The sequence below is a fragment of the Streptomyces sp. NPDC058246 genome (assembly GCF_042881985.1).
GTDB lineage: Bacteria > Actinomycetota > Actinomycetes > Streptomycetales > Streptomycetaceae > Streptomyces.
On sequence record NZ_JBHVWZ010000010.1, the window covers coordinates 224005 to 281675 of the forward strand.

Sequence of the window (57671 nt, forward strand, 5' to 3'; positions counted from 1 at the left end):
CTGGCGGGGTTGTACGACTCCACCGTGCCGATGGCATTGCCGGAGCTGAGGCCACCCGCGGCGTAGACGCATGTGCCAGTCTGCCCTTGTGGGCAGGGCGCGGCCGAAGCCCCAAAGGCGAACCGGGCGGTGTTCAATGAGGCCACCCGGCTCCAAGCGTTGGTGGCGGGGTTGTACGACTCCACCACGCCCACGCCCACGGCACCGCTACCGCTGTTTCCCCCCACGGCGTAGATACAGGTTCCCTTCTGCCCCCGCGGGCAGGGCGCGGTCGACACCCCAAGGCTGTACCGGGCGGTGTTCAATGAGGCCACCCGGCTCCAAGCGTTGGTAGCGGGGTTGTACGACTCCACCACGCCCACGGCACCGCTACCGCTGTTTCCCCCCACGGCGTAGATACAGGTTCCCTTCTGCCCCCGCGGGCAGGGCGCGGTCGCCGCCCCCAGTCCCCAGCGCGGTGTGGGCAGCGAACGCAGGGTCGACCAGGCATTGGTGAGCCGGTTGTACGACTCCACGGTGCCCCGGGTGTCAGCGACAGTGCTGCCGCCGGCGCTGCCGCCTACGGCGTAGACGCAGGTGCCGGTCTGCCCCGGCGGGCAGGGCGCGGCCGCTGCCGCCAGGTCGGCCCGGGGCGTCGGCATTGAAGGCAGGGTCGTCCAGACAGTCCCGTTGGTGGCCGCTGCCGGTAGCGCCCCCACCAAGGTCCCGACGGCGGCGAGGACCGCCACACGTGTGAGGAAAAGACGCCACCACCTGCGGCTGGGGTCGGGCGACTTACTCGTTCGTAGCAAAGCTGGTCTCCTCGTCCGCTGGGTACGGCCCGGGCTGGGGTCCCAACGGTGGCCTGTCCGGGTGAGCCCGTGGCCCGAAGGGTTCCTGGCGGAGCCGACAGGGCCCCGTCTGCCGGACGAAAATCCACCAGATGGCCCCAGCTGGCGTTGCCGGCTCCCGGCCCTGGGCCTGTTCGTGGAGTCCTCTGATACCGCCTGACAGCTGTCGACGGCCGCTGTCAGCGTGCTGGCCGCGGGCTGTCAGTGGGGCCCGGGATCGTCATGGTCATCGAGAACGACGAGGACCTGACGAGGAGTTGTTGAACATGGCGTACGCGATCCGGGCCGAGGGACTGGTCAAGAAGTACGGGGACTTCACCGCCCTGGACGGGGTCGACCTGGAGGTCCCGGCCGGCAAGGTCGTCGGCGTCCTGGGCCCCAACGGCGCCGGCAAGACCACCACCGTGCGCATCCTGGCCACGCTGATGCGCCCCGACGGCGGACACGCCACCATCGGCGGCCACGACATCGTCAAGGACCCGGTCAAGGTCCGGCAGCTGATCGGGCTGACCGGTCAGTACGCCTCCGTGGACGAGACCCTGTCCGGCGCCGAGAACCTGGTGCTCATCGGGCGGCTGCTCGGCCTGTCCCGGCGCGATGCGAAGGCGCGGGCCGCCGAGCTCCTGGAGAACTTCTCCCTCACCGAGGCGGCCCGCAAGCCGATCGCCACCTTCTCCGGCGGTATGCGACGGCGTCTGGACCTGGCCGCCTCCCTGGTCGGCCGGCCCCAGGTGCTCTTCCTGGACGAGCCCACCACCGGCCTGGATCCGCACGCCCGGCAGGAAGTCTGGGAGGTCGTACGGGAGTTGGTCGCCGATGGCTCCACGGTGCTGCTCACCACCCAGTACCTGGAGGAGGCCGACCAGCTCGCCGACTCCATCACCGTCTTCGACAAGGGCCGCAAGGTCGCCGAAGGCCGACCTGGTGAGCTCAAGCGCCGCGTCGGCGGCCAGATCCTCCAGGTCCGGCCCACCGTGGCCGCCGATGTGCCGCAGGTCGCCGGGATGCTCGCCGAGCTGACCGGTCACGCCCCCGCCCAGGACTCCGGCGTACTCACCGTGCCGGCCGACGACCCGCTGATCGTCGCCGCGGTCGCCCGCCGCCTGGACGGCGCCGGCATCACCGCCGACGAACTCGGCCTGCGGCTGCCCAGCCTGGACGAGGTCTTCCTCGCCCTGACCGGACACGCACCCGCCGTCACCGACGACCAGCCCGTCGCCGTGTGAGCCCCCAGCTCTCCCGTTCCGCGCAGACTTTCCCGAGAGGACCCCGTCATGAGCACCCAGCCCCTCGGCACCCACGCCGAGCTCCCCAGCCGTATCGGCCTCGCACAGACCGCCCAGCACAGCCTCGCCCTCGCCGGCCGCGGCGTCACCAAGTTCATGAAGTCGCCGATGCAGCTGGTCGATGTGATCCTCACCCCGATCATCAGCCTGCTGATGTTCATCTACCTCTTCGGGGACGCCATGTCCGGCGGCGACACCGACGGCTACCTGCGGCTCGTCGTCCCCGGCGTCATGGTCATGGCCGTCTTCCAGGCCAGCGTCGGCATCGGCGCCTCGCTCTGCGCGGACGCCAGTACCGGAATCTTCGACCGGTTCCGCAGCATGCCGATCGCCCGCTCCAGCCCCCTGATCGGCGCCGTCCTCGCCGATGTCGTCCGCTATGTCGCCTGTCTGGCCACCCTGGTCGTTTTCGCCCTGGTCATGGGCTACCGCGTCGAGACCGGCCCGGTCGCCACGCTCGCCGCGCTCGCCCTGCTCATCGGCTTCGCTCTCAGCTTCTCCTGGATCTCGGTGTACCTCGGGATGCTGATCAAGAACCCCACCTCCGTACAGGGCCTGATGACCATCCTGATCCTGCCGCTCACCTTCGCCAGCAACGTCTTCATCCCCAGGGACGGCATGGCCGGCTGGCTCCAGGCCTGGTCCGACGTCAATCCCGTCTCCCTGGTGGCCGACACGGTCCGCGGCCTGCTGGGCGGCGGCCCGGTCGCCGGTTCCCTGGCCGGCACCTTCGCCTGGATGGCCGGCGTGGTCGTGGTCTTCTTCCCGCTGGCCATGCGCGCCTACCGCAAGAACGCCGGATGATCCTCCGGCGACAAGCCGGCCGGGCGGGGTCCGCACCCACGGGGGTGGAGCGGACCCCGCCCGGCTGTCCGCGTGACCGCGCGCGCCTCTTCAGATCCGCGGTACCGCCCGCTTGGTCTCGGCCTCCAGCCACCGCAGCGCGTCCTCACGGGAGTACGCGGCCCCCTCCTCGTACGCCCTCTTGAAGCCCTCCTCACCCAGCGTCGCCACGATGCGGTCGACCAGCTCGCACCACTCCGGCTCGCCCCAGTCGAAGGCGCCGCGCATCACCTGGCTCATGCCGAGCGACCTGGCGCCGTCTTCGGGAGCGCCCTCCAGTGTCCGCAGTCCGCCGAGCAGTTCGGCCACCCAGGCGAGCGCGGCGCCCGCTCCCTGGCCGAACAGGGCGCCGGCCGCCTCGGGCAGCAGGGCCCTGGCCCGCACGGCGTCCCCCTCGGCGAGACGGTTCTCGATGCGGGTGCTGACGATCAGGTCGCGGGCCAGTTCCCTGAGGGAGGGGCGCCGGGCGCTCAGCGCCTCAAGACGGTCGAGGGTCGCGTCGGACTGCGCCAGGTCACCGGCCCTGCGGTGGACATTGGCCAGGCCCACGAGGATGTTGGCCTCCAGGCGCAGCTGTCCGCGCTCGCGGGCCTGCCGGTGTGCGGCGTGCAGATCGCGGAAGGCGCCTGCCAGGTCGCCGCTGCGCCGGCGTTCGCGGGCAAGTCTGGCCTTGCTGAGGTAGAGGTAGTCCTCGGTGCCGAGTTCGGAGCTGAGTGCCACGGTTCGTTCGAAGGTGGCGATGGCCTGGCGGTACTCGCCGCGCAGGGAGTGGTCGCGGCCGATCGGGAGCAGGCTCATCACGAGCCCCCAGCGGTCGCCCACCTCCTCGAAGCCGCGCAGGGCCTCGATGCGGGACTCGGCGCCGGTGACCAGGTCGCCCTGTTCGGTGAGGGCGAAGTCCCGTGCCAGGTGGGCGGTGGCCCGCACCCAGGGGTCGGGCGAGTCGAGGGGGTCCTGGTCCGCGGTTCCGCCCGGTCCTGATGCGCCTGCGGGGAAGGAGACTTGGGACATCCGCAGGAGCAGTACGGCCGGGTGGAACTCACGTGCCGTCGCCGACTCGCCCTCGGCGGCCGGACGTTCGCCGACCCCTGCCCGTACGGAATCCCGTGCCTGTACGGAATCCCCTGTCCGTACGGAATCCCCTGCCTGTACGGAATCCCGTGCCCGTACGGAATCCGGCCCGGCGACCTCCGCCAGGTATGTGTCGAGCTGGGTGCTCATCCCCCTGATCCCCCAGTACCAGAACATCGCCCCGACGAAGCGTGCGGCCAGGCTTCCAGTAGGCGCCGCCCCGTCCCGGGCGTCGACGACCGAGCGCAGCGCGAGGACGAGGTTGTCGTGTTCGGCGTCGAAGACCTCGATCGCACGCAGCTGTTCGCTGGTACGGAGGCGGGGTTCGTATTCCTCCGCGAGGGCCAGGAAGTACGCGGCATAGCGCTTGGTGACGGCGTCCCCGGACTCGGCGTCGGCGAGCTGCCTCGCCGCGTACGCGCGTACCGTCTCCAGCATCCGGTAGCGCGGCTCGCCCGTCCCTTCGTCGACGGTGTCGACCAGCGATTTCTCGACCAGGGCGTCCAGGACGTACGGGATGTCGGCGGCCGGAAGCGACGGGTCCGCGCAGACCGCTTCGAGCGCGGGGACGGTCGCGCCGCCCGGGAACACCGACAGTCTGCGGGCGAGGATCCGCTCGGGTTCGTCGAGCAGGTCCCAGCTCCACTCGACGAGCGCGAGCAGGGTGCGCTGGCGGGGCAGGGCGGTGCGGCTGCCCGAGGCGAGGAGGCGGAAGCGGTCGTCGAGGCGACGCGCGATCTGCTCGACGCTCATCGAGCGGAGCTTCGCCGCGGCCAGTTCGAGGGCGAGCGGCATCCCGTCGAGCCGTCGGCAGACCTCGACCACGGCGTCGAGGGTCAGGTCGTCGAGCGTGAAGTCCGGCCGGACTCCGGCGGCCCGGTCGACGAAGAGGCGGACGGCGGGCGACTGCGCGGCCTCGGCGGGCTCCGGTGATCCCGTCGGTACGTCGAGGGGGCCGAGGTGGCACAGGGACTCGCCGGTGATGGCGAGGGCCTCACGGCTGGTGGCAAGGATCCGCAACTCCGGGAGGTGGTCGAGGAGTTCGGCGGTGAGTTCCGCGGCCGCCTCGACGAGGTGCTCGCAGTTGTCGAGCAGGAGCAGGGCGTCGCCGCTGCCGAGGAGCCCGGCCATGCGCTCGACCGGGGTGGCCCGGTGCCCCTGGCCGGCGTCGTAGAGGCGGCCGTCGGTGGAGCTGAGGGCGCCGAGTACCGCGTCGGCCAGCTGATCCGGTGCGCTCACACCGGCGAGCGGCACGAACCAGACCCGGCCGCGCGCGTGGGCGCGGTCCCGGGTGGCCGCTTCGAAGGAGAGTCGGGTCTTGCCCGCGCCGCCGGGGCCGACGATGGTGACGAGCCGGCTGTGGACCAACTGCCCGCCGAGCCGACTCAGTTCACCGTCACGGCCGACGAAGCTGGTCAGCCTGGCCGGGAGGCGGCTCGCGGCGGCCTCGGCCCGCTCGACAGGCGTCTCCAACTCACCTCGCAGCAGGGCCAGATGGATCTCCCGCAGCTCGGCCGAGGGAAGGACACCGAGTTCGTCGTCGAGCCGCTCCCGTATCGCCTCGTACACCGCGAGGGCGTCGGACTGCCGTCCGGCCGCGAACAGCGCCCGCATCCGCAGCCCGGCGACCCGCTCGCTCAACGGCCGCTCGGCACCGGCCGCTTCGAGGTCGGCCAGCACCTCTCCGTACCGTCCGAGTCGCAGCTCGGCATCGCAGCGGTCCTCGGCCGCCGCGGTCCGCAGATCGTCGAGCCGGGTCGCGACGGGCCCGGCGAACGGGGCGTCGAGGACATCGGCGAGCGCCGCGCCCTGCCACAGCCCGAGCGCCGTCCCGAGCAGCGAGGCCGCCTCGCCAGGCCGCCCGGCTGCGAGTTCCCGCCTGCCCCGAGCGGTCAGATCCTCGAAGCGGTGAACGTCCACGTCCTCGGCCCGCACCGAGAGCCGGTAGCCGCCGGACGCGGACTCCACCGCCGCGGACCCGCGCAGCACCCTGCGCAGCCGGGACACCAGCGCCTGCAGCGCGTTGGCCGCGTCGGCGGGCGGCTCCTCTCCCCACAGGCCGCTGACGAGCGAGTCGGCGGACACCGTCCGGCCCTCTTCGAGCGCGAGCCTGGCGAGGAGCATCCGCAGCCGGGCGCCACCCACCTCGACCGGCGTCGCATCGTCGGCGTACACCTGAATCGGTCCAAGCAGCTCTACGCGCACCACGGCGCCTCCCCGTCCGGACCGACCGGCCCCTACCGTGTCGATCATCCCTCCAACGCCGGGTCAGCATCACCCACCTGACGTCCCCGGTAAAGGGCCTCCGACACCGGACGGCGGATCGGCGTCCGGTTCGGATGGCGTGCGGTGATCAGGTGACACCGAGCCGGCGCGGCATTCCTCCAAGAAGCGCTCGAAGAGCAGCAAGCTGTCGCCGTCGCCCTGTTAATCCCTCGACAGCGCACAGGCGGTCCGGGATGCTTCACCCCCATGACTCGAACCGACACGCCCCCCGCATGGGACGAACGCACCCAGCTGAACACCTTCCTCGACTACGCCAGGGCCACCGCCCGCGCCAAGTGCGAGGGCGTCTCGCCGGAGGGCGCCCGCCAGGCACTGCTGCCCGGGTCCCCGTTGATGACCCTGTCCGGGCTGATCAGCCATCTCCGCTGGGTCGAGTACTCCTGGTTCCAGGTGGTCTTCCTCGGCGAGGAGGACGCGGGGCCCTGGACGGACGAGGACCCCGACCGCGAGATGCGCATCGGCGTCGACATCCCGCTGCCCCAGCTCCTGGACGAGTACGAGGAGCAGAGCGCCCGCTACCGCAAGCTGGTGGCCGACCACGACCTGGACGCCAAGGCGCAGCGGCCCATCCGCGACGGCCGCCATGTCGACCTCCGCTGGATCCTCCTCCACCTCATCGAGGAGACGGCCCGGCACAACGGCCACCTGGACATCCTCCGCGAGCTCGTCGACGGTGTGACGGGTGACTGAACTCATGGGAGAGGCAAGCGCCTCGAACCCGGTCATCCGTAGCCTCACGTTCGACTGCACCGGTGACCCGTACGACCTCGGCCTCTTCTGGAGCGAGTTGCTCGGCCGTCCGCTCGCCGACGACGACAAGCCCGGTGACCCGGAAGCGCTGATCGTGGACCCGTCCGGCGGGCCGGCCCTCCTCTTCGTGCACGTCCCGGAGGACAAGGCGGCCAAGAACCGCATCCACCTCGACCTGAAACCGCAGGGCCGTACCCGGTCGGCGGAGGTCGAGCGGGCGCTCGCCCTCGGCGCCCGCCGCATCGCGGACCACACGCGGCCCGACGGGGGCGGCTGGGTGGTCCTGGCGGATCCGGAAGGCAACGAGTTCTGCGTGGAGCGTGGGGAGTCGGAGTGACGTCGGTGGCGAATCCGCGCCTGGAGAAGGTGACCGCGGAGAACATCGACGCAGCCATCGCGCTGAAGGTGCGGCCGGACCAGGAACGCTTCGTGGCCCCCGTGGTGAAGTCGCTGGCCGAGGCGTATGTGCACCCCGAGACGGCCTGGCCCCGCCTGATCTTCGACGGCGAGGAGCTGGTCGGCTTCGTGATGGCCTTCTTCGAGATCCGCTTCAACCCGGAAGACCCGGACGACCGGCCCCGCTCGGGCCTGTGGCGCCTCAATATCGCGGCCGGCCGGCAGGGGCGCGGCTACGGCCGTTTCGCCGTCGAGGCCGTCACGGAGGAGATCCGCAGGCGCGGCGGCCAGAAGCGCGTGACGGTCACCTGGGCCGAGGGCGAGGGCGGCCCCGAGGAGTTCTATCTCCGCCTCGGTTTCCGCCGCACCGGGGAGCTGAGCGGCGACCAGGTGGTGGGAGAGCTGGACCTGAAGGACGCCTGAGCCCACCGGGCTCCGGATCGGGTCCGGCGTGAGCACGTGGGTGAGCGGCGCGCGATCGTCGCCCCGGGTGGGGCGGCGCGGGCCGAATCGCGGGTTCCACGCCGCGCCGCTCGGCACGGCGGGTTCCACGCCGCGCCGCTCGGCACCGGTCCCTCCCCTCGTGCGGACCGGTACCGAACGGCGCGGGCGGCGTCGATCCACGCCGTGCCGGCGTGGATCGAGGAACGGCGGGACCCGTGGTCGGCGCGACAGCGGTCCGGAAGGGACCGTCTCCACGGATCTCTCGTGCTCAGGCGACGAGACCGTCGCCGCCGTCTCGTGGCTCCGGTGGAGGATGACCGAGAACGTGCGGCGTCATGAGGTGTCTCTCCGAGCGCTGAGCTGGTGGGCCGCCTGGGCGACGCCCGGTTGGTGCGTTACTGCGTCGTGATCCTGCCAGTTGTGGCTTCCGCCGAGGAGGTTCCGTCGTCCGGACAACGGCCTAACCGCAGGTCAGCCATATAAGGTGAGTTTTCCGGTCCGGATGTCAGGTGCGCGGGAAGTAAGGGGTGGAGGCCTTGAGTTCCGACTCAGGGGCACGTACAGCCTTCGCGGAACGGCTCGCGCTGCTGTACAAGGAGGCCGGCAACCCTCCCCTCAAGCGCGTGGCCGAAGCGGTCGTCCAGCTTCAGCGGGTCGACGAACGAGGGCGGCCCGTACGGGTGTCCGTCCAGCGGATCAGCGACTGGCGGCGGGCCAAGAACGTGCCCGCCCAGTTCGCCGCCCTCGCGGCGGTGCTGCACATCCTGATCCCCGCGGCACGACGCTCGCGGCCCGCCCCGGTTTCCACCGGCCTGTACGACCTGGCCCAGTGGCAGCGCCTGTGGGAGCGCGCGGTGGCCGACCCGGTCGGCGACCGCCCCGCGGCCTCCGCGGAAGGGAAGGAACAGCCCCCGGCCGAAGCTCCGGCCGTCCCCGGTGGTGTGTGCCCGTACCGGGGACTGGCTTCGTACCGTCAGCAGGACGCCCGGTGGTTCTTCGGCCGGGAGCGCAGTACGGATGCCCTCTTCGCTCAGCTCCGCGCGGCGGAGCGGACGGGGGGCCTGGTGATGCTCGTAGGCGCCTCAGGGGCGGGAAAGTCCTCGCTGCTGAACGCCGGCCTGGTGCCCGCGTTGCGAAGCGGCGCGCTGGGTGACGAGAACAGCCCGGCGGGAGAGGTACTCCAGCTCGTGCCAGGAGGCGATCCTCTGGCGGAGCTGACCCGCCGGATCCCCGAGCTCGGACCCGTCGTCTCCGCGACGGGTGAACCGGCGACGGAGGAACCGGCGGCGAAGGAGAGCCGCGGTCCGCACTTCGCGCACGCGGTGAGAGAGGCCGTCACGGCGTGGGCGCGACGCGAGACATCCTCCGCCACTCGTCCGGTCGTCATCGTGGACCAGTTCGAAGAGGCGTTCACCCTCTGCTCCGACGAGGCGCGCAGGCGCACCTTCGTCCAGCTCCTCCACGCCGCCTGCACACCCGCGGACCCGCATGACCCGGCCCCCGTGCTCATAGTCCTCGGCATACGAGCCGACTTCTACGAGCAGTGCCTCGGGTATCCCGAACTGGCCGACGCGCTCCAGCACCGGCACATGGTGCTCGGGCCGCTGACCACCACGGAACTGCGCGAAGCGGTGACCGGTCCGGCGAAGGCCGTGGGACTGGAACTCGAACCGGGGCTGGCCGAGCTGATCGTCCGGGAAGTGAGCGACGACGGCCCCCGCGGAGCGCACGACGCGGGCGTACTGCCGCTCCTCTCCCACGCCCTGCTCGCCACCTGGCAGCGGCGGAAGGCGGGCCGGCTGACGCTGGCCGGATACCGCGCGGCGGGCGGAATCCAGGGGGCGGTGGCGGCGACCGCCGAGCGGGCCTGGACCGGCCTCGACCCGGCGGCACGGACAGCCGCCCGGCTGCTGCTCCTCAGGCTGGTCCGGCTGGGCGAGGACACGCAGGCCACCCGGCGGCGCGGGACGCGACGGCAGCTCGCGGAGGAGTCCACGGACCCCGACAAGACGGAGGAGTCGCTCGAAGCGCTGGTGCGCGCCCGGCTGGTGACGCTCGACGCGGAGACCGTGGAGATCACTCATGAGGCGCTGCTGCACGCCTGGCCGCGCCTGCGCGACTGGATCGACGAGGACCGGAACGACCATCTGCTGCGCCAGCGGCTGGAGGAGGACGGCCGCTCCTGGGAGGGCTCGGACCGCGACACCTCGCTGCTCTACCGGGGTTCCCGGCTTGAGCAGGCCCACAGCTGGGCGAAGTCCGCCGGTGACACCTTTCTGACCCGGAGCGCGGTGGAGTTCCTGGCCGCCTCGGTCAGGCTGCGCAGGCGGACGGTCTGGATCAGCCGCGGCGCGGTGTCGGCCCTGGTCGTGCTGGCGATGCTGGCCGTCGGCGCCGCGGTGGTCGCCTGGGAGCAGCGCAACGACGCGGTGTTCGAGCAGGTGGTCGCCGAAGCCGATCGCGTCCAGTACACGGATCCGTCGTTGTCCGCCCAGCTCGACCTGGTGGCACACCGCCTGCGCCCGGGCGACGAGGGCGCGAACAACCGGCTGATCTCGATCGTGAACGCGCCGCTGGCCACCCCGCTGCTCGGTCACACCGGCGCCGTCTACCTCACCTCGTTCAGCCCGAACGGGCGGATCCTGGCCACCGCCAGCTACGACCGGACCGTACGCCTGTGGAACGTGGCGGACCCGACGCGCCCCAAGCCACTGGGCAAGCCCCTCACCGGCCACACGAGCTGGGTGAGCAGCGCGGTCTTCAGCCCGGACGGACACACCCTCGCCAGCGCCTCGGACGACGGCACGATCCGGCTGTGGAACCTGTCGGATCCCCGCCACCCGAAGCCCATCGGCGCGCCCCTGACCGGCCATGACGGCACGATCTATCTGCTCGCCTTCAGCCCGGACGGGCGCACGCTGGCCTCCGCCGGCGAGGATCACACCGTGCGCCTGTGGGACATGGACGACCTCGGCCGGCCGAAGACCGTCGGCACGCTGACCGGTCACAGGGCGGCCGTACGCTCGGTGGCGTTCAGCCCCGACGGACGGACGCTGGCGGCCGGCGGCGACGACAACACGGTCCGGCTGTGGCACGTGGCCGACCCACGTCGTCCGACGCCGCTCAAGGCGGTGCTGACCGGTCACACGGGCACGGTGCACTCGGTGGCCTTCAGCCCGGACGGCCGTACGCTCGCCAGCGGCAGCGCGGACGACACCGTCCGGCTGTGGAACGTGGCCGACCCGGGGCACGCGGCAGCGCTCGGCGCGCCGCTCACCGGACACACCGGTCCCATCTGGTCCGTGGCCTTCAGCCCCGACGGCGCCATGCTCGCGGCCGGCAGCGCCGACAGCACGGCGAGCCTGTGGAACGTCAGCGATCCGGCGTACCCGTCGCAGGTCGGCGAGCCCCTCGCGGGCAGCAGCGGGGAGATGTACGCCGTGGGCTTCAGCCCCGACGGCAGGACCCTCGCCACCGGGAGCGGCGACAGCAAGGTCCGGATGTGGTCGATTCCGACGTCCGACATGATCGGCCGCATCGGGGCGTTCCGCCCGGACGGTCAGGTGCTCGCCACGGCCGCGATCGACGAGAAGGTCCGGCTGTGGAACGTACGGAATCCCGGCCGTCCCGTGGCGCTGGGCAAGCCGTTCATGCCCGGCGAGGGTGACGTGCGGGCGCTGGAGTTCTCCCCGGACGGCCACACCCTCGCGGTGCTGACGGGCAGCCGCGCCGTGCAGTTGTGGAATGTCACCGACCCGGCCCGGCCTGTCCCCCACGGGCCGCCCGTCGCGCTGCGGACCCGGTTCGCGGGCCCCGACGCACTGGCCTTCAGCCCGGACGGGCGCACCCTGGCGACCGCCTACGACGACCGCACCATCCAGCTGTGGAACGCCGGCGACCCGTCCCACCTCGTCCGGCTCGGCGCGCCGCTCACCGGCCACAAGGGGTACGTCAACTCCCTGGTCTTCAGCCCGGACGGCCGCACCCTCGCCAGCGGCAGCGCGGACGACACCATCCGGCTGTGGAACGTGGCCGACCCGGGGCACGCGGCAGCGCTCGGCGCGCCGCTCACGGGTCATCTCGGCCCCATCAACACGCTGGCCTACAGTCCGGACGGCCATACGTTGGCCAGTGGCGGCGACGACAACACGGTCCGGCTCTGGAACATCACCGATCCGGCCAGGGCGACCCGGCTGGGCTCCCCCCTCACCGGCCACACCGAAGCGGTCGTGTCGCTGACGTTCAGCCAGGACGGTGCCACCCTCGCGAGCGGCGGCAACGACAACACGGTCCGGCTCTGGAACGTGGCCCTTCCGGCCGACGCCACTCCCATCGGCCAATCACTGAGCCCGAACGCCAAGACCGGCAATTTCCTGTCGTTCAGCCCCGGAAGCCACATGCTCGGGGTGTCGAGCGGCGCCGATACCGTGCGGCTGTGGAACCTGGACGCGGACGAGGCCATTCGCCGTATTTGCGCGACCACTCGGGGTGTTCTGACCGCGGAGAAATGGCACGAGTACCTGCCCCGCCTGTCGTATGAGCCGCCGTGCGGACGGTAACGGGACCGTGATCCCGCTCACAACTCCTTGTCACAGCCGAGCAGTCGGCTCCCGCCGCACAAGCAGCCTTGTTACTGTTGGCCTCAGCCCGATCGCTGGTGCATCCCCCGTCGCCAGCGGTCGGGCGTTTCCATGTCCTGCGGCGAACAGGAACATCGTTGCCCCCGGCAGGCATCTAATTGCGTGGTGTTTTGCGACGCGGCAGGGCAGGTGGCCCGCATTACGGCAATTGCCCTCAGGCGTATTACGGCAGCGCGCCGAATCCCGAGCGCATCGGTCACCGCGCTCACCGCTCTCACCGCTCTTGGCCGGTGCCCGGATGCGATACTCGACTTCCGCCGGCTCCACTCGTCAAGACCTCTTTAGGAGTCGTAGGCTGAGGATGGAGTCGTCGGCACGCAGGCCTCGGGGAGTCGTCGCCACGTCGGCCTCGGGGAGTCGTCGGCACGCAGGCCTCGGGGAGTCGCCGGCTCGCCGGCCCGCCCGCGACTCGGACCCCACGACGGATCGGTGAGCAGCAGTGCCAAAGGCGTACGAGCAGATCGCGGACGACCTCCGCCGCTCCATCCGGGAGGGCGAGCGGAAACCCGGCGAGCGACTGCCGTCGGAGACGAGGCTCGCGGAGCACTACCGGCGCAGCGTGCCGACCGTCCGGGACGCTCTGCGGCTGCTGCGCGAGGAAGGGCTCATCGAGAAGGTGCACGGCCGCGGCAACTTCGTCCGGCGTGCCCGGACCATGGCGCGGCGCACGAACCTCCGGCATCAGTGGGAGAAGGACCGGGCACGCGAGCCGGTGGAGAAGCGGGCACAGACCGGGGCCACCGAGCACGACACCGGCCTTGAGCTCGATGACCTCGTCTTCCACGCGTCCTACCGCGAGATCGCGGCCGGCCAGGACCTCGCGGCGTCCCTGGGCGTCCCGGCGGGGGCTGCCCTGGTCGAGCGCACCTACCGGACGAGATGTGCGACGGAGACCGCGCCGTTCAGCCTGGTGACCTCCTACCTCGTCCGCGACATGGTCGCGGAGAACCCGGACCTCCTCGACGAGACCAAGGAGCCATGGCCGGGGGGCTCCCAGAACCAGCTTCACACCGTCGGCATCGAGGTGGACCGCATCGAGGAACGCGTCACGGCCCGGCCACCGACACCGGAGGAGGCGGAGGAGCTGGAGCTGCCGCGCGGGACCTCGGTTCTCGTCCTGCGGAAGACCTCGTACGACATCCGTGGCCGCGTGGTGGGCCTTTCCGACATCGTCCTGCCCGGTGACCGCACCGAACTGCTCTTCACCACTCCTCTGGAAAGGTGGTGAGTGCTGCCGTGAGCCGGCGCATCATCATCGTCACCGCCGTCCACGGGCCCTCGGCCCGCTTCCTGCCGGAGGCCTACAAGTCCCTGGGCGAACAGGAGCTTCCGGACGGCTGGGAGTGGCATTGGGTGATCCAGGAGGACGGGAAGACCGACGACGTCGCCCCGTACGTCCCTGCCGACGAGCGCGTGACCTTCCGGCAAGGCCGGCCGGGCGGTCCCGGCGTCGCCCGGACCATCGCTCTCGCACAGGCCGACGGCGAGTACGTGAAGGTGCTGGACGCCGACGACCGACTCGCTCCGGGCACGCTCGCGCGCGACCTGGCGGTCCTCGAAGGTGACAACACCCTCGGGTGGGCGGCCTCGCGAGTCCTGGACGTCCTGCCCGACGGCTCCACCGTCGGGTTTCCGGGCGACCCCGACAACGGCCCGATCGAGCGCGGTGCCGTGCTCGACTACTGGAAGGCGCACGGTTTCCGGTCCCAGATTCACCCCGCGTCGCTCTTCGTCCGCCGTGACCTGTTGCTCGCCCTCGGCGGCTGGATGGCACTCCCGGCCTCGGAGGACACCGGTCTGCTGCTGGCGCTGAACTCGGTGAGCCGCGGGTGGTTCTCCGAGCACGTGGGGCTCCTCTACCGCAAGTGGGAGGGCCAGGCCACGGGCCAGGCCTCGCATGTCGACCCCGCCGAGCGGGACGCGCGCATGGCGGTCGTCGAGGCCAGGGCGCGAGCGCTCGCGCACTTCCAGTGGCACTACCCGGCCGAGGAGGGGTGAACGCCTTCTCGGGCACTGGGCCGTCGGACGCGGTGAAGACGGCGAATCAGGCGCAGGTGAGGTGAGGTCAGGTCAAGACAGGTCAGGCCCAGGGGGGGCAGGTCAGGTCAAGACACGTCAGGCCCAGGTCGGGTGAGGCCGGGTCAGGTCAGGTCAGGGTCTCGGCGTCGACCCGGGAAAAGATCAGGTCGCTCTCCTCGACGACCGGCCCGCGCCAGCGCACGGGGGCGGCGAGGGCAGCATTCTGCGCGGCGGCCGGGTAGCTTCCAGGCGCGTAGTCATTGGCGAGCCGGTAGACGTGGTAGCCGTGCTCCCGCATCGTCCGGAGCAACTCGTCTGCGGAGTCGCCCAGTTGCGCCATGCGCTCGGGAGTGACCTCCACGGTGATCTCGGCGTCCGGCCGCAGCCTGTCGAGCAGGGGGGCCAGTCCTCGGACGACACCGCCCTCCGCCCCTTCGACATCGATCTTGATGACCCGGGCGTTGGCGATCTCTTCCGGTTCCAGTAGGTCGGACAGCGGGCGCGCCTCCATCTCGAAGGTGGACTCGGCCGGCCCGGCGTACGGAACGATGCTGTTCGCGCCCCTGTTGGCGGAGCTGGCGAGGACGAACGTGAGCGTCTTGCGGATGTCGGAGACGGCGGCGTTCACCGCGCGGATGTTGTCGCAGCCGTTGAGCCGCCGGTGCCACAGCACCCTGCGGTGGAACTCGGGAGACGCCTCGATGGACACCACGCGTCCGGTGCTCCCGACGAGCCGAGAGCCGAGCACACTGACGTAGCCGATGTTGGAACCGACATCGACGAGGACATCGCCGGGCTCGAGCCGGCTCTGCAGCCATCGCGTCATGTGCGGCTCCCACACCCCGAACAGGTAGAGATACCGCTGGATGAGGTCCTGGGTGTCGACCGCGAAGCGGGCACCGAACCGGGCGCGTACCACGCGTCTGCGCGGATGGTCCCGCAGATGGGCGTTGAGGTACTTCTCCGCAAGGAGCGCCTTGCCGAGCGTGCCGGGAGCGTCGCGGACGTACCCGCGGCCCAGGGTGACCAGGGCCTCCGACATGGGGTTGGTCATCCGCTCGCCTCTCCGCCGCGTCCACGCTCCACGGCGATGGTACGAGCCATCCCCACCACATCCGTACCGGCTCAGGAGGCCGTCACGCACACACGAAGAGGCCAAGCCGCCGCTCGCGCTACTCGGTGAAGGTGATGGCTTGCGACGGGCACCAGTCGGCCGCCTCCTGGACCTGCGGATCGTCGCCCATGTCCTCACGGCCGGGCAGCACGGCTCCGTATCCGTCCTGCCGGGTGAAGACGGACGGAACCCTGTGAACGCAGTCGAAGGAGCCGTAACAGACGTTGCGGTCCACGGAGACCTTCACATGCACTCCAGTCGCAGGACGGTGCCACCCAGGAGCGGGCAGCGGATGGATCGGAACCCAGACCTTCACGACGTGCTTGCCCGCCATGCGATTCACTGAACCGGCGGGTTCAGGACGGATCGCCCAGCTCTGGCCTCTTCGCGCTCGGCATGCGACCCTGCCGGGCATCGATTGCTCGCCCCTGCGCGCCACGCGTACCGGTCGGTGCGGGGTCGATCACGCAGCACCGTCGTCCCGGCAGACGAGGAGACGAGGAGACGCAATGAGCGAACGCGACCGCCAAGAGCACATGGGCACCTCACACCCCGGCGTCCCGCGGCCCGTGGAGACACCACACCCCGGCGTCACTCAGGCCGTGGAGACACCACACCCCGGCGGCACCCAGCCCGTCGAGACGCCCCAGGCCACTCCCGAGGGGCCCCCGCCGACGGGTCACGCCGCCCGCACCCGAAGTGCCGCATCCCGCGCCGCGGCCGTCTGGCACTACCTGGAGCAGCGCAGCTCCGACGGCAAGCACGAAGGTGAGGCGGCGGGAGACGACAAGCACGAATGTGAGGCGGTGAAAAAGGAGATCGTCTGGAAAGCCGCCCACGCCGCTCGCGTCTCCGCCCAGGCCGTCGCCGTGCTCTCCACGGATGCCTCAGCCCCGGCGGCGGACTCGCGCTGTGCGAGGAACGCCTCCGCCTCCGCGGCTCAAGCCGCTCAGATGGGCCGGCTCCACGACGGCGCCGACGAACTCTCCACCGCCGCCTGCCAAGCCGCGGTCGAGGCGTCCCGCGCCGCCGCGGACGCCGCGGGCACGGGAGCGCTCGGCGAGGACGAGACGTTGAACGCCAGGTCTGATGAGGCCGAGGCGGCCGCCGTCGCAGCCGCCGAGAGGGCGGGGTGGATGCGGCCGGGCCGGCACGTTCCTCCGGTGCCGACGGGGATGCGAAGCCCTGAGTTGCTGTCGATGATGCATCTGTGACGCGGTCCGGCCCCGCACGGGCGCCGTCGCCGTCGAGAGCGGCCCTCTCGTACTCCACCGCCTCGCCCCGTCACGTCACGCGCCCGCACGCCCGGCTCGGCCTCGCGCGGACGTGATCGCCGACTCGACGGCGGCGACCCGGTCGGCCAGCAGCCCGAGGGCGGCCACCATGGGGGTGAGGGGGTCGCCGTCCGGGCCCCGGAGCGCCCTGGCGCGGAGGTACGACGCCTTCAACTCACCCCAGCGTTCCGCCTCTTCGGCGGTGAGCGTGCCGCGCAGCTCGGCCAGTTTGAGGAGATTGGCCTCGGCGCCGGTGGTGAGGGTCTGGGCCTCGGCCGTGTAGTGGTCGTCGAGTACGGCGGCGAGTTCCGCGTCGTTCATCACCGGCTGGACGCGCTGGGCGATCTTGTTCATGGTGCGGTAGGAGCCCTGGAGCCGGAAGGGCGGTTCGGTGCGGGCGGCGTCGGACCGGGCGGCGGACGCGATGTACGCGGCGTTCACCGCGAGGACCGTGTCCCGGGCGGTGAGCAGGTGGCGCAGGACCGCGAGGATACGGTCCAGTTCGGCGGGGGCGTACGGGTGGGTGAGCCGGTCGGGCCGGACCGTGGCGTCACCCTCGGCCAGCCGGATCAGCGGGTCGAGGTCGGCGCTGTCGCGGCCTGCGAGGGGTGCGAGAACCGGGTTGGACGTCAGCGCGTTCTCGATGAAGCTCAGCGCGAAGACGTCCTCCTTGCCGGTCAGGACGTCGCCCAGGTTCCAGACGTCCGCACGGTTGGCCAGCATGTCGGGGACGCGGAAGCGGCCGCCCGACTCGGTGTAGGGGTTGCCCGCCATGCAGACCGCGAAGCGCTTGCCGCGCAGGTCGTAGGTGCGCGGTTCGCCGTTCCACACGCCCTCGACACGGCGGGTGGCGTCGCACAGCGGGATGAACTTCTCCAGCAGCTCGGGCGAGGTGTGCTGGATGTCGTCGAGGTACAGGAGGGTGTTGTTGCCCGCGGCCAGCGCGAAGTTGACCTTCTCGATCTCCTGGCGGGCCGTGGCGTTCGGAGCCTCGGCCGGGTCGAGGGACGTGACCGTGTGCCCGAGGGCCGGGCCGCTGACCTTGACCAGGACGAGACCGAGGCGGTCGGCGACGTACTCCATGAGGGTCGTCTTGCCGTAGCCGGGCGGGGAGATGAGCAGCAGCAGGCCGCCGGTGTCGGTGCGTCTGGCCTCCCCCGTGGTGCCGAGCTGCTTGGCGAGGTTGTCGCCGACGAGCGGGAGGTAGACCTCGTCGATGAGCCGGCCGCGGACGAAGGCGGACATCACCCGCGGCCGGTACTCGTCCAGGCGCAGCCGGGAGCGCTCGGCGGCGACCAGGGCCGTGCGCTGCCGCTGGTAGGCGCGGTGGCCGGGGACGTCGTGCAACCGGAAGTCGCGCGTGCGGGCGAGCAGTTCGTCGAGGCGGATCACACATCTGCGGTCGATGACGCGCGGGTGGGTGCCCAGCAGTCCGTCGACCGTCTCGGTCAGCGGCGCGTCGGACTCGTAGCGCGTCAGCTCCGGACAGAGCTCGGCGACGACCGCTTCGGCGAGGTCCCCGAGGGCCGCGCCCGCTCCAGTGCCGCCGAAGCCGCCGAGCCCCGCACCCGCACCCGCACCACCGAAGCCGCCAAGCCCCGCACCCGCACCCGCACCCGTGCCGCCGAAGCCGCCAAGCCCGGTGTCCGCCCCGGTCGCCGCGACGTACGCGGACAGCCATGTCTCCACCAGCTGGCGGCGTGCGGCGAGGTCGCCGAGGACGGCGAGGTCGTCGTCGTACGCCGAAGTGCCCACCGTGCGACGGAACTTGTCGAGCAGCGTGCGCGTGCTCGTGCTGATGACGAACCCCTCGGGGCCGGTCGTCAGCTCCTCGAAGAGGTACGCGGCCGCAGCCGCGGTCACGCGAGAGGCGGGCTCCGTGCCGGGCGTCGGCTCCCCGGAGGGGTGCGCGGGGGCCGTACCCCCGTGAGCCGCGAGCTCCGCACCGGTCGCCGGCCCCCCGAAGGGATACATCGCCGCCGCACGCAGATGAGACGCCAGCTCCGCTTCGAAGTCCGCGATCGCCGGCGCGAGTCCGAACGTCTCCCGGGCGCGTGCCAGCGACACCGCCCGCCGCGTCCAGCTCTCCCGCGCCTCGGCGGTCGTGCCGTGCGCCCAGAAGAGCTGGGCCGCGGCGCGGGCAGCGGGCTCGTGCCGCAGCGGGCCCGCACTCTCGTGCAGCCGCAGCAGCGCGGCGAGAATCGCGGTCGCGTCGTGGTCGTGCACGCCGCGTTCATAGCCTTCGTCGTACGACGCCTGCGCCGCCTTCCGGACGAGTGCGGCGAGGTCCGTGCCGGCCAGCGACGCCGGGCCGTGCTCGTCCAGGAGTCGAGCCGCGAGGTGCTCGGCCCGGTAGACCTCGGGCGACTCGGAGGGCAGCGGCCGGTCCCAGTAGCGGCGGGTGGCCGCGAACGCCGGGTCTGTCAACGGCGAGCGGTAGTCCGTGCCGGTGAGGGCGAAGGCGAGACCGTCGGCGGTGGGGACCAGGGTGAGGTCCAGGGGCTCGGTGTTCACGGCGAAGCGGTGGCGGCCCAGGCGCAGGGTGCGGCCGCCGTCGGCGTACAGGTCGGTGCGGTCGCGCAGGGCGCGGGACGCCTCCTGGCGGGCGGCCTTCAGCAGGCCGTCCAGTTCCTCCGCCCGCACCGGGTCACCCAGGTCGCGCAGTTCGTCCGCCGTACGGCGGACCTTCGCGACCATCGGGTCGGAGGCGAAGTAGGTGCTGACCGCGTCGGCGTCGGCGAGCGTGGCGGCCCGGCGTGTGACGGTCTCCAGGACCCGGGAGCCCGCGGTGGCGAGCTGTTCGGCGCGCCGGGCGCGGGCGTCGGCGAGGTTCTGTCTGCGGGCGGAGAAGGTCTCGTAGATCTCGGCGCGTTTGTCCGCCAGTTCGGCGAGGAAGTCGTCGAACTCGGTGAAGCGGGCTTCCAGGTTCTCCACCTGGACCAGCAGCCGGGCGAGTTGTGCGTCGCAGGACTCCAGGCCGTCCGCGGCGGCGAGCGCGCTCGTGACCGACTGGCCGAGGAGCGCGGTCTCGGCGGCGAACTCGGCACGGCCCTCGCGGTCGAGGAGTGCGCGACGGCGGGCGTCGAGCGTGGCTCGGGCGCGGTTGACGCCGCCCAGGACCTCGGCGACGCGTTCCAGGATGGACGTACGGACCGTGGCGTCGCCGATGTCGAGTCCGGTGACGACCTCGGTGACGGTCCCCAGGCCCTCGGTCAGTTCGTCGAGGCGGCCGGTGACGGGTACGGCGTCGGCGACGGTGGCGAGGGACCCGGCGTCCGCGACGAGGGTGTCGACGAGCTGGTGGTGGCCGGCGAAGGCGTCCTCGCGGGCCAGGAAGGAGACGGCCCGCTGCCCGAACGAGGCGAGGTCCGCCTCGACATCCGCGGCCAGCTCGTCGATACGGGCGGTGTCCGCGTACCGCATCTCCTTCAGCGTCAGCACATGCCCTTGCGCGCGGCGCAGTTCGGTCAGGCCGGTGACCCAGGCGGCGGCGTCGCGGGGCGCCTCGCCGCGCAGCCGCCGGACCACCCCCGCGATCCGCGCCGCCGCCTCACCGAGCGCGTCGGCGGCCTGCCGGGTGAGCGCCTGGACCGTCTCGAACTCGGCCAGCACCCGCTCGGCCGTGCCGCGGAGGCCGTCCAACGGGGTGCGTGGGTCGCCCAGTTCGGCGTCGCCGAGCCAGTGGTACGTGTCGGCCGCCCGGGCGCAGGCGGCGACCAGGGCCTCGTACACCTCGGCGGTCGGTGTCGTCCCGGCGGTCGGTGCCATCCCGGCGACCGCGGCCGCCAGCGACAGACAGTCGGAGATGCCCCGGACGAGGTCGGCGTTGCCGACGCGGGACAGCGGCCCGGACCCGGTGGGCCGTGCGGCGGCGTACGTGTCGGAGACGTACGGGGAGCGCCACAGCTGGAGCGGGTGGACGCGGGCAGGTTCCCCGCTGTCCGTGCGCAGCACGATCAGCGTGCCGTCGTCGAACAGCGCCCAGCCGTGGCAGGACAGCGGGGTCACGACCTCCTTGCGGATCACGTTGTACGGCAGCAGGAGGCTGCGGCTCCTCACGCGCGCGTGGTACGCGAACAGCACGTCCTCGCCGTTGGGCGAGCGCACCACCCGCTCGAATTCCAGCCCGCCCGGCTCACCGGCGTCCATGTCGAAGGTCTTGTACGCGCCCGTGGCCAGGCAGTAGCCGCCGGGGAAGACGATCCCCTGGTCCTCCGGCAGCCGGTGGCACGACCGACCGATACCGTCGAGTCGTACGACCGTCCTGGTGAGGGTGTTGAAGACCAGGTGCCGGTCGGTGTCCTCCTTGTAGGGGCGGATCCGCAGCAGGATCAGCGCGCCCACGCGCGCGTACGCGATGTCCGCGTCGGCGAGGGACTGCAACGGCTCGTCGACCGGCTCGCCGTACACCCCCTCGCCCGTCTCGGTGTCGTCCTCGACCTTGACGGTGAGGGTGCCGCCGAGCGTGTCGACGTACACGTCGCCCTCGATGGAGACGTGCGGGTGGCGTCCGGGGACATGGTCCTCGCGGCTCGTCCGCGTCCAGACGAAGTCGTACGGCGGCGGGAAGACGTGGTCGCGTTCGCCGCGCGCGTCGAGGAAGGCCGCCCGGAGGCCGGGAGCCGTGCCGTCCTCGGTGAGGGCCCAGCGCAGCACCCGGATGTCGTCGGCCTTCTCACCGGTCCGGAAGACGGCGAGCAGCTTGCCGTCGACTCGCCGTAGTCGCAGGAGGCGGGCCTCGCGGTAGTAGCGGTGGAGGGCGGCGAACTCGCGGAGGAAGTCGGGGTCGTCGAGGAGGCCGGGCACGGCGTCCTCGGGCAGCGGGCGCAGGTCGCGGTCGTGCAGTGCGAAGACGTCGGCCACCGTGGTGTCCCGGCCGACGCCGAAGGAGGTGTGGTGGCCGAAGAGCAGGACGTCGCCGACGGCGACGATGTCGCGCGGCACGGACGGGTGGTCCGTGGTCAGGCGGTCGGTGCCGGTGAGTTCCAGCCGGGTCGAGCCGAACTCCTCGGTGCGACGGACGTTCAGCGCCTCGGCGCGCCGGGCGAGTTCGGCGGCCTGTGCGGCGAGGCGGTCGCGCAGGACCTGGTACGTGCCGGTGTCGAGGCCGTCGTACGTGCCGGCGGGGGGTGCCCCGTACGCGCCGGTGTCCAGGCCGGTGGTCATGGATCCCTCTCAGGAGGTCGGGGTGTGCGGTCCGGAACTGCCGTCCCCTGTGCGGCAGTTCCGGACCTTGGTGGGTGGCGTGGATCGCGGCCACGGCGTGGATCGCGGCAGCCACCCGCGTCGGCGGGCGGCTCAGGCCCGGACGGCCCTGCCGTTCAAGGCGGCCAGCGGGGTGTCCGCGAGCCCCAGCTCACCTGCTCTGTCGAGGAGTTGCTGCAAGGACCCGGGGTTCACGCCGTCCGACGTCATCAGCTTCATCAGCAGCGCGGAGACGGTCAGGTTCTGCACATCGGACGTGGACACCGAGCCGAGCACCCGGGTCAGATCGTCGGTGAAGCTCGACGTGCCGTCCAGCCATGGCTTGCCCAGCGCCCGCGCGGTCTCCGAGTGCTGTACGAAGCCGTCGACGCCCTTGCCGAGGGCGATCGAGGAGACCAGGCGGTCGAGGAAGACCGACTCGCCGCCGACGATGTTGATGTCGGCGTTCTCCAGACCGGTGGCGAGGACCGTGGCCTGCGCTTCCGCGACCTGGCGCTGCACGTCGAGGCCGGCCAGCCGGATCTCCTTCTCGGCCTGGAGCCGCAGCCGGTACTCCTCGTGGCCGCGCGAGGCGTCATCCAGGGCGGCCATCGCGGCGGCCTTCTCGGTCAGGCCCGCCGCCTCGGCCTTGAGCTTCTCGCCGATGGCCGTGGCGTCGGCGAGCGCCTTGGCCCGTGCGCCCTCGGCCTCGGCACGCAGCCGCGCGCCCGTCCCCTCGGCCTCGGCACGCAACCGGGCCTCGGTGCCCTCCGCCTCCGCGCGCATCCGCGCCTCGGTGGCCACCGCCTCCGCACGGCCCGCCTTCTCGGTGACCTCGGCCGCCTTGTCCCGGACCTGCACCTCGGCGAGGCCCGCCGCCGCCGTCTCCGCCTGGATGCCCTCGGCGAGCCGCAGCTTGGCCCGCGCGTCGAGATCGGCGGACTTCAACCGGGCGTCGGCAAGGGTGAGTTGCTCGGCCGCGTGGTGCTTGGCGGCGACCTCCGCCGCCTCGGCCGCCTTGATGTCCTTGACCAGCTTCTCCTGGGCCTCCGCCTCGGCGCCGATGATGACGGCCTGGCGGGTGCGCTCGGCCTCCTCGACCATGCGCAGCTTCTTGATGGACTCCTCCTGCTCGGCGACCGTACGGTCCACCGCCACCCGCTCCCGGATGACCTCGGCGATCTCCCGCTTCTCCGCCTCGACCTCCTTGTCGGCGGCGATGCGCGTCAGCTGGGTCTCCCGCTCCCGGCCGATGACCTCGAGCAGCCGGTCCTTCTCGATCCGCTCGTTCTCGACCGCGATGACCCGCTCGCGGTTCTTCTGGGCGACGGCTATCTCGCGGGCCTGGTTCTCCCGCTGGACGCCGAGTTGCTCCTCGGTGCGGATGAACGCGCCCTGCGAGCCGAGACGTTCCTCCTCCTGCACCTTGGCGGTGGCGGCCTCCTCGCGGGCCCGCAGCGTCTCCACCTCGCGCCGCTGCTTGATCTCCGCCTCGGCCTGCCGCCGCTCCAGCTCCAGGATGGTCTCCCGGGCGTCCACGTTCTGCCGGGTGATCTCCTTCTCCTCGGTGCGCTGGAACTCGTTCGTGCGGACGTGCTCGACCGTCGTCAGTTCGGTGATCTTGCGGATGCCCTGGGCGTCGAGGATGTTCTGGTTGTCGAGCTGGGTCATCGGGGTCTGTTCGAGGAAGTCGATGGCCGCGTCGTCGAGGTGGTAGCCGTTCAGATCGGTGCCGATGACCTGGATGATCCGGTCCCGGAACTCCTCGCGCTTGGTGTAGAGGTCGACGAAGTCGAGCTGCTTGCCGACCGTCTTGAGGGCCTCGGAGAACTTCGCGGCGAAGAAGTCCTGGATCGCCGCCGGGTCGCTCGCCGTGTGCGTGCCGATCGCCTGGGCGACCTTGATGACGTCCTCGATGGTCTTGTTGACCCGGACGAAGAAGCTGATGTGGATGTCGGCGCGGATGTTGTCCCGGCAGATCAGACCCTCGCGGCCGGTACGGCGGATCTCGATGGTCTTCACCGAGATGTCCATGTACTCGGCCTTGTGCAGCACCGGCAGCACGACGGCCCCGGTGAAGGTGACGTCGACCTTCTTCGTCTTGGAGATGATCAGCGCCCGCCCCTGCTCCACCTTGCGGAACAGCCGGCTGACCACCAGGAGCAGGGTGAGCGCGATGAGCAGGACGACGGCGACGAACACACCGATGCCCACGGTGATGGCGTTCATGACATGGGTCCTCGAAAGATGAGAAGGGTGGTGAGCGAGCTGGTGAGGGAGCTGGTCGCTGGAGGGCGGCGCGCGGGGGCGGTCTACCCCGGGTTGCTCCGCGGGTCGAGCGCCGCGTCATAGGGCGCGACCCAGAAGAACTCGCCTGTCTCGTCGTAGGCGTAGAGCAGGCCGGTGCTGCCGCTGGTGAGGGCCTCGGTGCCGGTCTGCCGGACCTGGACCACCGCGGCGGATCCGTCGGCCGACCTGACCTCGGCCTGCCCGAAACCGCCGTCCACACGTCCGGTGCGGATGGTGCAGGTCAGACCGACGAAGTCGAGCCGGGACGGCCCGGGTTCGTCGGGGAACAGGCCGTGCAGCGGCCGCACCAGCAGCCGGGTCGCCCGCGAGGCGAGAAACAGCGCGCCGGTCAGTACGGCCACGCTCACCCCCGCGCGGACGAGGCCCGAGTGGCCGAGCGGAGCGAGCAGGACGGTCGCGCTGAGGCTGAGGATCCAGCCGATCGCGGTGAACAGCGAGAAGGCGAGCGTCACCGGGACCCCGCCCAGACCCCAGCCGTCGGCGTGCGGGTGGGCGTGCGCGTGGATGCCGAAGCCGTGCGCGTCGGCCGCGCCGAGCGCGACCAGCAGCCAGAAGAGGACGACCACGACGAGGGCCGAGGTGAAGAGGATGGTCGGAAAACCGGTGGCGGCCGCGACGAACGCCCCCATGACCCCCGCCCCCGTTCCCGTCCCGCCGTACGGCCCCTGTGCGGCTGTCGTGCGACGGCCGCGGGAAGGCGGACGGATCGCGGTCCCGGTGCGGGACACCTGCCGGTGCCCGGCACCGGAACCATCCGCCGTGCTCCCCTCGCGCCATCGTGCACGCGGGGTGCACGCCCGCGCATTGCCGGAACCCGGCAGTGTTCTCTAGGGTCTGCATGCCGGTGACCGCTAAGAAGCCGTCACCGGCGCGTCAAGAAAACGGGGGACGGCGTTGCCGGAGCGCGGAATACCTGAGCAGTATCTGACGGGGTACGCCCAGCTTCTGGCGGACGTCTCCGCCACCGGCCGCCGCCTCACCCGAGCCGAGCTGGAGGCCCGGCGTGTCCTGGGCGAACAGGCCGCCGACGCCGGGCACGGCCTGCGCGCCCTGGTCAGCGCCCACCTCGCCGCCACCCGCGCCGCCTGGCCTGACACGCCCGGCTCCGCCGACAGCGCGCTCGGCGCGATGCAGCAGGTCGTGGACGCCTTCGCCGAGGGCTACGAACGCGCGCAGCGCCTGGCCGTACGTCAGGAGGAGGCGGCCCGGCGCGAGTTCATCGACGACCTGCTCTACGGCCGCAGCGACCTGGGGCGCCTCGCCGAGCGCGCCGAACGCTTCGGCCTGCGCCTGTCCCACGCGCACGCCGTCGCCGTCGCGCAGGGGCCGGCCGCGTACGACGAGGGCTCGCCGGTGCCACGCCAGGTGGAGCGCGCGATGATCAGCCGCTTCGGCGACCGCAGCATCCTGCTCACCACCAAGGCGGGCCGCATGCTGTGCGTCGCCCCCGGCGACCAGGACGAGGTCCTCACCTACTTCGCCAAGCAGGCGTACGCGGCCACGGACGGCGGCCATGTCGCGATCGGCCGCGCGCAGCCGGGCGCGGGCGGAGTGGTCCAGTCGTACGAAGAGGCCCTGAACACCCTCGAACTGGCCGAGCGCCTCGACCTGGAAGACCCCCTCCTGCGCGCCGCCAACCTGCTCGTCTACCCGGTCCTCACCCGCGACCGCCAGGCGATGGCCGACCTCGTCGTCGACGCCCTCGGCCCGCTCACCACCGCCCGCGGCGGAGCCCAGCCCCTCCTCGACACCCTCACCGCGTACTTCGACTGCGGCTGCGTGGCCACCGAGGCCGCCCGCCGCCTCTCACTGAGCGTGCGCGCCCTGACGTACCGCCTGGAACGCATCCACCAGCTCACCGGGGCCAACCCCGGTGACCCCGCGCACCGTTACATGCTGCAGACCGCCGTCATCGGCGCCCGGCTGCTGGACTGGCCCGCCAGGAAACTGTGACCGGGCGACCCGGGCACCTGTCAGGTCGCCTGCTCGCTCAGCGGCCCGCCCCGCCCCGCTGGAACCACCCGCGTCCGTACGGCAGTCTTCTCTCCCGTGGGAACCTTTCCGTCTCAGAGCGCCCCGACCGACACCGCCGCGCACATGGTGGTGGCCGGGGACGACGCCCTGGCGCACCGGCTGGCCGCCGAGTTGCGCGGGGTGTACGGCGAGCAGGTGACCCTGGTCGTGCCGCCCGCCCAGCGGAGCGTACGGCCGCCGGTGGTGGGGCGGACGCGGGCCACGGCGCTGTTCGACCGGGTGTCCGCGGCGGTGAACCGGGCCTCCGGGAACGGGGATGCGGGAGGCGGCGCCCGGACCCCCGAACCGCCGGGCTCCGAGCGCGTGGTGGAGGCCACCGAGCTCACCGAGGCCGTACTGGCCGACGCCGGGGTGGAGCGGGCCGCCGCGCTGGCGCTCGTGTACGACGACGACGAGACCAACATCCGCGCCGCGCTCACCGCCCGGCGTCTCAACCCGCGCATCCGGCTGGTCCTGCGGCTCTACAACCGGCGCCTCGGGCAGCACATCGAGGCGCTCCTCGACCAGGCCTCGGCATTGGCCGCGGCGGGAGCTGCCGCCGGTCACCCGGGAGTTGACAGTGGTGTCGAGGCGTTCGACGCCTCCACCACCGTACTGTCCGACGCCGACACCGCCGCTCCCGCGCTGGCCGCGACCGCCGTCGCCGGCACCAGCAAGGTCGTCCAGACCGACGGGTTGATGCTGCGCGCGGTGGAACGGCCGCCGCCGGGGCCCGGAGAGGTCGCCGATCCCGGGCTGTGCACCCTGGCGCTGCTGTCCGCCACGACCAACGACCCCGCCGGCGCCGACGGTTCGGAGAGCAGCGGGGCGCAGGGGCCCCAACTCCTGCCTGACGAGCGGGCGGTGGCCGCCGCCACCGGGCGCGGGACCGTCGTCCTGGAGAACGTGTCGTACTCCGGTCCCGAACTGTCCGCCGGGCGCAGCCTCGTGCCCTTCGGATCGTTGCTGTCGCGGCGGCTGCGCTGGTCGTTCGCGGGGCTGGTGGCGTGTGTGGTCGGGCTCGCCGTCGCGTCGATGCTGGTCACCGGCGAACCGCCGCTGCGGGCGACCTATCTGACGCTGCTCGATCTCTTCGCCATCAACGATCCGGCCATCGGGCAGCCCGCCGGACGCCAGGTGCTTCAGCTCTTCTCCGGGCTCGTCGGGTTGCTGCTGCTGCCGGTGCTGCTGGCCGCCGTGCTGGAGGCGCTCGGTACGTTCCGCAGCGGGTCCGCGCTGCGGAAGCCGCCGCGCGGACTGTCCGGGCACGTCGTACTGCTCGGCGTCGGCAAGATCGGCACGCGCGTGCTGGCGCGGCTGCGGGAGCTGCGCATTCCCGTGGTGTGCGTCGAGGCCGACCCCGAGGCGCGGGGGCTGGCACTGGCGCGGCGGCTACGGGTGCCCGTGGTGCTGGGTGACGTCACGCAGGAGGGCGTGCTGGAGGCCGCCAAGATTCATCGGGCGCACGCGCTGCTCGCGTTGACCAGCGCGGACACGATGAACCTGGAGGCGGCGTTGTACGCGCGGACCGTGCGGCCCGATCTACGGGTGGTGCTGCGGCTGTACGACGACGACTTCGCGACCGCCGTGTACCGCACCCTGCGGGCCGCCTATCCCGATGCGCTCACCAGGAGCCGGAGTGTGTCGCATCTGGCCGCGCCCGCGTTCGCCGGGGCCATGATGGGGCGGCAGATCCTCGGGGCGATTCCCGTCGAGCGGCGGGTGCTGCTCTTCGCGGCCGTGGACGTGGGCGGGCATGCGCAGTTGGAGGGGCGGACGATGGGGGAGGCGTTTCGGGCGGGGGCGTGGCGGGTGCTGGCGCTGGATACGGGGGCGCCGGGTGAGCGCGAGGTCGAGTCCGCTTCGGGCGCCCGCAGTTCCGGGCTGGTGTGGGACCTTCCCTCCACGTATGTGCTCGGGGCCGAGGACCGGGTGGTGCTGGCCGCGACGCGGCGGGGGCTGGCGGAGCTGCTGGGGAGGCGCTCCCGGGAGCGGGCCGGGACGTAGGAGCTTTTTTCGCCCCCTCCGCCCCTGCCCATTCCCGTCCCTGGGGGCCGCGCCCCCAGACCCCCTGGATAGGGGCGCGGGGAACTGCGCGAACGGGGTCGGGGGCGGAGCCCCAGGTACGGGACGGGCAGGGGCGGAGGGGCGAAGAAACTCGGCGTTACCGGCTGAGGTGTCGCTTCGCGAAGTCGAGTTCCAGGCGGACCTGCTTGATGCGTTCGTCGACGACGAGGGAACCGTGACCGGCGTCGTAGCGGTACACCTCGTGGACGGCGTCGCGAGCGCTGAGGCGGGCCACGTAGTTGTCGATCTGGCGAATGGGGCACCGGGGGTCGTTGACACCGGCCGAGATGTAGACGGGGGCCTTGACCGCGTCGACGTAGGTGAGGGGGGAGGACGCCTCGAAGCGCTCGGGGACCTCCTCCGGGGTGCCACCGAGGAGCGTACGGTCCATCGCCTTCAGGGCCTCCATCTCGTCGTGGTACGCCGTGACGTAGTCGGCGACCGGCACGGCGGCGATGCCGAGGGTCCACGCGTCCGGCTGCGTGCCGAGGCCGAGCAGGGTGAGGTAGCCGCCCCAGGAACCGCCGGTGAGGATCAGCCGCTCGGGGTCGGCGAGACCGGACGTCACCGCCCATTCACGCACCGCCGCGATGTCCTCCAGCTCGATCAGACCTACGCGGTGCTTGAGCGCGTCGGTCCATTCACGGCCGTAGCCCGTGGAGCCTCGGTAGTTGACCCGCACCACCGCGTACCCGTGGTCCACCCAGGCCGCCGGGCCCGCCGCGAACGAGTCGCTGTCGTGCCAGGTCGGACCACCGTGGATGTCGAAGACGGTGGGGAGGGGCCCGGTGCTGCCCGCAGGCTTCTGGATCAGGGCGTGGATGCGGCCGCCGGGGCCCTGAACCCAGACGTCCTCCACGGGGACCGAGGCCGGGGACTTCAGGCCGGGGGGATCGAGGACGACCTCGCCGGTGGTCGAGCGGACCGCCGACGGCTCGGCCGCCGAGGACCACAGGTATTCCACCGTTCCGTCCGGGCGGGCCGTCGCCCCGGACACCGTGCCCGGCGGCGTCGGCACCGGGACGAGCTCGCGGGTCGCGAGGTCGTAGCGCCACAGGTCGCTGCGGGCCTCGAAGCTGTGGGCGATGAGGAGGGCCGAACCGTCGGGATACCACTCGGCCGCCACGTCGCCGGGCAGGTCGAGGCCGAGGTCCGTCTCCTCGCCGGTCGCGATGTCCCACACGAGCGGCTCCCAGCGGCCGCGCCGCTGGTGTCCGATGAGCAGCCGGCTGTCCCCGTCGACCGGGGCGAAGCCCAGCACCTCCAGGCCCAGCTCGACCGTGCCGCCCTTGGTGTCGTCGAGCTCCGCGACCGGCGAACCGTCCGGGCGCAGCACGCGCAGCGCCGAGTGCATCGCGTCGCCGTGCTCGGTGTGCTCGACGGCGATCAGCGAGCCGTCGTGCGAGAGGTCACCGACCCCGGCCGACTCGCGGTGCCGGTAGATCTCCACGGGGGCCTCGCCGGTGCGGGCCACATGGATCGTCGAGCCGTCGTCGTCCGTCGAGCGGCCCACCACCGCCGTACGCCCGTCGCGTCCGATGGCGAGTCCGGCGGGGTAGGAGGGTTCCAGGCCGGGGACCGCCGGGGCGTCCGCGCCCCCGCCCGAGGCGTCGGCGACGAAACGCTGTCGGCGCCAGATGCCGAACTCGTCGCCGTCCTTGTCGTCGAACCACCAGATCCACTCGCCGTCGGGCGAGAGCACCCCGTCCGTCGTGCCGTTCGCCCGGTGCGTGACCTGGCGCTGCTCGCCCGTCGTGCGGTCCCACGCGTACAGCTCGTACGTCCCGGTCGCGTTCGAGACGAACAGGGAGCGGTGCGGCGCGTCCTCCGCCCAGTCCGGCAGCGACACCCGCGGCGCCCGGAAGCGCTTCTCCCAGTCGGGCATGGCCGCCTGCTGCTCCTGTCGCTGCTCGACGGCCGCCTGCTGCTCGCTGGACCCGTTGCTCTCAGTCATGGCCCCATAGTGCGTCATGGCCCCATAGTGCCCGGGCCGCCCGACCCCGCGCCGAGCGGTCCCGGAGCGGACCGATCCCGCGGCCGGGCCGTCCCGGAGCGGGCCGATCCCGCGGCCGGGCCGTCCCGGAGCGGACCCACCCCGCGGCCGGGCCGCCCCCATGGGCCCCGTACCGTGGAAGGCGTGTACCGGTTCCTGCTGACGCCCCGCTGGTGGGGGATCAACGTCTTCGTGCTGTTGGCCATCCCCTTCTGCGTCTTCATGGGGTCCTGGCAGTTGGGACGGTTCGAGGACCGGATGCAGAACCAACGGACGGCGAGCGAGCAGGCCGCGTCCGCCAGGACGGAGGCGGCCCGTCCGCTGTCCGAACTGCTGCCCGTGGACACGAAGACGTCCGGCAAGCAGGCCATCGCGACCGGCCGGTACGGCACGCAACTCCTCGTGCCCGACCGCGACCTGGACGGCAAGCGCGGGTTCTACGTGCTGACGATGCTGCGCACCGACACCGGCAAGGCGCTGCCCGTCGTCCGGGGCTGGCTGCCCGGCGACGCGGACCCGGCGAAGGCACCGGCCCCGCCCACCGGCGAGGTCACGGTGACGGGTGCGCTCCAGGCGTCCGAGAGCCCCGGGTCGAACGGTGCGAGCGCGGCCGGCGGTCTCCCCGAGGGGCAGACCGGCGCGATCAGCTCGGCCTCGCTGGTGAACCTGGTGCCGTACACGCCGTACGACGCGTGGATCACTCTCGCCGAGGCCGACAGCGGGATGAAGGCGGTGCCCGCGACCGTGCCGCAGAACACCGGCCTGGACCTGAAGGCGTTCCAGAACCTCGGCTACACCGGCGAGTGGTTCGTCTTCGCGGGTTTCGTCGTCTTCATGTGGTTCCGGCTGCTGCGCCGCGAGGCGGAGTTCGCCCGGGACGCGGCACTCGGCCTGACCCCGGCCGCGCCCGAGGCACGGACCGCGGAGCGGACCGAAGAACCGGCTGGACAGGAGACCGCGGGCGAGCGGAATGCCCCTGCGTCACCGTCACCCGCCCCCTAGGGCAGGGCCAGGGAGCGGTCCCTAGGGCCAGGGCCCCCTAGGCCAGCGCCGCCCCTAGGGCCAGGGCGGGCCCGGAGACCGACCCGAGTGGCCCTCCGTCCGCTCAGGACGTCGCCAGGATCCCCGTGTGAATCACCGTGCCCGCGCACGCGTTGGGCACGGTCACCGATGCCGTGGCCGAGCCCGTCTCCGCCGTGTTGGAGACCAGGACGCTGCCGCCTGCCACCCCGTCCTCGGTCACGAGCTGGGCCGAGGTGCCGCCGCCCGTCTCGGTGGAGGTGCCGCCGGTGTCGGTGGTCCCCTCCGTGGGGGACGGGTCCGGTGAGGGCTCCGAGGTGGTCGGACAGGTCTCCGAGGGAATCCAGGCGAACTTCACCACGTACGAGGCGCCCGGCTGGACGACCAGGGAGGTGACCTCGGTGGCCGGGTCGGGCAGCCCGCTGGCCGCGTCGCCCGACACATGGGTCGCCACGCCGAGCTTGGCCTGGTCCGCCGCCTCCTGCGCGGTCGCGTTCACGGTGCCCGCGCCGGTGACCGTGCAGGCGGTGGTGGAGATGTTCGAGACGGTGAAGGAGCCGTAGACCGCGCCGGTGGACTCCGGGGTGCCGAGGGTGCTGCCGGCCGAGCCGAGCTGCGCCGCCGTACACGCGGTCGCGACCGCCGTCGAGGCGGTCGGCTCGGCGCCGCCCGTGGTGGCCCCGCCGCCGGCGCCCTTGCCCTTGTCCGGGGTGCCCTTCTGGTCGCCCTTGCCCTTGCCTCCCGAGGTGCCGGAGGAGCCGCCCGCCACCTTCCCGTCGCCACCGTCGGTGCCCTTGCCCTGGCCCGCGCCGCCCTGCGCCTGCGAGCTGTTGGCCGCTATGGACGGGTCGGCGTTCGAGCCGGTGGAGTTCGAGACGTGCACGAGGGCGGGGACGGCGGTGCCGATGAAGAGCGCGGCGGCCGCCATGCCGACGAGGGCCTGGCGCTTACGGGCCCGCCTGGCCGGTACCGCACGGCGCAGGTGCTCCAGCGTGCCGTCGGTGGGCTCGATCTCCTCGACCGCCTGGTGCAGCAGCCGGCGCAGGGCCAGCTCGTCAGAACCGAGCCCGTCGGGTCCCGGTCCGTCGGGGCGGTGTCCGTCGGGGCCGTCGTTCACAGTTCCGTTCCCAGCATGCTGCTCGTGCTCGTCTTCGTGGGGCGTGGGCCGCTTCGTCGGCTCGTGCCACTCGTAGCGTTCGTGTCGGTCATGGGTGTCACGTCGCTCGCTCATGCCGGGGCCTCCATGGCGACACGGAGCGCCGCGATGCCGCGCGAGCCGTACGCCTTCACCGACCCGAGCGATATCCCGAGGGTCTCGGCGACCTGCGCCTCGGTCATGTCCGCGAAATAGCGCAGGACCAGGACCTCGCGCTGGCGGCGCTGGAGTCCCTTCATGGCCTTGATCAGCGCGTCCCGCTCCAACTGGTCGTACGCGCCTTCCTCGGCGCTCGCCATGTCGGGCATCGGCTTCGACAGGAGCTTGAGCCCCAGGATGCGCCGGCGCAGGGCGGAGCGCGAGAGGTTCACGACGGTCTGGCGCAGATACGCCAGCGTCTTCTCGGGTTCGCGGACGCGCTTGCGCGCCGAGTGCACCCGGATGAAGGCCTCCTGGACGACGTCCTCGCAGGAGGCGGTGTCGTCGAGCAGGAGCGCCGCGAGGCCCAGGAGCGACCGGTAGTGGGCGCGGTAGGTCTCGGTGAGATGGTCGACGGTGGTGCCCGCCGCCAGGCTGTCCTCAGCACCGTCGCGCTGGTTCGGTATGCGGGCGGGCCGCGCTGCGGGCATGGGCGCGATCACCGGCATGCCGCCGGGCGCGCCGGGGCTGCGGAGACGGCGGGGTGGACGGAGGGCTGTGCCCCTCGTCTGTACCGCGGTGAATTCGAGTACCTCTGCCACGCCAGTTGGACACGCGTCCCCCCGAGAGGGTTGTACGCGTCAGGCATCGCTTTTGCGTCAGGCACCCCGTTTGACAATGCGTCAAATGCCCTCATGCATACCAGCTCATCCCCTATGCCCCAAATGCCATACCGCTTCGGCCGCCCCTGAATGGCGACCGCAAAGACGCTCCCCGCCCTCCGCACGGTTGCGGAGGACGGGGAGTGAAATCTTCGAACGCCGAGTGGTCCGGACACAAGTGGTCCGGACCATTACTCGGGCCACAGAACTGACACAGATCCTACAAACGAATCCCCCGACGGCCACCGAGATTCCGGCAGCCGGACACTCTGAACGCAGAACCTGCGGCCCCCCGTGCACGCCCGCACCACGGAACCGACGGCCCCGCGCGGATCCGGCCCGGAACGCAGAACCTACGCCCTGGTGATCTCCGCCGCCACCAACTCCGCGATCTGGGCGGTGTTCAGTGCAGCACCCTTGCGCAGGTTGTCGCCGCACACAAACAGTTCGAGGGCCGTCGAATCGTCGAGCGCCCGGCGCACCCGGCCCACCCAGGTCGGGTCGGTGCCCACCACGTCGGCTGGCGTGGGGAACTCACCGGCGGCGGGGTTGTCGAACAGCACGACCCCGGGCGCGGTGGCGAGGATCTCCCGCGCCTTGGCGACGGTGACCTCGTCCTGGAAGCGGGCGTGGACGGTCAGCGAGTGCGTGGTGACGACGGGGACGCGTACGCACGTCACCGCGATCCTGAGCGAGGGGAGCCCGAGGATCTTGCGGGTCTCGTTCCGTACCTTCATCTCCTCCGAGGACCAGCCGTCCTCGGCGAGGGACCCGGCCCACGGCACCACGTTCAGCGCCACCGGCTCCGGGAACGGTCCCGTCCGGTCCCCCACGGCCCGTCGTACGTCACCGGGGCTGGTGCCCAGTTCCGTACCGGCGACGAGCGACATCTGCAGGCGCAGGGTCTCGACGCCCGCCCGGCCCGCGCCGCTGACCGCCTGGTACGAGGAGACCACCAGCTCGCTCAGCCCGAACTCGGCGTGCAGCGCGCCGAGCGCCACGATCATGGAGAGGGTCGTGCAGTTCGGGTTGGAGATGATCCCGCGCGGGCGCACGCGCGCGGCGTGCGGATTGACCTCGGGGACGACGAGGGGCACCTCCGGGTCCATCCGGAAGGCGCCTGAGTTGTCCACGACGACCGCGCCCTTGGCGGCGGCGAGGGGCGCCCACTGAGCCGCCACCTCGTCCGGTACGTCGAACATGGCGACGTCGACCCCGTCGAAGGCCTCCTCCGACAGGGCCACCACCTCGACCTCCTCGCCGCGCACGGCCAGCTTGCGGCCGGCCGAGCGCGAGGAGGCGATCAGACGGATCTCGCCCCAGATGTCCGCGTGCTGGGACAGGATCTGGAGCATCACCGTGCCGACGGCTCCGGTCGCTCCCACGACCGCGAGCGTCGGTCCTGCGGACCCCTTGGGCCCCACGGACCAGGCCATCAGCGGCCGGTGCCTCCGTAGACGACGGCCTCGTCGCTGTCGGAGTCGAGTCCGAAGGCGGTGTGCACGGCGCGCACGGCCTCGTTGACGTCGTCGGCGCGGGTGACGACCGAGATACGGATCTCGGAAGTGGAGATCAGCTCGATGTTGACCCCGGCGTCGGACAGCGCCTCGAAGAAGCCGGCCGTGACGCCCGGGTTCGTCTTCATACCGGCCCCGACCAGCGAGATCTTGCCGATCTGGTCGTCGTAGCGCAGCGAGTCGAAGCCGATCACGCCCTTCGCCTTCTCCAGGGCGTCGATGGCCTTGCGGCCTTCGGTCTTGGGAAGGGTGAAGGAGATGTCCGTCAGCCCGGTGGAGGCGGCGGACACGTTCTGCACGACCATGTCGATGTTGATCTCGGCGTCGGCGATGGCGCGGAAGATCGAGGCGGCCTCGCCCGGCTTGTCCGGGACACCGACGACCGTGACCTTGGCCTCGGAGGTGTCGTGAGCGACACCGGAAATGATGGCCTGCTCCACCTTCTGGTCCCCTTGCTTGATCGGTGTGCTGCTGACCCAGGTGCCCTGGAGTCCGCTGAAGGACGAGCGCACGTGGATCGGGATGTTGTAACGGCGGGCGTACTCCACACAGCGGTGGAGCAGCACCTTGGAGCCGGAGGCGGCGAGCTCCAGCATGTCCTCGAAGGCGATCCAGTCGATCTTCTTCGCCCTCTTCACCACCCGCGGGTCGGCGGTGAACACGCCGTCCACGTCGGTGTAGATCTCGCAGACCTCGGCGTCCAGCGCGGCGGCGAGCGCCACGGCCGTGGTGTCGGATCCACCGCGCCCGAGCGTGGTGATGTCCTTCTTGTCCTGCGAGACGCCCTGGAACCCGGCGACGATGGCGATGTTGCCCTCGTCCAGGGCCGTGCGGATACGGCCGGGCGTGACGTCGATGATCCGCGCTTTGTTGTGGACCGAGTCGGTGATGACACCCGCCTGGCTGCCGGTGAACGACTGGGCGCTGTGGCCCAGGTTTTTGATCGCCATCGCCAGCAGGGCCATGGAGATCCGCTCTCCGGCGGTCAGCAGCATGTCGAACTCTCGTCCGCTGGGCATCGGAGATACCTGCTCGGCGAGATCGATCAGCTCGTCCGTCGTGTCGCCCATCGCGGAAACGACCACGACCACCTGGTGGCCGTTCTTCTTCGCTTCCACGATCCGCTTGGCGACGCGCTTGATGCCCTCGGCATCGGCTACGGAGGAGCCTCCGTACTTCTGCACGACAAGGCCCACGTGCGCTCCTCGCTCAATCCGTTTCTGCACCGCACAACTGCGGTCGGCTCAGTCTAACGAGCGGCCGGACATCCCTTCCGAAGTACCGCATCGTGAGATGTCCCGCTCACGAGGTGATCACTCCGGGATGTCAGGTCAGCAGGGCCGTCCGGCCGCTCCGACCGGCACCTGCCCGCACTCCCACCCCGCCACTCCGAAAGTGCCCCGTGTCACACGAGACCGCCGTGGCTCGACTTTCAAGCACCGGGTCCGGCTGTGCGCGCACCAGGTCCCCGTCGGGGTGGCCGGGCTCGGCGCGCCGGCGGCAGTCACACGAAATGGCGAGCCGTGTCGGCGAGCCACGGCGAGGGGTCACCGGGAGGCGTCGACTACCGTGCCGGCCAGGACAACTGGCCGCGAGGAGGGTTCCGTTGGAGCGTGTCGAGGGCGTGCGGGGTGCGATACGCCGGTGGTGGCCGGCGGCGGCCGCTCTGACGGTGACGCTGATCGGCTGCCTGCTGCTGGCCGGACAGATTCACCAACTCCAGCACGGGGACGCGGAGTTGACCGCTCTGCGTGGCCATGGGCGGCACACGTCGGCCCATGCGACGGTGCAGACCCTCTGCTCCTCCGGGGCGCGCGGCAGCACGGCTTGCGGGACGTCCTCGGTGTGGCTCGACTTCAAGGACGCCTCCGGCGACCCCGTCAGCGAGCCGGAGGACGCGATCGACGGCTCCCTCTACGTCCCGCACGGCACCCGGGACGCCGAGGGCCGGGTGGCGACGACGGTGGTCTACGACCCGTCGTCCCCGGACCTGGCACAGCCCGCCGGAGCCCTGGACCAGGGCGTCCTCGATCTGGCGACCCACCACTGGCTCGCGCTCACCTTCGCGCTCGCCCTGCTCGGCGGAGGCGTCACCGGCGCCGTCGCCGCGTGGCCGCAGCGCACGCGGCGATGAAGGCGGCGGCCGGAGTCACTTGACCGTCCGCAGCCCCAGCGGGCCCGCGATCTCCTCTGCCATGACCTTGCCGGCTTCCTCCGCGAGGGCGTCCTCGCCGAGGTCCTGGTCGGTGTCGAGGCCGTCGAGCTCTTCCAGCGGCTGGTTCAGGCGGACGTGGGCGACCACGGACTGGAGGGCGCGCAGGGTCGCGGAGGCGGTGGAGCCCCAGTTGGAGAAGTAGGAGAACTGCCACCACCAGAGGGCTTCCGTGGTGCGGCCCGCGCGGTAGTGGGCCATACCGTGGCGGAGGTCGGTGATGACGTCGGCCAGGTCGTCGGAGATACGGGCGGGGACCGGGGCCTTGCGCGGCTCGTAGGGGTCGAAGACCTCCGAGTACACGTCGATCGGCTCCAGCATCGTCGCCAGGCGCTCGCGGAGTTCGTCGACGTCCGGCTCCGGGCCCATGTCGGGCTCGTACCGCTCGTCGGGGAGGATGTCCTCGTGCGCGCCGAGACGGCCGCCGGCCAGCAGGAGCTGGGACACCTCGAGGAGGAGGAAGGGGACCGCCGAGTCGGGCTCGTCCCCCTTCGCCACCTCGGTGACGGCGACCAGGAAGCTCTCTACCTGGTCCGCGATCTGGACCACAAAGTCGTCGGGGTCCTGGCTGGTCGCGTGCAGCGTGGCGTCAGACATCTAGGAGTCGTCTCCCCTCGAAGGCGCGTCCGAGCGTGACCTCGTCCGCGTATTCCAGGTCGCCGCCCACAGGGAGGCCGCTGGCCAGGCGGGTGACCTTGAGGCCCATGGGCTTGATCATGCGGGCGAGATACGTGGCCGTGGCCTCGCCCTCCAGGTTCGGGTCCGTGGCGAGGATCAGCTCCGTGACCGTGCCGTCGGCCAGCCGCGCGAGGAGTTCTCTTATCCGCAGGTCGTCCGGGCCCACGCCCTCGATCGGGCTGATCGCTCCGCCGAGCACGTGGTACTTGCCGCGGAACTCCCGGGTGCGCTCGATCGCGACGACGTCCTTCGGCTCCTCGACCACGCAGATCACCGTCAGATCGCGGCGCGGGTCGCGGCAGATGTTGCACAGCTCCTCCTGCGCGACATTGCCGCAGGTCGCGCAGAAGCGGACCTTCGCCTTGACCTCCATGAGGCACTGCGCGAGACGCCGGACGTCCGTCGGCTCCGCCTGCAGGATGTGGAAGGCGATCCGCTGCGCGCTCTTGGGACCGACGCCGGGCAGCCGCCCCAGTTCGTCGATGAGGTCCTGGACCACGCCTTCGTACAACGGATTGCCTTTCCTGGGCTCCTGGATCCGGTGTTCCGGGTTCCGGGTTCCTGCCGCGTCCTTCGTCGTTCGTTCTGGTGCGTACGGTAGTTGGCCGCCGCCGGTCTTAGAAAGGCAGGCCGGGGATACCGCTACCGCCGCCGAGGCCCTGGGCGAGCGGGCCGAGCTTCTGCTGCTGGAGCGCCTGGGCGTTCTCGTTCGCCGCCTGGACGGCCGCGACGATCAGGTCGGCGAGGGTCTCGGTGTCCTCGGGGTCGACCGCCTTCGGGTCGATCACCAGGGCGCGGAGCTCCCCGGAGCCCGTCACGGTCGCCTTCACCAGACCGCCGCCCGCCTGGCCTTCCACCTCCGTGCGCGCCAGCTCCTCCTGCGCGTTCGCCAGGTCCTGCTGCATCTTCTGGGCCTGCTGGAGCAGCTGCTGCATGTTGGGCTGGCCACCACCGGGAATCACGATCGGTTCTCCTGGTTCTTACGGCTGTGTAGACCGGTTTTTTTTCTGTTCAGCACGAGCCTACGTGGTCGGCAGGCCCGTCGCCCCAGCACTCTTTCGAGTGAGACGGTCCGCAGTCCTATACCTGACCAAGACCCTCTTCCGGGCGGAAAAGCGGGGAAATCCGGGCCATCGCCACCCATTGGGCGGTAGGAAGGATGCGGCGCTTTTGCACCATGCGTCACGCGGCGTCACGCAATGTCATCAGCGTCACCACCGTCGTCAGTAGGGAGTGCCGGGTGAGCCAGCCGGAGATGCAGCCCGAGGGGCCGCCCCAGGACGAACCGGGCGACGGGGCGGCGGGGCTTCGGCCGGGTGACCTGACCGGTCGGCCGTTTCCGCTCGGGGACTGGGGCGAGCCCGCCGAGCGGCTCCACGAGCTGTACCGGTGGGTGGAGCGGGGCGCGCTCGAGACGGCTTCCTGGTATCTCGCGGACCGGGTGTGGAAGCGGTGGGGGGCGCGGGTGCTGCGGTGCGGGGCGGCGGCGGGGGCGGTGGCCGGGGCGGCACTGCCGCTGCTCGACCTCACCGGGGTGGTGGGCGGGGTCGCCGCCTGGGGGTATCTGGCGCTGCTGCTCGGGGTCGCGTGCGTGGCGGGGGACCGGTTCTTCGGGGTCACGTCCGGGTGGATAAGGGACGTGGCCACCGCGCAGGCCGTGCAGCGGCGGCTTCAGGTGTTGCAGTTCGACTGGGCGTCGGAGAGTGTGCGGGAGGTTCTGGGGCCTGCCGAGGGGACGGCGAGTGAGGCGGCGGAGCGGTGCCTCGGTGTGCTGCGGCGGTTCTCGGAGGACGTGACGGAACTGGTCCGGGCCGAGACGGCGGACTGGATGGTGGAGTTCCGGACCGGGCCCGCGCCGCTGGGGATCCAGTCGTCGGTGGTCGCCCCCCGGGCCGAGGGCATCCCGCCCGGGCGGCTCCCGCTGCCCCCGGGGACCCGGCCGAACATGCCTCGGCAGCGGCCGCCGGAGCCGCGGTGACCGGGGGTTTTCGCCCCCTCCGCCCCCTCCGCCCCTACCGTCCCCCAAGCTCTCGGCTCGGCTCGCGCAGGGACCCCCATCGCCCCTGGGGCTCTGCCCCCGGACCCCCGACTCGCACGGCCGCGCTCGCCCTCGAACGCCGGCCGGACTGAAGGACTTCAACGCCCCTTTTCTACAGGCGAGTTGACCTCAGTCGCTCTTCGTGTGCGCCAGCGCCTCAGTCGCTCTTCGTGTACGTCAGCGCCTCACCCGAGTCCTTGTTCACCCGGCGCAGTCGGCCGTCCGGGAGGAGCGTGACCTCGGAGGCGGCGCCCGGGCTGCAGGAGGTCGCGGGTCCGACGGTGACCACGGACGCGCTGATCTCCAGGGGGCCGTCGGAGGCCGGGGCCTCGGCCAGCTTGGCCTGGAAGACGCAGTGGTAGGTGCCGCTGCCGGCCGGTCCGTCCGCCGTGAGCGAGAGCACCGTGTCGCCCACCTCGCCCTGCTGGATGGTCAGTCGGCGGGAGTTGTGGCCGGTCGCGTTGTCGATACTGGCGTTCCAGGTCCCGAGGAACCCCTCCGGAACCGTCCCGCCCTGGGTCGCGGACGCCGACGCGCTGGGCGATTCGGACGTCGGGGACGGCTCCGACGAGCTCGGCCCCGGCGTCGTCGGCGCGCCGGAGGCCGACGCCGCCCCGGAGTCACCGTTCTTGCCGTCGCTCCCGCCGCCCTTCATCAGCGCGTACACGCTCCCGCCCGCGCCGAGCGCGACGACCAGGGCCACCACGATCAGGGCGGCGGTCGAGCGGCCGTTCCTGCGCGGAGGTCCGGGCTGGTGGGGGGCGCCTCCGGGACCGTACGGCGGGGTCGGGCCGCCCAGGCTGTACGGGGAAGGGGCGCCGCCCGGGCCGTACGGGGGCGTCGAGCCGTACGGGCCCGGCTGGCCCCAGCCCTGCTGCGGATAGCCGTACGCGGGGTGGGGCGTGCCCGGGCCGGACGGCTGGGGGTGCTGCTGGGGGTAGCCGTAGGCGGGGTGCTGGGGGGCGGGCGGAGCGGCGGGGGTCGGCGGAGGCGTCTGTCCCGCGCCCGCGATCATCGTCGGGAGGTGGTTGAGGGGGGCGGGTTGGCCCGGTGCGGGCGGGGTGGCCCCTCTGGCGCCCTCCTCGGCGGGGGCGTGCTCCGGGGATGCCTCGGACCGGGCGGGAGCGGACGGCACCGGGGTGGACGGCGCGGAGTCCGACGGCTCGGGGGCGGAGGGGGATGCGGCCGGGGGCTTGGAGAAGTCCGGGGTGGAGGCCGGAACGGGGGGCGCCGGCGGGTGGGCCGGCGCGCTCGGCACCGGAGTCGCACCCGCTGCCGACCGTTGCCCGTCCCCCTGCCCGTCGTCGGGGTTCTCCGTGTCGAGCAACTGAACGGCATGACGCCCGAGTTGGGCCACCAGCGCACTCGGCAGCCACGGGTCGCGGCTGCGGCCGTCCGAGACGGTGTCCTCCGCTCCGGTGCGTTCCAGGATCCGGTCGAGGGTGGGCCGGGCGGCGGGATCCTTGCGCAGGCACTCGCGTACGAGGTCGGCGAGGCCCTCGGGCAGGCCGGCGAGGTCGGGTTCCTCCTGGGCGATGCGGAACATCATCGCGTGCACACCGCTGTTGGTGGACCCGAAGGGAAGGGCGCCGGTGGCGGCGTACGCGAGGACCGAGCCGAGGCAGAAGACGTCGCACGCGGGCGTGATGCGGTCGCCGCGGACCTGCTCGGGGGCCATGAAACCGGGCGAGCCGACCAGCGCGCCGGTGCGCGTGAGACCGCCGTCGGTCACGGTCTCCAGGGCCCGGGCGATCCCGAAGTCGATGACGCGCGGGCCGTCGATCGTCACGAGCACGTTGGACGGCTTGAGGTCGCGGTGGATGAGCCCGGCGGCGTGGATGTCCTGGAGCGCGTGCGCGAGCCCGGCGGCGAGGATGCGGACGGACCGCTCGGGCAGCGGGCCGTGGTCGTGGCCCACCACCGCCTGAAGGCTGGGCCCCGCGACGTAACCGGTGGCCACCCACGGGATCTCGGCGTCGGTGTCGGCGTCGAGGACGGGTGCGGTCCAGTACCCGCCGACCCGCCGCGCGGCCCGCACCTCCTGCCGGAAGCGCGCCCGGAACTCCTCCTGCTCGGCGAGTTCCTCGCGGACCAGTTTGACGGCGACGGTGCGGCCCCGGTCGGAACGGGCGAGGTACACGTGCCCCATGCCGCCTGCGCCGAGGCGCGCCAACAGCCGATACGCCCCGATCTGCTGCGGATCCCCGGCCCCCAGCTTCTCCATGGCTGCGCCCACCCTCCCCCGTAACGGTGCAACAGACCGAGGATAGTGCCGCCCGTACGAGGAGGTGGATGGGGCGGTGTCTACGGTTCCGTAACAGCGTGTGCGGTTTCCGTGACAGACGCCCGGACCGGCAGACGTTCCAGCACCCGGGCGGTGGACCCGATGGCCAAGCCCGACAACCTGTCGCGGAATGCCCCGGACCACAGACAGGACGCCGATATCGCGTCCACTCCGTGGACATTTACGCTTCGGCGCATGACCCCTCAGCCCAACCCCCAGGTCGGCGCCGCCGTGAAGGCCGCGGACCGTGCGCATGTGTTCCACTCCTGGTCCGCGCAGGAGCTCATCGACCCGCTCGCCGTCGCCGGCGCGGAGGGGTCGTACTTCTGGGACTACGAAGGCAAGCGGTATCTGGACTTCACCAGCGGGCTCGTCTTCACCAACATCGGATACCAGCACCCGAAGGTCGTCGCCGCGATCCAGGAACAGGCCGCAACCCTGTCCACGTTCGCGCCCGCCTTCGCGATCGAGGCCCGTTCGGAGGCGGCCCGGCTGATCGCCGAGCGGACCCCGGGCGACCTGGACAAGATCTTCTTCACCAACGGTGGCGCGGAGGCCGTCGAGAACGCCACGCGCATGGCCCGGCTGCACACCGGCCGCCCGAAGGTGCTCTCCGCGTACCGCTCGTACCACGGGGCCACCTCCACCGCGATCAACCTCACCGGTGACCCGCGGCGCTGGCCGAACGACATCGGCGCCGCGGGTGTCGTCCACTTCTGGGCGCCCTTCCTCTACCGCTCCCCCTTCCACTCGGAGACCGAGCGGCAGGAGTGCGAGCGGGCGCTCCAGCACCTCGAGGACACCATCGCCTTCGAGGGTCCGGGGACCATCGCCGCCGTCATCCTGGAGACGATCCCGGGCACGGCGGGAATCATGATGCCGCCGGCCGGCTACCTGGCCGGAGTGCGGGAGATCTGCGACCGGTACGGGATCGTCTTCATCCTGGACGAGGTCATGGCCGGGTTCGGGCGGACGGGCGCCTGGTTCGCGGCGGACCACTACGACGTCACGCCGGACCTGATGACCTTCGCCAAGGGCGTGAACTCCGGGTACGTGCCGCTGGGCGGCGTCGCGATCTCGGGTGCGATCGCGGAGACCTTCGCGCGTCGGCCGTATCCCGGTGGGCTGACGTACTCCGGGCACCCGCTGGCCTGTGCCGCCGCCGTCGCGACGATCAACGTCATGGAGGAGGAGGACGTCGTCGGGCAGGCCGCGCGGATCGGGGAGTCGGTGATCGGCCCCGGCCTGCGGGAGCTGGCCTCCCGGCACCCCAGTGTGGGTGAGGTGCGCGGGACGGGGGTCTTCTGGGCCCTGGAGCTGGTGAAGGACCGGGAGACCCGGGAGCCGCTGGTTCCCTACAACGCGGCGGGTGAGGCGAACGCGCCCATGGCCGCGTTCGGGGCCGCCGCGAAGGCGCAGGGCCTGTGGCCCTTCATCAACATGAACCGGACCCACGTCGTCCCGCCGTGCAACATCACGGAGGCGGAGGCCAAGGAGGGCCTGGCTGCGCTGGACGAGGCGCTGGCCGTGGCGGACCAGCACACGGTGTGAGGCCGTAGGGGTTCTTCGTCCCCGCCGAAAGTTCGCGCAGTTCGCCGCGCCCGTTGTCCAGCGGCGCGGGGAACTGCGCGATCAGGGTCGGGGCGGAGCCCCGGGAAGGGGACGGGTGGGGGCGGAGAGGGCGGAAATCCCACCCCCGGACCCCCACCGCGTAAGGTGGCCTGCTCGGACATACACGCGAGTGGGAGTGAGACCAGCAGATGCCCGGCACCGGCGGCAACGGGGCGGTGACCCGCAGCACTCTGCGCCAGCAGATCGCGGACGCGCTCCGTGACGAGGTGCTCGCAGGCCGTCTCCAGCCGGGCCAGGAGTTCACGGTGAAGGAGATCGCCGAGCAGTACGGCGTCTCCGCGACCCCCGTCCGCGAGGCCCTGGTCGACCTCTCGGCCCAGGGCCTCCTGGACGCCGACCAGCACCGCGGCTTCCGCGTCCACGAGTACTCCCCCGCCGACTACCGCGGCATGGTCGAGGCCCGCAGCCTGGTCACGGACGGCATGTTCCACAGCCTCACCGCCGGCGGCATGCGGCAGCTGAACGACCCCCGCGCCGCCGCCGCCCTCACCGGCGTCCGCCGCCGCGGCGAGGAGGCCCAGCGCGCCGCCGGCGCCGGCGACCTGAACATCCTCATCGGCTACGACCTCCGCTTCTGGCGCGAGCTCAGCGGCCTCTTCGGCAACGCCTACCTCTCCGACTTCCTGCACCGGCTGCGCGTCCAGTCCTGGGTCTGCACGGTCCAGCACCTGCGTCTGCTCTCCGACCTGAAGGGCCACCTGTGGTCCGGTCACACGGAGCTCGTGGACGCCCTCGCCCGCCGCGACCCGGAAGCCGCCCAAGCCGTCGTCACGGCGTACAACACCCACTCCCTGGCCCTGATCGAGCGTCTCGCGGCCGGTTGAGCCGGGTGACTTTTCAGCCGGAGCGGGCTGTCCCAGCCGGTCCCGCGTTTGAGGACGGGCCCTTCGGGCGATCGGGGGGTTGGGAGCGCCGCACAGCTCAGCGGCTCGGCCGCGGGCCCCGAGGACCACTGCACCCCGGCCCACCCGGACGCCGAGTTGCGCACCGAGACCTTCCCAAGACCGCCGCGCGCATTACGCTGCCCTGACCACCGTGCACCCCAAGGAGCAAGAGGAGCCGTCTGTTGGCCTGTGACCTGTGGTTGGTCCCGCTCGTCGACGTGCTGTGCCACACCCCCGACAACCCCTTCGCCGAGGAACTCGCGCTCTACGACAAGGTGCTGGGCGAGGCCGGACTCCCTCCGGTCCCGGTGTACGCGTACATGCCCGGTCTGTCCGGCGACGTGGCCCCGGTCGCCGGGTTCGACTACGACGCGCTGCACTTCCTGCGCCGCGCCTATCTCCTCCAGATGTGCGGCCTCGCGGTGACGCCGGTGGACGAACTCGGGGGTGACTACGAGCAGCTCCTCGAGATGTTCGAGACGAACGCCCAGCAGTCCCACCTGGTCTGGCACTACGACCACGCCGGAGCGTACGTCCCCGTCGACTTCCCGCATCCCCTCGCCAACGACGAACTCCTCGCGGGCGGCGGACCCCTCGGCTCCTCCCAGACCCTGCTGCGCGAACTCGAGTTCGTCGCCCCGTCGATCGGCATCGACCCGGCGAACCCGCCCGCCGCCCCGCAGCCCCCCATGGCGCCCACGGAGCTGGAGGAACCGGCGGCACCGGCCCCCTACGACGCCAGCCCCTTCGCCCGCGAACGGCACGTGTGGCTCGGTCTGCACGCGGCCGCCACCCGGAGCCTCGCCCAGGGCTCGATGATCATCTTCAGCTGAACCGGCGAGCCCCTGCGGGCGCCGTCGGGCCCAAGCCTCACCGTCATGGGTGAAGCCTGGGCCGGCTTCCTCGGCACGGCGCTCTAGAACACCGCCGTGCCGTCCTGCGTCAGCTTCCAGTTGGCCGCGGCGAAGTCGGCGGGGTCCAGCGTGCCCTTGGACGTGACGTAGTCGATCATCAGCTGGCGGATCTCGTTGGTGGAGCTGTAGGCGATGTCGGCGGAGGCGATGTGCGGGTAGCCGCTGCCGCCGTTGGCGCGGTAGTTGTTGACGGCGACGACGAAGACCTGGTCGGGGGTGACCGCGGTGCCGTTGTAGGTGAGGTTCTTGATCCTCGAACCCTCGGCCTGGGCGATGTCGATGTCGTACGAGACACCCGCGGCGGTGTCGTACATGTAGTCCCAGAAGTTGTTGGCGTTCGTCAGTGTCGCGGTGTCGACCTTCGTGCCGCTCGGCACCTGGTGGTAGTACTTCGCCGCGTACTCCAGGTAGTCCTTGAGCTGGGCGCCCGTCAGCTTCTTGCCGTACAGGGTGTTGTCGTAGATGTAGAGACCCGCGACGTCGCGGATGGTGACGTCGCCCTGGGGAATGTCGGCGGTGCGGCTGAAGGGCGCGGCGACGGAGATGAGCGGGAGGGCGGCGTCGGCGGCGGAGAGACCCGTGGCGACCGTCGCCATCTGGACCTGGTGGATGAAGTCCATGACCGGGACGTCCTTCCAGCAGGCCTCGGCCGCGGAGAGGTCCGCGGTGCAGGTGCCGACCGGGGTGTTGACGTACTTCACCACCAGGTCGTGGTCGGCCTTGAGCAGCTCGGTGATCTCGGCGTCCTCCTCGACCGTGTTGCTGTTGAGAGTCTGCGCCTTGGTGCTGGTGACCTTCCACTGGCCGTGCACGAGTTCCAGCTCGAAGTCGAAGACGGTCAGACGCATGCCGTAGCAGTACGGCTCGGAGAGGACGACGGCCTTGCCGGTCTCGGTGTTCGTCACCGTGTAGGACGAGACCTCGGTGTGGGTGTGGCCCACGAGGATCGCGTCGATGCCGGGGACCTGCTCGGCGACGAGGTTCGAGGCGTTCTCGACGTACGGCAGCTCGTTCCCGTACGACGAACTGCCGTCCAGACCCGAGTGGTCGGTGAGGAACACGACGTCGCAGCCGAGCGCGCGCAGCCGCGGCACGTACTTCTTCGCCTGTTCGACGAGACCGGTGAAGGCCATCTTCCCGGCGACGTTGTCCTTGTCCCACAGGGCGATTCCGGGGTTGGTGAGGCCGAGGATGCCGACTTTGATGTCGGGGGCGCCCGGCACACGGACACGCTTCACGGCGTACGGGGGGAAGGCGGGGCGGAGCGTCTTCGCGTCCAGCGCGTTCGCGCCGAGCAGCGGGAAGTGACACTGCTTCTCGAACTTCCGCAGCGTCTCGATGCCGTAGTTGAACTCATGGTTGCCGAGCGCGGCGGCGTCGTACCGCATGGCGTTCATGGCGATGGCCATGGGGTGCTTGGGACCCTTGTGACCGTCGGAGCCGGTGATCGGGTCGACGCGCGCGTAGTAGTACGCGAGCGAGGTGCCCTGGATGATGTCGCCGGCGTCGACCAACAGGACTCTGTCGTCGCCCTTGGCGGCGCGCTGCTGCTTGATGAGCGTGGCGACGCGGGCGACGCCGACGGAATTGCCCTTGCTGTCCTTGTAGGTGGCGTCCGTGTAGTAGTCCCAGTCGAAGACGTGGCTGTGCAGGTCGGTCGTGCCGAGTATGGAGAACGACCATGTACGGGGCGCCTTCTGGGGCCGGTGACCGGCGTCGGCGGCCTCGGCGCTGCCGGTGCCCACCGCTCCCGCGGCGGCCACCGCGGCTCCGGTGACGGCCGACTTCTGCAGGAACGCACGGCGGTTCAGGGGACTGACGGGCATACGGGGCTCCTGGAACAGGGGAGAGGTGAGGAACGCAGGCGACTACACGCGTAGATGCTTGCCCTCTTCCTGTTCCGCGCGGAACCAGGAACAGCCCATGGCCGGGTCAAGGAAGGGCATGGCGGCCCGGGACACCCGGGCCACCCTTGCCGTCAACCGCCGGTGCGCCAGAGCTGGTTGGAGTTGCCGGTGGGCAGGCAGCTCCACTGGTGGATCGTGGCGCCGTCCGCCGTCGTCCTTGGACCAGGCCTCCACATCGGCGCACTTGGCGGAGTTCTTGTTGGTCACCTGCTTGTAGTTCAGGTCGGCGACGGCGGCGGTCGAGCCGGCGGCCGGAGCCGAGAGCAGACCGGTCAGGGCGAGACCGAGCACGGCGGCGGCCACGGATGGGCGCATGGGTTCTCCCGGATGTGCGCGGTGCGGGGCCCGATCCCCGTCGGCCCCCGCCCAGAACCGGAGAGGCATTCCGGATGGAACAGACATCCCTCACAAGAGCGACGCCCCGTCGGTCAAACCGACGGGGCGTCCGATAACCGCTGTTCGCAGCGCGGGGCGGCCTACAGGAACGAGTTGATCTCGATCGTCTCGTCGCGGCCCGGGCCGACGCCGATCGCGGAGATCGGGGCGCCGGACATGTCCTCCAGGGCCCTGACGTACGCCTGGGCGTTCTTGGGGAGGTCCGCGAAGGTCTTGGCCTTCGTGATGTCCTCCGACCAGCCCGGCAGGGTCTCGTAGATCGGCTTCGCGTGGTGGAAGTCGGTCTGGGAGTACGGGAGTTCCTCGACGCGCTTGCCGTCGATCTCGTAGGCCACGCAGACCGGGATCTCCTCCCAGCCGGTCAGCACGTCCAGCTTGGTGAGGAAGAAGTCGGTCAGACCGTTCACGCGGGTCGCGTAGCGGGCGATGACCGCGTCGAACCAGCCGCAGCGCCGGTCACGACCGGTGGTCACACCGCGCTCGCCGCCGATGCGCCGCAGCGCCTCGCCGTCCTCGTCGAACAGCTCGGTCGGGAACGGGCCCGAGCCGACGCGGGTCGTGTACGCCTTGAGGATGCCGATGACCCGGCTGATCCTGGTCGGGCCGACGCCGGCACCCGTGCAGGCGCCGCCGGCGGTCGGGTTGGACGACGTCACGAACGGATACGTGCCGTGGTCGATGTCCAGCAGCGTGCCCTGGCCGCCCTCGAAGAGCACGACCTTGTCCTGCTCCAGGGCCTGGTTGAGGATCAGGACGGTGTCCGCGACGTACGGCTTGAGCCGGTCCGCGTAGCCGAGCAGCTCCTCGACGACCTGGCCGGCCTCGATGGCGCGGCGGTTGTAGAGCTTGGTGAGCAGCTGGTTCTTGACCTCGAGGGCCGCTTCGACCTTCTGCGTCAGGATCGACTCGTCGTACAGGTCCTGGATGCGGATGCCGACGCGGTTGATCTTGTCCGCGTACGTCGGCCCGATGCCGCGCCCGGTCGTGCCGATCTTCCGCTTCCCGAGGAAGCGTTCCGTCACCTTGTCCACGGTGACGTTGTACGGCGTGATGACGTGCGCGTTTCCGCTGATCAGGAGCTTGGACGTGTCGACGCCTCGCTCGTTCAGTCCGTTCAGCTCGGAGAACAGGACCGACGGGTCGACGACGACACCGTTTCCGATGACCGGGGTACACCCCGGCGAGAGGATCCCGGAAGGGAGGAGGTGAAGGGCGTACTTCTGGTCGCCCACGACTACCGTGTGGCCGGCGTTGTTGCCGCCCTGGTAGCGCACCACATAATCCACGGATCCGCCGAGCAGGTCCGTGGCCTTTCCCTTGCCTTCGTCACCCCACTGAGCACCGAGCAGCACAAGTGCGGGCACGCGCGTACACCCCTTCCGGGCGGGGCATGTCCATGGTCGGGGACGTACGCGGCTGGTTTTCGATACGGCTGCGTACGCCGGCGACCTCCTTTGGCCGCGACCGTCGGACCGGATGCCCCGGAATAGACGAAGCCCCTGGCGCAATAGCGCAAGGGGCTCTTGCACAAAGATGCTACCCGAGGAAGCGAGGCATGACCGAGGTGGCGCCTTCCGACCAGCTCCTGGTGGTCATCGACCCGGTCGCCCGACGGACGGACGGCGAGTCCGTCCGGATCGCGAAAGACGTGCTCAGCGCGGGTGCGGCGACGAAAGTGTGCCTGCCGGAGGGGCCCGAGGAATTCGCCCGGGCGCTGAGCCGGAGGGGCGTCCGGCGACCGGTCGTGGTCGGCGACGACCGGGCTCTGCTGCGGGCGGTGTCCCTTTTGCACCGGCGGCGGGAGCTGGGCCTGTGCGGGCTGTCGCTGGTGCCGGTGGGGGGCGCCCTCACGCTCGCCCGGTCCCTGGGCGTGCCCACCGGGGCCGTGGCGGCGGCCCGGGCCGTGCTCGACGGGGCCGAGCGACGGCTCGACCTGCTGGTCGACGACAGCGACGGCGTGGTGCTGGGGGCGCTCCGTATCCCGCCCCTGCTGTCCCCGATCCCCTCGGAGGCCCCGGTGCGGCCGTGGCTGCGGACCTGCCAGTCACTGGTGCGGACGCTCGCGGCGCGGCCTGGGCGGCTGGCCTCCGTGCCCGGGCCGGGGCCTGGGCCTTCGCGGCTGCGGGTCGAGGTCGACGGGGTGCTCGTGGTGGACCTTGACCAGCCCGTGGAGGCCGTGTCCGTGACGCCCGGGGGGCCGGGGGGTGCGGCCGAGGTCGAGGTCCGTCCGGTCTCCGTGGGGGCGGAGGCCTCGCCCCTGCGGGTCGTGGGACGCCGGGTCACCGTCTCGGGCGCCGATTTCCGGTATCGGGCGGACGCGGTGGTGGCCGGGCCCGTGCGGACTCGGACTTGGGTGGTGCGGGAGGGGGCGTGGGGGTTGACGTTGCCGGTGAGGTGAGGGGGTGGGGGTCCTACGGGGTTTTCGCCCCGGCCGCCCCTGAATAGGGGCGCGGGGAACTGCGCGAACGGGGTCTGGGGCGGAGCCCCAGGTCGGGACGGGCAGGGGCGGCGGGGCGAGGAACCTACCTCGCCGACACCGGCGGCGGCGCGTCCGCGTCGTCCTTCAGGGCCACCCCCGTGGCACCCAGCTCCCGCGCCCGCCGCATGAGGGCGGCCAGCTTGCCGGCGGCCACCGCGTGGGAGAGCCCCAGCGGCGGCCGGATGTTGGAGAGGCAGTTGCGATCGGCGTCGGTGGTCCGCCCGGGACGAGGGGCGTACGTCAGGTACGCGCCCAGGGAGTCGGCCGCCGACATCCCGGGCCGCTCCCCCACCAGGACGACCACCATCGCGGCCCCGACCGCGTACGCGACGTCGTCCCCGAGAGCCACCCGCGCCTGCGAGGCCAGCACGAGCGGCGCCACCCGCCACCCGGCGGGAAGCAGCCCCGCCGTCGCACGGATCACCGGCGCCGCGTGCTCGTGCACCGCCCGGCTCGACAAGCCGTCCGCGACCACGAACACCACGTCCCAGTCGTCCCGGGGCAGATGCGCACGATCGAGGTCGTCGAGCCGGCGGCCGAGGTCGGGACGCTGGAGATACGTGAGCCGGTCGGGAGCGGCACTGCGCACCCGTATCGTCGGCACACCCGTCAGCGCGGCCGCCACCACATCGGGATCGAACGGCGAGTGCACCGCGTCCCGCGCGGCGGCATGCGCGGCCTGCAACTCCAGCCGGTGCCGCGTGGGCAGCGCCGACCCCGCACGGCCGAGCCCGATCCGTGCCTGGGTGTGCCGCCGCAGGGACCGCCACAGAGCGGCGTCGGATTCGGGCGGCGGCGGCGCCACCAAGGCCCGTACGAGCATGGCCAATTGACCGGTTTGATCCTGTGGTTCCACGGGAGCCGCACGATCCACGGGGGCCACGGGACTCACGGGGGCCACGGGACTCACGGGATCCACCCGATCCTCCCCACCCTCCCCATCGACCTGAGCCACTTCGCGGTCCGTCATGCGGCCATCTCCCTGCCGATCGTCATCAAGGGGTGGGCGGTGCCCGACACATCCCTGATCCCGCCCCCGGCATCGGCGTCCAGCAGGCCGATCCGCTCCAGCCACGTCTCGAACTCCGGTGCCGGGCGCAGCCCGAGGACCTCGCGCAGGTACAACGCGTCGTGGTAAGAGGCCGATTGGTAATTGAGCATGATGTCGTCGCCGCCCGGCGTGCAGATCACGAACGAGGCGCCGGCGACGCCGAGCATCGTCAGCATGGTCGCGATGTCGTCGTCATCGGCGTCGGCGTGGTTGGTGTAACAGATGTCCAGGCCCATCGGGAGACCGAGCAGCTTCCCGCAGAAGTGATCCTCCAGCGCGGCGCGCAGGATCTGCCGGCCGTCGTAGAGGTACTCCGGGCCGATGAAACCGACGACCGTGTTCACGAGCAGCGGGTCGTAGCGGCGGGCGACGGCGTACGCCCGTGTCTCGACCGTCTGCTGGTCCACGCCGTGGTGCGCGTCAGCGGAGAGCGCGCTGCCCTGGCCGGTCTCGAAGTACAGGGCGTTCTGCCCGACCGTCCCCCGGCCCAGGCCGCGCGCCGCCTCGTACGCCTCGTCGAGCAGTCCGAGGGTGACACCGAAGGAGGCGTTCGCGGCCTGCGTACCGGCGATGGACTGGAAGACGAGGTCGACGGGGGCGCCGCGCTCCATCAGGTCGATGCTCGTCGTGACATGGCAGAGCACGCAGGACTGGGTGGGGATGGAGTAGCGCTCGATCACCCCGTCCAGCAGCTCCAGCAGGTCCCGTACCGCCTTCGGGCTGTCCGTCGCCGGGTTGATGCCGATCACCGCGTCGCCGGAGCCGAGGAGGAGTCCGTCCAAAAGGGCCGCCGCCACGCCCGCCGGGTCGTCCGTGGGGTGGTTCGGCTGGAGGCGGGTGGCGAGGCGGCCCGGCAGGCCGATCGTGGAGCGGAAAGCGGTGATCACGCGTACTTTGCGGGCGACCGCCACCAGGTCCGCGTTGCCCATCAGCTTGGAGACGGCGGCCACCATCTCGGGTGTGAGTCCGGGCGCCAGCGCGGCCAGACTCCCGGCGTGCGCCGCCTCGGACAGCAGCCACTCCCGGAACTCCCCCACCGTGAGCCCGGAGACGGGCGCGAAGGCCACGGCGTCATGGCCGTCCACGATCAGCCGGGTCACGTCGTCGTCCTCGTACGGGATCACCGGCTCGGCGAGGAACCGCGCGAGCGGCACCTCGGCCAGCGCCCACCGTGCGGCGACCCGCGCCTGCGCGGACTCGGCCGCGAGGCCGGCGAGCCGGTCGCCGGATCGCTCCGGGCTCGCGGCGGCGAGCAGCCGGGCCAGTGAGTCGAAGCGGTGACTCCGGCCGCCGAGGGTGGCGGTGTAGGTACTGGTGCTCATGTCGGCGACCGTACGAACCGGCGCCGCGTGCGGTCCATGCCCGGACGGAGAGTTAACGCAGACGTTCGTTCTAAAGGTCTGGTTGACAAACATTTAACGCCCCGACCTGCGTGCTGACTCATTCACTCAGCAGGATGCCGGTTCGTCGAGCACACAGAGTGATCACGGAGAGAGGGGCCACCCGATGGCAGTGCAAGAGGGCGTAGCCCCTGCGGGAGGGGCGGGCACGGGGACCGGCGCGGAGTCCGGGGGCACCGGCGCGGCGGAGTCCCAAGGCGCCGTCCACCGGCTGAAGCCGAACGCGATCGGACTGCTCGGTGTGGTCTTCATGGCCGTGGCCACCGCCGCCCCGATCACCGCCATGACGGGCAACGTGCCCTTCATGGTCTCCGCCGGCGACGGCATAGGCGCCCCCGCCGGCTACCTCGTCGCGATGATCGTGCTCGCCGTCTTCGCCGTCGGCTTCACCTCGATGGCCAAGCACATCACCTCCACCGGCGCCTTCTACGGCTTCATCTCCTACGGCCTCGGCCGCACCGCCGGACTCGCCTCAGGCCTGCTGGCCACCTTCGCGTACGTCGTCTTCGAGCCGGCCCTGATCGGCATCTTCTCGACCTTCGCGACGGGAACCCTGAAGGACCAGACGGGTGTTGACGTCCCGTGGTGGGCTTTCGCGATCCTGATGCTGGCGGTCAACGCGACGGGGACGTGGTTCGGCGTCTCCGTCGCCGAGAAGCTGCTCGTCGTCCTCCTGGCCACCGAGGTAACCGTCCTCGCCGCGATGGCGATCTCCGTCGCCCTGCACGGCGGCGGCCCGCACGGCTTCACCCTCGGCCCGGTCAACCCGGTCAACGCCTTCAAGGGCACCAGCGCCGGACTCGGCCTGTTCTTCGCCTTCTGGTCCTGGGTCGGCTTCGAGTCAACCGCCATGTACGGCGAGGAGTCCCGCGACCCGAAGAAGATCATCCCCAAGGCGACGATGATCTCCGTCCTGGGCGTCGGCGTCTTCTACGTCTTCGTCTCCTGGATGGCCATCATCGGCAACGGGGAGACGGAGGCCGTGAAGGCCGCCTCGTCCGCGAACCCGTTGGCGTTGTTCTTCAACCCCACCGAGCACTACGTCGGACACTGGGCCGTGGACGTCATGCAGTGGCTGATGATCACCGGCTCGCTGGCCTGCGGCATGGCCTTCCACAACTGCGCCGCCCGCTACATGTACGCGCTGGGGCGCGAGGGCGTCCTGCCGTCCCTGCAGAAGACCATCGGGCGCACCCACCCGAAGCACGGCTCCCCGCACTTCGCGGGCCTGGTCCAGACGGTCGTCAGCGCCGTCCTGATCGGCGCGTTCTGGATCGCCGGCAAGGACCCGTACACCGGTACGTACGTCCTGCTCGCCATCCTCGGCACCATGGCCATCCTGGTCGTGCAGGCCGTCTGCTCCTTCGCGGTCCTGGCCTACTTCCGCACCCACCACCCCGAGAGCAGGCACTGGTTCAAGACCTTCACCGCCCCGCTCATCGGCGGCCTGGCGATGCTCGGCGTGGTGGTGCTGCTGGTGTCCAACATGGGCGCCGCGGCCGGCACCGAGTCCGGCTCCCTCATCCTGAGGTCCACCCCCTGGATCGTCGCCCTGATCGCGGTGGCCGGACTCTCCTACGCGACCTACCTGAAGCGCCGGGCTCCGGAACGGTACGCACTGCTCGGGCGGACGGTGCTGGAGGAGACGAAGGAGCGGTAACGGCCCCGGTGGGCACGTGAAGGCAGGTGAGGGCACGTGAGGGCACGTGAGGGCACATAAGGTTTTTCGCCCCCTCCGGCCCTGCCCGTCCCTTGTTCCTGGGGGCTGCCGCCCCCAGACCCCCGCATCGGCCTGAACGGCCTCGTCCTCAAGCGCCGGACGGGCTGGACATGGGGGCGAGCTGGGGGCGAACAGCACTGCACGCCCGCCGAACGGCTGGTCAGAGCTCCACCCGCAAGCCCTCCAAGCCCCGGATCACGAAGTTCGGCTTTCGGGCGGGGGGCTCGGCGAGGGTGAGAGTCGGGGCGTGGCTGAGGAGGGCGGTCATGGAGGCTGTCAGTTCGACGCGGGCCAGGGGCGCGCCGATGCAGTAGTGGATGCCCGCGCTGAAGGAGATGTGCGGGTTCTCCTTACGGGAGAGGTCCAGGTCGGACGGGGAGTCGAAGACCGCGGGATCGTGGTTGGCGGAGCCGAAGAGCAGGGCGATCTCCGCACCTCGCGGAACGGTCGTCCCGTCGACCTCGATGTCGTCGAGAACCCACCGCTCGAAGAGCTGAAGCGGCGTGTCGTAGCGCATCAGCTCCTCCACCGCCGTGGGGATCAGGGAGTGGTCCGCGCGCAGGGCGGCCAGCTGCTCGGGGTGCCGGAACAGGGCCCACCACCCGTTCACCGTGGCGTTGACCGTCGCCTCGTGCCCCGCGTTCAGAAGCAGCACGCATGTGGAGATCATCTCCTGCTCGGTGAGCCGGTCCCCCTCGTCGTGCGCCGCGATCAGACCCGAGATCAGGTCCTCGCCCGGCTCCTTGCGGCGGGCCTCGATCAGCTCCTTCAGATACGCGGTGAACTCGACCGACGCCCGCACCGCCTTCGCCGCCGTCTCCTCGGACGGGTTCAGCTCGTACATCCCGCAGATGTCCGCCGACCAGGGGCGCAGTGGTGCCCGCTCGGACTCCGGGATGCCCAGCATCTCGGCGATCACCGCCACCGGCAGCGGCTCGGCGACATCGGTCAGCAGATTCCCGCCGCCCGCCTCCACCAGACCGGCGACCAGCTCACCCGCCAGCCGGTCCACGTACGGCTTCAGCCCCTCCACCGTCCGCGGAGTGAACGCCTTCGACACCAGCCGCCGGATCCGCGTGTGGTCCGGAGGTTCGAGGTCCAGCATCCCGTGGTCGTTGAGGACGTGGAACGGCTCGTGCTCGGGCGCGGGCGCCGTACGGCCGAAGTCCTCGTGCGTGAACCTGTGCTGGTACGTCCGCCCCAGCCGGCGGTCCCGCAGCAGCGCCGAGACATCCGCGTGGTGCGGCACCAGCCACTGGTCGGTGGGCTCGTAGTAGTGCACCCGGCCACGCGCGCGCAGCTCCTCGTACGCCGGGTAGGGGTCCGCCACGAACGCCGGGTCCCACGGGTCGAAGGCCTGCGGAGTCTCCAAAGCTGCCATGAACGGACGCTAGCCCGCCGCGGCGCCCACTGAACAGGGGTGTCTTGGGGGCGCGGGGGTGTTTGGGGGGTGGGGGGCGGCCGGGGGTGTCGCGGGGAGCGGGGCGTCTGGGGGAGCCGGGTGTCTCGTGAAGGGGCGCGTCTCGGGGAGCGGTCGAGGCCGGGCCGCTCCCGCTGATCACCTGGGCGTGACCAGCCGCGCCTCGTAGGCGAACACCGCCGCCTGCGTCCGGTCCCGCAGTCCCAGCTTCACCAGGATGCGGCTCACATGGGTCTTGATCGTGGACTCCGCGACGACGAGACGCTCGGCCATCTCCGCGTTCGACAGGCCCTGGGCGATGAGGACCAGCACCTCCGTCTCCCGCTCGGTCAGATCCCCGTACGCCGCATGCGCCGTGGCCGAGAGCCGGGGCGCGTCCGCCAGCTTGGAGAACTCGGTGATCAGCCGCCTGGTGACGGACGGAGCGAGCAGCGCCTCTCCGGCTGCCACCACTCTCACCCCATCGGCGAGCTGGCGCGCCGAGGCGTCCTTGAGCAGAAAGCCGGAGGCTCCCGCGCGCAGCGCCTGGTACACGTATTCGTCGAGGTCGAACGTCGTCAGCACCAGGACCTTCGCCGCGCCGTCCGCGGCGACGATCTCCCGGGTCGCCTCGATCCCGTTCAGCTCCGGCATGCGGATGTCCATCAGCACGACGTCCGGGGCGAGCTCCCGAACCCGCTGCACCGCGTCCCGGCCGTTCACCGCCTCGCCGGCCACCTCGATGTCCGGCATCGCGCCGAGCAGCACGGAGAAGCCCTCGCGGACCATCACCTGGTCGTCGGCGATCAGTACGCGGATCTTGTCGGTTGCTCCGGTGGTGCCAGGCGTGCCGGTGTTGCCGGTGGGTGCGGTGGTGCCAGGCATGCCGGTGTTGCCGGTCGGTGCGGTGGTGCCAGGCGTGCCGGTGTTGCCGGTCGGTGCGGTGGTGCCGTCCGTCATGCGGTCTCCTCTGCGGTGGCGACGGGCAGATAGACCGTCACCTCATAGCCTCCGTCGTTCGTCTCGCCCGTCGTCATCTCGCCGTCCAGCATGGTGACCCGCTCGCGCATGCCGGCGATGCCGTGCCCCGCGCCGTGCGTGGACTTCGTCAGACTCGTCGTCGGCGCCGGGCCGTTGACTATCCGCAGGCCGAGTCCGCCGAGCACGTAGCCGATCTCGACGCGGGCCGTCGCGCCCGGCGCATGCCGCAGGGTGTTGCTGAGGGCCTCCTGGACTATGCGGTACGCCGACAGCTCGACGCCCTGTGGGAGTTCGCGCACCGCGCCGGTGACCGCCTTCTCGACGGTCAGGCCCGCCTCCCGCACATTGGCGAGGAGCGCCTCGAGGTCGGCGAGGGTGGGCTGTGGGGCGTCCGGAGCCTCGTAGTCCTCGGCGCGGACGACTCCGAGTACGCGACGCAGCTCGGTCAGCGCCGCCACCGCGTTCTCCCGGATGGTGACGAAGGCCTGCTCCAGCTCCGGCGGGGGGTTCTCCACGCGGTAGGGGGCGGCCTCCGCCTGGATGGCGACCACCGACATGTGGTGGGCGACCACGTCGTGCAGCTCGCGGGCGATCGTCGTGCGCTCTTCGAGAAGAGTGCGCTTGGAACGCTCCTGCGCCGTCTCCGACTGCTGGGCGGTGACCTCCTGCTCGGCCTCCCGGCG

General features: G+C 71.5%; 43 protein-coding genes (2 of these 43 only partly in view). 19 read left to right on the forward strand and 24 right to left on the reverse strand.

Annotation, left to right across the window (positions count from 1 at the left end; translation table 11 throughout):
- Window positions 1-641 carry the 5' portion of a Kelch repeat-containing protein gene (locus ACFVXA_RS17830; protein ID WP_390025511.1) on the reverse strand. It extends 352 nt beyond the left edge of the window, so only the first 641 of its 993 coding nucleotides appear in the window; it begins with the start codon at window positions 639-641; the stop codon falls past the left edge of the window.
- A gap of 455 nt (window positions 642-1096) precedes the next feature.
- On the opposite strand from ACFVXA_RS17830, the gene ACFVXA_RS17835 reads away from it, so the two are divergent.
- The gene (locus tag ACFVXA_RS17835; protein ID WP_389932474.1) at window positions 1097-2056 is read left to right on the forward strand and encodes an ATP-binding cassette domain-containing protein; all 960 of its coding nucleotides are present in this window, start codon (window positions 1097-1099) and stop codon (window positions 2054-2056) included.
- A gap of 48 nt (window positions 2057-2104) precedes the next feature.
- Entirely contained in the window at window positions 2105-2920 is an 816-nt protein-coding gene (locus tag ACFVXA_RS17840; protein ID WP_390025513.1) for an ABC transporter permease, read from the forward strand.
- A gap of 90 nt (window positions 2921-3010) precedes the next feature.
- Here ACFVXA_RS17840 and ACFVXA_RS17845 read toward each other — a convergent pair whose 3' ends face one another.
- On the reverse strand, window positions 3011-6238 hold the full coding sequence (locus ACFVXA_RS17845) for a BTAD domain-containing putative transcriptional regulator (protein ID WP_390025515.1): 3228 nt from the start codon (window positions 6236-6238) through the stop codon (window positions 3011-3013).
- Between the two features lie 264 nt (window positions 6239-6502).
- Between ACFVXA_RS17845 and ACFVXA_RS17850 the strand changes: the two genes are divergently transcribed.
- The 6 genes from ACFVXA_RS17850 to ACFVXA_RS17875 all read left to right on the forward strand — a co-directional run bounded on the left by ACFVXA_RS17850 (window position 6503) and on the right by ACFVXA_RS17875 (window position 14544).
- On the forward strand, window positions 6503-7006 hold the full coding sequence (locus ACFVXA_RS17850; protein ID WP_362027094.1) for a DinB family protein: 504 nt from the start codon (window positions 6503-6505) through the stop codon (window positions 7004-7006).
- A gap of 4 nt (window positions 7007-7010) precedes the next feature.
- Window positions 7011-7403 carry a VOC family protein gene (locus ACFVXA_RS17855; RefSeq protein WP_362027097.1) on the forward strand — a complete coding sequence of 131 codons (393 nt, stop codon included), beginning with the start codon at window positions 7011-7013 and terminating at the stop codon, window positions 7401-7403.
- 5 nt (window positions 7404-7408) lie between these two features.
- A complete protein-coding gene (locus tag ACFVXA_RS17860; RefSeq protein WP_390025517.1) occupies window positions 7409-7885 on the forward strand; it encodes a GNAT family N-acetyltransferase in 477 nt (158 codons plus the stop codon).
- A 548-nt stretch (window positions 7886-8433) separates the two neighbouring features.
- Window positions 8434-12465 carry an AAA family ATPase gene (locus ACFVXA_RS17865; protein WP_390025519.1) on the forward strand — a complete coding sequence of 1344 codons (4032 nt, stop codon included), beginning with the start codon at window positions 8434-8436 and terminating at the stop codon, window positions 12463-12465.
- A gap of 520 nt (window positions 12466-12985) precedes the next feature.
- Window positions 12986-13774: a GntR family transcriptional regulator gene (locus ACFVXA_RS17870; RefSeq protein WP_383743720.1), complete on the forward strand. Its 789-nt coding sequence runs from the start codon at window positions 12986-12988 to the stop codon at window positions 13772-13774.
- Window positions 13775-13782: 8 nt separating this feature from the next.
- On the forward strand, window positions 13783-14544 hold the full coding sequence (locus ACFVXA_RS17875; protein WP_390025521.1) for a glycosyltransferase family 2 protein: 762 nt from the start codon (window positions 13783-13785) through the stop codon (window positions 14542-14544).
- A 148-nt stretch (window positions 14545-14692) separates the two neighbouring features.
- Here ACFVXA_RS17875 and ACFVXA_RS17880 read toward each other — a convergent pair whose 3' ends face one another.
- Window positions 14693-15619 (reverse strand): FkbM family methyltransferase, encoded by a 927-nt coding sequence (locus tag ACFVXA_RS17880; protein WP_390025523.1) that lies wholly within the window; start codon window positions 15617-15619, stop codon window positions 14693-14695.
- Window positions 15620-15737: 118 nt separating this feature from the next.
- Entirely contained in the window at window positions 15738-16013 is a 276-nt protein-coding gene (locus ACFVXA_RS17885) for a ferredoxin (protein ID WP_362027115.1), read from the reverse strand.
- Window positions 16014-16188: 175 nt separating this feature from the next.
- On the opposite strand from ACFVXA_RS17885, the gene ACFVXA_RS17890 reads away from it, so the two are divergent.
- Window positions 16189-16893 carry a hypothetical protein gene (locus tag ACFVXA_RS17890; protein WP_390025525.1) on the forward strand — a complete coding sequence of 235 codons (705 nt, stop codon included), beginning with the start codon at window positions 16189-16191 and terminating at the stop codon, window positions 16891-16893.
- A 75-nt stretch (window positions 16894-16968) separates the two neighbouring features.
- Here the strand turns inward: ACFVXA_RS17890 and ACFVXA_RS17895 are convergent, their stop codons facing one another.
- The 3 genes from ACFVXA_RS17895 to ACFVXA_RS17905 form a co-directional block, all read right to left on the reverse strand.
- Complete coding sequence (locus ACFVXA_RS17895) at window positions 16969-22119, reverse strand: DNA repair ATPase (protein ID WP_390025527.1); 5151 nt, start codon at window positions 22117-22119, stop codon at window positions 16969-16971.
- 132 nt (window positions 22120-22251) lie between these two features.
- Window positions 22252-24366 carry a flotillin family protein gene (locus ACFVXA_RS17900; protein ID WP_383743729.1) on the reverse strand — a complete coding sequence of 705 codons (2115 nt, stop codon included), beginning with the start codon at window positions 24364-24366 and terminating at the stop codon, window positions 22252-22254.
- An 83-nt stretch (window positions 24367-24449) separates the two neighbouring features.
- Window positions 24450-25076: a hypothetical protein gene (locus ACFVXA_RS17905; protein ID WP_362027127.1), complete on the reverse strand. Its 627-nt coding sequence runs from the start codon at window positions 25074-25076 to the stop codon at window positions 24450-24452.
- 265 nt (window positions 25077-25341) lie between these two features.
- Between ACFVXA_RS17905 and ACFVXA_RS17910 the strand changes: the two genes are divergently transcribed.
- On the forward strand, window positions 25342-26400 hold the full coding sequence (locus ACFVXA_RS17910; RefSeq protein ID WP_390025529.1) for a PucR family transcriptional regulator: 1059 nt from the start codon (window positions 25342-25344) through the stop codon (window positions 26398-26400).
- 144 nt (window positions 26401-26544) lie between these two features.
- The gene (locus ACFVXA_RS17915; RefSeq protein ID WP_390025561.1) at window positions 26545-28467 is read left to right on the forward strand and encodes an NAD-binding protein; all 1923 of its coding nucleotides are present in this window, start codon (window positions 26545-26547) and stop codon (window positions 28465-28467) included.
- Window positions 28468-28624: 157 nt separating this feature from the next.
- Here ACFVXA_RS17915 and ACFVXA_RS17920 read toward each other — a convergent pair whose 3' ends face one another.
- Window positions 28625-30481 (reverse strand): prolyl oligopeptidase family serine peptidase, encoded by a 1857-nt coding sequence (locus ACFVXA_RS17920; protein WP_383743736.1) that lies wholly within the window; start codon window positions 30479-30481, stop codon window positions 28625-28627.
- A gap of 183 nt (window positions 30482-30664) precedes the next feature.
- Between ACFVXA_RS17920 and ACFVXA_RS17925 the strand changes: the two genes are divergently transcribed.
- A complete protein-coding gene (locus ACFVXA_RS17925; RefSeq protein WP_362027136.1) occupies window positions 30665-31522 on the forward strand; it encodes an SURF1 family protein in 858 nt (285 codons plus the stop codon).
- Between the two features lie 103 nt (window positions 31523-31625).
- On the opposite strand, the gene ACFVXA_RS17930 is transcribed toward ACFVXA_RS17925, so the two are convergent.
- From ACFVXA_RS17930 to ACFVXA_RS17945, 4 genes are all read right to left on the reverse strand, one after another.
- Window positions 31626-32771 carry a hypothetical protein gene (locus tag ACFVXA_RS17930; protein WP_390025531.1) on the reverse strand — a complete coding sequence of 382 codons (1146 nt, stop codon included), beginning with the start codon at window positions 32769-32771 and terminating at the stop codon, window positions 31626-31628.
- The gene (locus ACFVXA_RS17935) at window positions 32768-33343 is read right to left on the reverse strand and encodes a SigE family RNA polymerase sigma factor (RefSeq protein ID WP_362027249.1); all 576 of its coding nucleotides are present in this window, start codon (window positions 33341-33343) and stop codon (window positions 32768-32770) included. Before ACFVXA_RS17935 ends, ACFVXA_RS17930 begins: the two co-directional genes overlap by 4 nt.
- 506 nt (window positions 33344-33849) lie before the next feature.
- Window positions 33850-34932 (reverse strand): aspartate-semialdehyde dehydrogenase, encoded by a 1083-nt coding sequence (locus ACFVXA_RS17940; protein ID WP_362027142.1) that lies wholly within the window; start codon window positions 34930-34932, stop codon window positions 33850-33852.
- Window positions 34932-36209, reverse strand: coding sequence for an aspartate kinase (locus tag ACFVXA_RS17945; RefSeq protein WP_362027145.1), 1278 nt, complete (start codon window positions 36207-36209; stop codon window positions 34932-34934). The genes ACFVXA_RS17940 and ACFVXA_RS17945 overlap by 1 nt, the downstream gene beginning before the upstream one ends.
- A 410-nt stretch (window positions 36210-36619) precedes the next feature.
- On the opposite strand from ACFVXA_RS17945, the gene ACFVXA_RS17950 reads away from it, so the two are divergent.
- The gene (locus tag ACFVXA_RS17950) at window positions 36620-37147 is read left to right on the forward strand and encodes a hypothetical protein (protein WP_383743743.1); all 528 of its coding nucleotides are present in this window, start codon (window positions 36620-36622) and stop codon (window positions 37145-37147) included.
- Between the two features lie 15 nt (window positions 37148-37162).
- Here the strand turns inward: ACFVXA_RS17950 and ACFVXA_RS17955 are convergent, their stop codons facing one another.
- The 3 genes from ACFVXA_RS17955 to ACFVXA_RS17965 form a co-directional block, all read right to left on the reverse strand.
- Window positions 37163-37822 carry a DUF5063 domain-containing protein gene (locus tag ACFVXA_RS17955; protein ID WP_362027151.1) on the reverse strand — a complete coding sequence of 220 codons (660 nt, stop codon included), beginning with the start codon at window positions 37820-37822 and terminating at the stop codon, window positions 37163-37165.
- The gene (gene recR, locus ACFVXA_RS17960) at window positions 37815-38414 is read right to left on the reverse strand and encodes a recombination mediator RecR (RefSeq protein ID WP_351419838.1); all 600 of its coding nucleotides are present in this window, start codon (window positions 38412-38414) and stop codon (window positions 37815-37817) included. Before recR ends, ACFVXA_RS17955 begins: the two co-directional genes overlap by 8 nt.
- A 106-nt stretch (window positions 38415-38520) precedes the next feature.
- Entirely contained in the window at window positions 38521-38865 is a 345-nt protein-coding gene (locus tag ACFVXA_RS17965) for a YbaB/EbfC family nucleoid-associated protein (protein WP_362027154.1), read from the reverse strand.
- Between the two features lie 278 nt (window positions 38866-39143).
- On the opposite strand from ACFVXA_RS17965, the gene ACFVXA_RS17970 reads away from it, so the two are divergent.
- Window positions 39144-39881 carry an SLATT domain-containing protein gene (locus ACFVXA_RS17970; protein ID WP_362027157.1) on the forward strand — a complete coding sequence of 246 codons (738 nt, stop codon included), beginning with the start codon at window positions 39144-39146 and terminating at the stop codon, window positions 39879-39881.
- Window positions 39882-40098: 217 nt separating this feature from the next.
- Here ACFVXA_RS17970 and ACFVXA_RS17975 read toward each other — a convergent pair whose 3' ends face one another.
- Window positions 40099-42165 carry a protein kinase gene (locus ACFVXA_RS17975; protein WP_390025533.1) on the reverse strand — a complete coding sequence of 689 codons (2067 nt, stop codon included), beginning with the start codon at window positions 42163-42165 and terminating at the stop codon, window positions 40099-40101.
- A 255-nt stretch (window positions 42166-42420) separates the two neighbouring features.
- Here ACFVXA_RS17975 and ACFVXA_RS17980 point away from each other — a divergent pair, with 255 nt between their 5' ends.
- The 3 genes from ACFVXA_RS17980 to ACFVXA_RS17990 all read left to right on the forward strand — a co-directional run bounded on the left by ACFVXA_RS17980 (window position 42421) and on the right by ACFVXA_RS17990 (window position 45574).
- Window positions 42421-43776 (forward strand): aspartate aminotransferase family protein, encoded by a 1356-nt coding sequence (locus tag ACFVXA_RS17980; protein WP_390025535.1) that lies wholly within the window; start codon window positions 42421-42423, stop codon window positions 43774-43776.
- A gap of 209 nt (window positions 43777-43985) precedes the next feature.
- Window positions 43986-44681 (forward strand): GntR family transcriptional regulator, encoded by a 696-nt coding sequence (locus tag ACFVXA_RS17985; protein WP_362027166.1) that lies wholly within the window; start codon window positions 43986-43988, stop codon window positions 44679-44681.
- A gap of 242 nt (window positions 44682-44923) precedes the next feature.
- Complete coding sequence (locus ACFVXA_RS17990) at window positions 44924-45574, forward strand: hypothetical protein (protein ID WP_362027169.1); 651 nt, start codon at window positions 44924-44926, stop codon at window positions 45572-45574.
- Between the two features lie 83 nt (window positions 45575-45657).
- Here ACFVXA_RS17990 and ACFVXA_RS17995 read toward each other — a convergent pair whose 3' ends face one another.
- From ACFVXA_RS17995 to ACFVXA_RS18005, 3 genes are all read right to left on the reverse strand, one after another.
- The gene (locus tag ACFVXA_RS17995) at window positions 45658-47481 is read right to left on the reverse strand and encodes a bifunctional metallophosphatase/5'-nucleotidase (RefSeq protein ID WP_390025537.1); all 1824 of its coding nucleotides are present in this window, start codon (window positions 47479-47481) and stop codon (window positions 45658-45660) included.
- 42 nt (window positions 47482-47523) lie between these two features.
- The gene (locus ACFVXA_RS18000) at window positions 47524-47877 is read right to left on the reverse strand and encodes a hypothetical protein (protein ID WP_390025539.1); all 354 of its coding nucleotides are present in this window, start codon (window positions 47875-47877) and stop codon (window positions 47524-47526) included.
- Between the two features lie 161 nt (window positions 47878-48038).
- On the reverse strand, window positions 48039-49322 hold the full coding sequence (locus ACFVXA_RS18005; RefSeq protein WP_362027178.1) for an adenylosuccinate synthase: 1284 nt from the start codon (window positions 49320-49322) through the stop codon (window positions 48039-48041).
- A 191-nt stretch (window positions 49323-49513) separates the two neighbouring features.
- Here ACFVXA_RS18005 and ACFVXA_RS18010 point away from each other — a divergent pair, with 191 nt between their 5' ends.
- Window positions 49514-50356, forward strand: a complete 843-nt coding sequence (locus tag ACFVXA_RS18010; RefSeq protein WP_362027181.1) for a diacylglycerol kinase — start codon at window positions 49514-49516, stop codon at window positions 50354-50356.
- 124 nt (window positions 50357-50480) lie between these two features.
- Here ACFVXA_RS18010 and eutC read toward each other — a convergent pair whose 3' ends face one another.
- Complete coding sequence (gene eutC, locus ACFVXA_RS18015) at window positions 50481-51260, reverse strand: ethanolamine ammonia-lyase subunit EutC (RefSeq protein WP_390025563.1); 780 nt, start codon at window positions 51258-51260, stop codon at window positions 50481-50483.
- A 143-nt stretch (window positions 51261-51403) separates the two neighbouring features.
- A complete protein-coding gene (locus ACFVXA_RS18020; RefSeq protein ID WP_384023011.1) occupies window positions 51404-52810 on the reverse strand; it encodes an ethanolamine ammonia-lyase subunit EutB in 1407 nt (468 codons plus the stop codon).
- Window positions 52811-52994: 184 nt separating this feature from the next.
- Here ACFVXA_RS18020 and ACFVXA_RS18025 point away from each other — a divergent pair, with 184 nt between their 5' ends.
- Window positions 52995-54548, forward strand: a complete 1554-nt coding sequence (locus ACFVXA_RS18025) for an APC family permease (RefSeq protein WP_390025541.1) — start codon at window positions 52995-52997, stop codon at window positions 54546-54548.
- Window positions 54549-54768: 220 nt separating this feature from the next.
- On the opposite strand, the gene ACFVXA_RS18030 is transcribed toward ACFVXA_RS18025, so the two are convergent.
- The 3 genes from ACFVXA_RS18030 to ACFVXA_RS18040 all read right to left on the reverse strand — a co-directional run.
- Window positions 54769-55989, reverse strand: coding sequence for a cytochrome P450 (locus ACFVXA_RS18030; protein WP_389469929.1), 1221 nt, complete (start codon window positions 55987-55989; stop codon window positions 54769-54771).
- A gap of 177 nt (window positions 55990-56166) precedes the next feature.
- Window positions 56167-56892, reverse strand: coding sequence for a response regulator (locus ACFVXA_RS18035; protein ID WP_390025565.1), 726 nt, complete (start codon window positions 56890-56892; stop codon window positions 56167-56169).
- 71 nt (window positions 56893-56963) lie between these two features.
- Window positions 56964-57671, reverse strand: partial view of a histidine kinase gene (locus ACFVXA_RS18040; protein ID WP_362027196.1) — the 3' portion only. The gene runs 654 nt beyond the window's last position; 708 of the gene's 1362 nt are visible here — the last part of the coding sequence; the start codon falls outside the window, past its right edge; the stop codon is at window positions 56964-56966.

What these genes read in the sequence shown, in the direction of transcription:
- ACFVXA_RS18035 (WP_390025565.1), bottom strand. Translation starts at nt 56,892, where the DNA reads ATGCCTGGCACCACCGCACCCACCGGCAACACCGGCACGCCTGGCACC.
- ACFVXA_RS17995 (WP_390025537.1), bottom strand. Translation starts at nt 47,481, where the DNA reads ATGCCCGTCAGTCCCCTGAACCGCCGTGCGTTCCTGCAGAAGTCGGCC.
- ACFVXA_RS18010 (WP_362027181.1), top strand. Translation starts at nt 49,514, where the DNA reads ATGACCGAGGTGGCGCCTTCCGACCAGCTCCTGGTGGTCATCGACCCG.
- ACFVXA_RS17920 (WP_383743736.1), bottom strand. Translation starts at nt 30,481, where the DNA reads ATGACTGAGAGCAACGGGTCCAGCGAGCAGCAGGCGGCCGTCGAGCAG.
- ACFVXA_RS17935 (WP_362027249.1), bottom strand. Translation starts at nt 33,343, where the DNA reads ATGCCGGTGATCGCGCCCATGCCCGCAGCGCGGCCCGCCCGCATACCG.
- ACFVXA_RS18025 (WP_390025541.1), top strand. Translation starts at nt 52,995, where the DNA reads ATGGCAGTGCAAGAGGGCGTAGCCCCTGCGGGAGGGGCGGGCACGGGG.
- ACFVXA_RS17900 (WP_383743729.1), bottom strand. Translation starts at nt 24,366, where the DNA reads ATGAACGCCATCACCGTGGGCATCGGTGTGTTCGTCGCCGTCGTCCTG.
- ACFVXA_RS17905 (WP_362027127.1), bottom strand. Translation starts at nt 25,076, where the DNA reads ATGGGGGCGTTCGTCGCGGCCGCCACCGGTTTTCCGACCATCCTCTTC.
- ACFVXA_RS17840 (WP_390025513.1), top strand. Translation starts at nt 2,105, where the DNA reads ATGAGCACCCAGCCCCTCGGCACCCACGCCGAGCTCCCCAGCCGTATC.
- ACFVXA_RS18020 (WP_384023011.1), bottom strand. Translation starts at nt 52,810, where the DNA reads ATGAGCACCAGTACCTACACCGCCACCCTCGGCGGCCGGAGTCACCGC.
- ACFVXA_RS17890 (WP_390025525.1), top strand. Translation starts at nt 16,189, where the DNA reads ATGAGCGAACGCGACCGCCAAGAGCACATGGGCACCTCACACCCCGGC.
- ACFVXA_RS18000 (WP_390025539.1), bottom strand. Translation starts at nt 47,877, where the DNA reads ATGCGCCCATCCGTGGCCGCCGCCGTGCTCGGTCTCGCCCTGACCGGT.
- eutC (WP_390025563.1), bottom strand. Translation starts at nt 51,260, where the DNA reads ATGCTCGTACGGGCCTTGGTGGCGCCGCCGCCGCCCGAATCCGACGCC.
- ACFVXA_RS17940 (WP_362027142.1), bottom strand. Translation starts at nt 34,932, where the DNA reads ATGGCCTGGTCCGTGGGGCCCAAGGGGTCCGCAGGACCGACGCTCGCG.
- ACFVXA_RS18030 (WP_389469929.1), bottom strand. Translation starts at nt 55,989, where the DNA reads ATGGCAGCTTTGGAGACTCCGCAGGCCTTCGACCCGTGGGACCCGGCG.
- ACFVXA_RS17930 (WP_390025531.1), bottom strand. Translation starts at nt 32,771, where the DNA reads ATGAGCGAGCGACGTGACACCCATGACCGACACGAACGCTACGAGTGG.
- ACFVXA_RS17985 (WP_362027166.1), top strand. Translation starts at nt 43,986, where the DNA reads ATGCCCGGCACCGGCGGCAACGGGGCGGTGACCCGCAGCACTCTGCGC.
- ACFVXA_RS17915 (WP_390025561.1), top strand. Translation starts at nt 26,545, where the DNA reads ATGGTGGTGGCCGGGGACGACGCCCTGGCGCACCGGCTGGCCGCCGAG.
- ACFVXA_RS17880 (WP_390025523.1), bottom strand. Translation starts at nt 15,619, where the DNA reads ATGACCAACCCCATGTCGGAGGCCCTGGTCACCCTGGGCCGCGGGTAC.
- ACFVXA_RS17855 (WP_362027097.1), top strand. Translation starts at nt 7,011, where the DNA reads ATGGGAGAGGCAAGCGCCTCGAACCCGGTCATCCGTAGCCTCACGTTC.
- ACFVXA_RS17885 (WP_362027115.1), bottom strand. Translation starts at nt 16,013, where the DNA reads ATGGCGGGCAAGCACGTCGTGAAGGTCTGGGTTCCGATCCATCCGCTG.
- ACFVXA_RS17895 (WP_390025527.1), bottom strand. Translation starts at nt 22,119, where the DNA reads ATGACCACCGGCCTGGACACCGGCGCGTACGGGGCACCCCCCGCCGGC.
- ACFVXA_RS17955 (WP_362027151.1), bottom strand. Translation starts at nt 37,822, where the DNA reads ATGTCTGACGCCACGCTGCACGCGACCAGCCAGGACCCCGACGACTTT.
- ACFVXA_RS17850 (WP_362027094.1), top strand. Translation starts at nt 6,503, where the DNA reads ATGACTCGAACCGACACGCCCCCCGCATGGGACGAACGCACCCAGCTG.
- ACFVXA_RS17975 (WP_390025533.1), bottom strand. Translation starts at nt 42,165, where the DNA reads ATGGAGAAGCTGGGGGCCGGGGATCCGCAGCAGATCGGGGCGTATCGG.
- ACFVXA_RS17835 (WP_389932474.1), top strand. Translation starts at nt 1,097, where the DNA reads ATGGCGTACGCGATCCGGGCCGAGGGACTGGTCAAGAAGTACGGGGAC.
- ACFVXA_RS17980 (WP_390025535.1), top strand. Translation starts at nt 42,421, where the DNA reads ATGACCCCTCAGCCCAACCCCCAGGTCGGCGCCGCCGTGAAGGCCGCG.